The 57378-nt window shown below is 68.6% G+C and carries 50 protein-coding genes and 1 pseudogene (2 of these 51 cut by a window edge); 25 read left to right on the forward strand and 26 right to left on the reverse strand.

The annotated features are described in order from the left end of the window. The 3 genes in view from ispF to rlmB are tightly spaced (at most 11 nt apart) and all read left to right on the forward strand, a layout consistent with a single transcriptional unit that may run on beyond the window. Positions 1-91 carry the 3' portion of a 2-C-methyl-D-erythritol 2,4-cyclodiphosphate synthase gene (gene ispF / locus HUN07_RS03730; RefSeq protein ID WP_114723401.1) on the forward strand. Its footprint begins 386 nt before the window's first position, so only the last 91 of its 477 coding nucleotides appear in the window; its start codon lies beyond the left edge, outside the window; it ends in the stop codon at positions 89-91. 11 nt (positions 92-102) lie between these two features. Continuing rightward, positions 103-1509, forward strand: coding sequence for a cysteine--tRNA ligase (gene cysS / locus HUN07_RS03735; RefSeq protein WP_114723400.1), 1407 nt, complete (start codon positions 103-105; stop codon positions 1507-1509). Then, complete coding sequence (rlmB, locus tag HUN07_RS03740) at positions 1509-2495, forward strand: 23S rRNA (guanosine(2251)-2'-O)-methyltransferase RlmB (RefSeq protein WP_174907997.1); 987 nt, start codon at positions 1509-1511, stop codon at positions 2493-2495. Before cysS ends, rlmB begins: the two co-directional genes overlap by 1 nt. Here rlmB and HUN07_RS03745 read toward each other — a convergent pair. Next, positions 2480-3346: a biotin-dependent carboxyltransferase family protein gene (locus tag HUN07_RS03745; protein ID WP_174907999.1), complete on the reverse strand. Its 867-nt coding sequence runs from the start codon at positions 3344-3346 to the stop codon at positions 2480-2482. The two genes, rlmB and HUN07_RS03745, sit on opposite strands and share 16 nt — an antisense overlap. A gap of 55 nt (positions 3347-3401) precedes the next feature. Between HUN07_RS03745 and HUN07_RS03750 the strand changes: the two genes are divergently transcribed. Continuing rightward, positions 3402-4091, forward strand: coding sequence for a ZIP family metal transporter (locus HUN07_RS03750; protein ID WP_174908001.1), 690 nt, complete (start codon positions 3402-3404; stop codon positions 4089-4091). A gap of 22 nt (positions 4092-4113) precedes the next feature. On the opposite strand, the gene HUN07_RS03755 is transcribed toward HUN07_RS03750, so the two are convergent. From HUN07_RS03755 to HUN07_RS03780, 6 genes are all read right to left on the reverse strand, one after another. Next, positions 4114-5589: a gamma-aminobutyraldehyde dehydrogenase gene (locus HUN07_RS03755; protein ID WP_174914414.1), complete on the reverse strand. Its 1476-nt coding sequence runs from the start codon at positions 5587-5589 to the stop codon at positions 4114-4116. Positions 5590-5630: 41 nt separating this feature from the next. Next, complete coding sequence (locus HUN07_RS03760) at positions 5631-5990, reverse strand: cupin domain-containing protein (protein ID WP_114723396.1); 360 nt, start codon at positions 5988-5990, stop codon at positions 5631-5633. Between the two features lie 94 nt (positions 5991-6084). After that, positions 6085-6603 (reverse strand): Lrp/AsnC family transcriptional regulator, encoded by a 519-nt coding sequence (locus tag HUN07_RS03765; protein ID WP_217487182.1) that lies wholly within the window; start codon positions 6601-6603, stop codon positions 6085-6087. A 27-nt stretch (positions 6604-6630) separates the two neighbouring features. Further along, positions 6631-8028, reverse strand: coding sequence for an NAD(P)/FAD-dependent oxidoreductase (locus HUN07_RS03770; protein ID WP_174908003.1), 1398 nt, complete (start codon positions 8026-8028; stop codon positions 6631-6633). A gap of 37 nt (positions 8029-8065) precedes the next feature. Next, positions 8066-9526: an aldehyde dehydrogenase family protein gene (locus HUN07_RS03775; RefSeq protein WP_174908005.1), complete on the reverse strand. Its 1461-nt coding sequence runs from the start codon at positions 9524-9526 to the stop codon at positions 8066-8068. Positions 9527-9905: 379 nt separating this feature from the next. After that, complete coding sequence (locus HUN07_RS03780) at positions 9906-11300, reverse strand: flavin monoamine oxidase family protein (protein ID WP_174908007.1); 1395 nt, start codon at positions 11298-11300, stop codon at positions 9906-9908. Positions 11301-11728: 428 nt separating this feature from the next. Here HUN07_RS03780 and HUN07_RS03785 point away from each other — a divergent pair, with 428 nt between their 5' ends. Together HUN07_RS03785 and HUN07_RS03790 are read left to right on the forward strand one after the other, a co-directional pair. After that, positions 11729-13147, forward strand: coding sequence for an APC family permease (locus HUN07_RS03785; protein WP_174908009.1), 1419 nt, complete (start codon positions 11729-11731; stop codon positions 13145-13147). Then, positions 13144-13524 (forward strand): DMT family transporter, encoded by a 381-nt coding sequence (locus HUN07_RS03790; protein WP_174908012.1) that lies wholly within the window; start codon positions 13144-13146, stop codon positions 13522-13524. Before HUN07_RS03785 ends, HUN07_RS03790 begins: the two co-directional genes overlap by 4 nt. Positions 13525-13598: 74 nt before the next feature. Here HUN07_RS03790 and HUN07_RS03795 read toward each other — a convergent pair whose 3' ends face one another. Next, positions 13599-15239: a PucR family transcriptional regulator gene (locus tag HUN07_RS03795; protein ID WP_174908014.1), complete on the reverse strand. Its 1641-nt coding sequence runs from the start codon at positions 15237-15239 to the stop codon at positions 13599-13601. Positions 15240-15366: 127 nt separating this feature from the next. Between HUN07_RS03795 and HUN07_RS03800 the strand changes: the two genes are divergently transcribed. Next, on the forward strand, positions 15367-16878 hold the full coding sequence (locus HUN07_RS03800) for a CoA-acylating methylmalonate-semialdehyde dehydrogenase (RefSeq protein WP_114723389.1): 1512 nt from the start codon (positions 15367-15369) through the stop codon (positions 16876-16878). 20 nt (positions 16879-16898) lie between these two features. Continuing rightward, on the forward strand, positions 16899-18290 hold the full coding sequence (locus tag HUN07_RS03805; protein ID WP_174908016.1) for an aspartate aminotransferase family protein: 1392 nt from the start codon (positions 16899-16901) through the stop codon (positions 18288-18290). A gap of 359 nt (positions 18291-18649) precedes the next feature. Here the strand turns inward: HUN07_RS03805 and HUN07_RS03810 are convergent, their stop codons facing one another. Together HUN07_RS03810 and gabT are read right to left on the reverse strand one after the other, a co-directional pair. Further along, positions 18650-20107 (reverse strand): NAD-dependent succinate-semialdehyde dehydrogenase, encoded by a 1458-nt coding sequence (locus HUN07_RS03810; RefSeq protein WP_174908018.1) that lies wholly within the window; start codon positions 20105-20107, stop codon positions 18650-18652. A gap of 53 nt (positions 20108-20160) precedes the next feature. Then, positions 20161-21507, reverse strand: coding sequence for a 4-aminobutyrate--2-oxoglutarate transaminase (gene gabT, locus HUN07_RS03815; RefSeq protein WP_114723387.1), 1347 nt, complete (start codon positions 21505-21507; stop codon positions 20161-20163). Positions 21508-21648: 141 nt separating this feature from the next. Between gabT and HUN07_RS03820 the strand changes: the two genes are divergently transcribed. Continuing rightward, positions 21649-23175, forward strand: a complete 1527-nt coding sequence (locus tag HUN07_RS03820; protein WP_174908020.1) for a PucR family transcriptional regulator — start codon at positions 21649-21651, stop codon at positions 23173-23175. 39 nt (positions 23176-23214) lie between these two features. Here HUN07_RS03820 and HUN07_RS03825 read toward each other — a convergent pair whose 3' ends face one another. After that, a complete protein-coding gene (locus tag HUN07_RS03825) occupies positions 23215-26388 on the reverse strand; it encodes an NAD-glutamate dehydrogenase domain-containing protein (protein ID WP_174908021.1) in 3174 nt (1057 codons plus the stop codon). Between the two features lie 347 nt (positions 26389-26735). Between HUN07_RS03825 and HUN07_RS03830 the strand changes: the two genes are divergently transcribed. Continuing rightward, entirely contained in the window at positions 26736-28343 is a 1608-nt protein-coding gene (locus HUN07_RS03830) for a class I adenylate-forming enzyme family protein (protein WP_254622785.1), read from the forward strand. Positions 28344-28345: 2 nt separating this feature from the next. On the opposite strand, the gene HUN07_RS03835 is transcribed toward HUN07_RS03830, so the two are convergent. The 9 genes from HUN07_RS03835 to HUN07_RS03875 form a co-directional block, all read right to left on the reverse strand. Continuing rightward, positions 28346-28954 carry a 5-oxoprolinase subunit B family protein gene (locus HUN07_RS03835; RefSeq protein ID WP_114723384.1) on the reverse strand — a complete coding sequence of 203 codons (609 nt, stop codon included), beginning with the start codon at positions 28952-28954 and terminating at the stop codon, positions 28346-28348. Next, complete coding sequence (locus HUN07_RS03840) at positions 28954-29712, reverse strand: LamB/YcsF family protein (RefSeq protein ID WP_114723383.1); 759 nt, start codon at positions 29710-29712, stop codon at positions 28954-28956. The genes HUN07_RS03835 and HUN07_RS03840 overlap by 1 nt, the downstream gene beginning before the upstream one ends. Positions 29713-29755: 43 nt before the next feature. After that, on the reverse strand, positions 29756-30532 hold the full coding sequence (locus tag HUN07_RS03845) for a thioesterase family protein (RefSeq protein ID WP_174914419.1): 777 nt from the start codon (positions 30530-30532) through the stop codon (positions 29756-29758). Between the two features lie 188 nt (positions 30533-30720). Then, the gene (locus tag HUN07_RS03850; protein ID WP_174908023.1) at positions 30721-31164 is read right to left on the reverse strand and encodes an SRPBCC family protein; all 444 of its coding nucleotides are present in this window, start codon (positions 31162-31164) and stop codon (positions 30721-30723) included. A 19-nt stretch (positions 31165-31183) separates the two neighbouring features. Next, positions 31184-31522 carry an ArsR/SmtB family transcription factor gene (locus tag HUN07_RS03855; RefSeq protein ID WP_114723668.1) on the reverse strand — a complete coding sequence of 113 codons (339 nt, stop codon included), beginning with the start codon at positions 31520-31522 and terminating at the stop codon, positions 31184-31186. Further along, complete coding sequence (locus HUN07_RS03860; protein WP_174908025.1) at positions 31519-31986, reverse strand: SRPBCC family protein; 468 nt, start codon at positions 31984-31986, stop codon at positions 31519-31521. Before HUN07_RS03860 ends, HUN07_RS03855 begins: the two co-directional genes overlap by 4 nt. A gap of 204 nt (positions 31987-32190) precedes the next feature. Continuing rightward, the gene (locus HUN07_RS03865) at positions 32191-33072 is read right to left on the reverse strand and encodes a metal ABC transporter permease (protein WP_174908027.1); all 882 of its coding nucleotides are present in this window, start codon (positions 33070-33072) and stop codon (positions 32191-32193) included. Continuing rightward, the gene (locus HUN07_RS03870) at positions 33069-33941 is read right to left on the reverse strand and encodes a metal ABC transporter ATP-binding protein (RefSeq protein ID WP_174908029.1); all 873 of its coding nucleotides are present in this window, start codon (positions 33939-33941) and stop codon (positions 33069-33071) included. The genes HUN07_RS03865 and HUN07_RS03870 overlap by 4 nt, the downstream gene beginning before the upstream one ends. Continuing rightward, entirely contained in the window at positions 33938-34891 is a 954-nt protein-coding gene (locus tag HUN07_RS03875; protein WP_254622786.1) for a metal ABC transporter solute-binding protein, Zn/Mn family, read from the reverse strand. Before HUN07_RS03875 ends, HUN07_RS03870 begins: the two co-directional genes overlap by 4 nt. A 180-nt stretch (positions 34892-35071) precedes the next feature. Between HUN07_RS03875 and HUN07_RS03880 the strand changes: the two genes are divergently transcribed. Next, positions 35072-36163 carry a LacI family DNA-binding transcriptional regulator gene (locus tag HUN07_RS03880; protein ID WP_174908030.1) on the forward strand — a complete coding sequence of 364 codons (1092 nt, stop codon included), beginning with the start codon at positions 35072-35074 and terminating at the stop codon, positions 36161-36163. Positions 36164-36170: 7 nt separating this feature from the next. Here HUN07_RS03880 and otsB read toward each other — a convergent pair whose 3' ends face one another. Both otsB and kstR read right to left on the reverse strand, forming a co-directional pair. Further along, on the reverse strand, positions 36171-38732 hold the full coding sequence (gene otsB / locus HUN07_RS03885; RefSeq protein ID WP_174908033.1) for a trehalose-phosphatase: 2562 nt from the start codon (positions 38730-38732) through the stop codon (positions 36171-36173). Between the two features lie 68 nt (positions 38733-38800). Next, positions 38801-39439 carry a cholesterol catabolism transcriptional regulator KstR gene (gene kstR / locus HUN07_RS03890; RefSeq protein ID WP_114723662.1) on the reverse strand — a complete coding sequence of 213 codons (639 nt, stop codon included), beginning with the start codon at positions 39437-39439 and terminating at the stop codon, positions 38801-38803. A 93-nt stretch (positions 39440-39532) separates the two neighbouring features. Here kstR and HUN07_RS03895 point away from each other — a divergent pair, with 93 nt between their 5' ends. From HUN07_RS03895 to HUN07_RS03920, 6 genes are all read left to right on the forward strand, one after another. Further along, entirely contained in the window at positions 39533-41734 is a 2202-nt protein-coding gene (locus HUN07_RS03895; RefSeq protein WP_174908035.1) for an acyl-CoA dehydrogenase, read from the forward strand. Positions 41735-41862: 128 nt separating this feature from the next. Next, positions 41863-42936: an acyl-CoA dehydrogenase family protein gene (locus tag HUN07_RS03900; protein WP_174908037.1), complete on the forward strand. Its 1074-nt coding sequence runs from the start codon at positions 41863-41865 to the stop codon at positions 42934-42936. Next, entirely contained in the window at positions 42921-44069 is a 1149-nt protein-coding gene (locus HUN07_RS03905) for an acyl-CoA dehydrogenase family protein (RefSeq protein WP_114723659.1), read from the forward strand. The genes HUN07_RS03900 and HUN07_RS03905 overlap by 16 nt, the downstream gene beginning before the upstream one ends. Next, positions 44066-45061 carry a bifunctional MaoC family dehydratase N-terminal/OB-fold nucleic acid binding domain-containing protein gene (locus HUN07_RS03910; protein WP_174908039.1) on the forward strand — a complete coding sequence of 332 codons (996 nt, stop codon included), beginning with the start codon at positions 44066-44068 and terminating at the stop codon, positions 45059-45061. The genes HUN07_RS03905 and HUN07_RS03910 overlap by 4 nt, the downstream gene beginning before the upstream one ends. Further along, entirely contained in the window at positions 45062-45484 is a 423-nt protein-coding gene (locus HUN07_RS03915) for a MaoC family dehydratase (protein ID WP_114723657.1), read from the forward strand. Beyond that, positions 45481-46650 (forward strand): lipid-transfer protein, encoded by a 1170-nt coding sequence (locus HUN07_RS03920; protein ID WP_174908041.1) that lies wholly within the window; start codon positions 45481-45483, stop codon positions 46648-46650. The genes HUN07_RS03915 and HUN07_RS03920 overlap by 4 nt, the downstream gene beginning before the upstream one ends. Positions 46651-46718: 68 nt before the next feature. On the opposite strand, the gene HUN07_RS03925 is transcribed toward HUN07_RS03920, so the two are convergent. Beyond that, entirely contained in the window at positions 46719-49058 is a 2340-nt protein-coding gene (locus tag HUN07_RS03925; RefSeq protein ID WP_174908043.1) for an arylsulfatase, read from the reverse strand. Between the two features lie 179 nt (positions 49059-49237). On the opposite strand from HUN07_RS03925, the gene HUN07_RS03930 reads away from it, so the two are divergent. Then, entirely contained in the window at positions 49238-49870 is a 633-nt protein-coding gene (locus HUN07_RS03930; protein WP_254622787.1) for a TetR/AcrR family transcriptional regulator, read from the forward strand. Here HUN07_RS03930 and HUN07_RS03935 read toward each other — a convergent pair. Then, entirely contained in the window at positions 49813-50349 is a 537-nt protein-coding gene (locus HUN07_RS03935) for an MFS transporter (RefSeq protein WP_254622788.1), read from the reverse strand. The genes HUN07_RS03930 and HUN07_RS03935 overlap by 58 nt on opposite strands. A 481-nt stretch (positions 50350-50830) precedes the next feature. On the opposite strand from HUN07_RS03935, the pseudogene HUN07_RS03940 reads away from it, so the two are divergent. The 7 genes and pseudogenes from HUN07_RS03940 (at position 50831) to HUN07_RS03965 (ending at position 55954) form a co-directional block, all read left to right on the forward strand. Continuing rightward, positions 50831-51749, forward strand: a pseudogene (locus HUN07_RS03940) (TauD/TfdA dioxygenase family protein). Between the two features lie 27 nt (positions 51750-51776). Next, positions 51777-51926 carry a hypothetical protein gene (locus HUN07_RS26795; protein WP_254622789.1) on the forward strand — a complete coding sequence of 50 codons (150 nt, stop codon included), beginning with the start codon at positions 51777-51779 and terminating at the stop codon, positions 51924-51926. A 234-nt stretch (positions 51927-52160) separates the two neighbouring features. After that, positions 52161-52754 carry a DUF1214 domain-containing protein gene (locus tag HUN07_RS26800; protein ID WP_254622790.1) on the forward strand — a complete coding sequence of 198 codons (594 nt, stop codon included), beginning with the start codon at positions 52161-52163 and terminating at the stop codon, positions 52752-52754. Positions 52755-52784: 30 nt separating this feature from the next. After that, complete coding sequence (locus HUN07_RS03950; RefSeq protein ID WP_114723652.1) at positions 52785-53150, forward strand: YidH family protein; 366 nt, start codon at positions 52785-52787, stop codon at positions 53148-53150. Continuing rightward, complete coding sequence (locus HUN07_RS03955) at positions 53150-53482, forward strand: DUF202 domain-containing protein (RefSeq protein ID WP_254622791.1); 333 nt, start codon at positions 53150-53152, stop codon at positions 53480-53482. The genes HUN07_RS03950 and HUN07_RS03955 overlap by 1 nt, the downstream gene beginning before the upstream one ends. A gap of 166 nt (positions 53483-53648) precedes the next feature. Beyond that, positions 53649-54494: a mycofactocin-coupled SDR family oxidoreductase gene (locus tag HUN07_RS03960; protein WP_174908045.1), complete on the forward strand. Its 846-nt coding sequence runs from the start codon at positions 53649-53651 to the stop codon at positions 54492-54494. After that, positions 54491-55954 carry an MFS transporter gene (locus HUN07_RS03965; protein WP_174908046.1) on the forward strand — a complete coding sequence of 488 codons (1464 nt, stop codon included), beginning with the start codon at positions 54491-54493 and terminating at the stop codon, positions 55952-55954. Before HUN07_RS03960 ends, HUN07_RS03965 begins: the two co-directional genes overlap by 4 nt. A gap of 4 nt (positions 55955-55958) precedes the next feature. On the opposite strand, the gene HUN07_RS03970 is transcribed toward HUN07_RS03965, so the two are convergent. Then, positions 55959-56339: a CD225/dispanin family protein gene (locus HUN07_RS03970; RefSeq protein ID WP_114723648.1), complete on the reverse strand. Its 381-nt coding sequence runs from the start codon at positions 56337-56339 to the stop codon at positions 55959-55961. Between the two features lie 153 nt (positions 56340-56492). Beyond that, positions 56493-57378: the end of a cholesterol oxidase substrate-binding domain-containing protein gene (locus HUN07_RS03975; RefSeq protein WP_174908048.1), read on the reverse strand. The gene runs 962 nt beyond the window's last position; only the last 886 of its 1848 coding nucleotides appear in the window; the start codon falls outside the window, past its right edge; its stop codon occupies positions 56493-56495.

Here is a 57378-nt window from a genome sequence, read left to right on the forward strand (position 1 = left end):
GACGACCGACGGACTGGGTCTCACGGGTCGCGGAGAGGGCATCGCTGCCGTCGCGACCGCGCTGATCATCCCCGCTGATCGCGACCGGTAGAATCGCACGTCGTGACCTTGCGCCTATACGACACCGTGACACGGGCTCCGCGTGACTTCGTTCCGCTGACCCCCGGACATGCCTCGGTGTACCTGTGTGGCGCCACCGTTCAGGGCGACCCCCACATCGGGCACGTTCGCAGTGGCGTCGCATTCGACGTGCTGCGCCGCTGGCTGCTCGCGCACGACTACGACGTCGCGTTCGTGCGGAATGTCACTGACATCGACGACAAGATCCTGAACAAGGCCGCCGAGGCGGGCCGCCCCTGGTGGGAGTGGGCCGCGACGTACGAGCGGTCGTTCGACTGGGCGTACCAGCAGCTCGGTGTGCTGCCGCCGTCTGTGGAGCCGCGGGCGACCGGGCACATGACGCAGATGGTCGAGATGATGCAGCGCCTCATCGACAACGGCCACGCGTACGCGTCCGCCGGCGACGTCTACTTCGACGTGGTCAGCTACCCCGACTACGGCAAGCTGTCCGGTCACAAGCTCGACGACGTCCACCAGGGCGAGAGCGTGGCCGAGGGCAAGCGCGATCCGCGGGACTTCACGCTGTGGAAGGCCGCGAAGCCGGGCGAGCCGTCGTGGCCGACGCCGTGGGGCCCGGGACGACCGGGCTGGCACCTCGAGTGCTCGGCGATGGCCGAGTTCTACCTCGGTAAGGCGTTCGACATCCATTGCGGTGGAATGGATCTGGTGTTCCCGCACCACGAGAACGAGATCGCGCAGGCGAAGTGCGCGGGCGACGACTTCGCCCAGTACTGGTTGCACAACGGCTGGGTCACCATGGGTGGCGAGAAGATGTCGAAGTCGCTAGGGAACGTGCTGTCGGTGCCGAACGTGCTCAAGCAGGTTCGCCCGCAGGAACTGCGGTACTACCTCGGCAGCGCCCACTACCGGTCGATGCTCGAGTACTCCGAGACCGCGCTGCACGAGGGTGCGGCCGCCTACCGTCGCTGCGAGTCGTTCGTGACGCGCGTCGTAGAGCGGGCCGGTGAGGTCCCGGTGGGCAAGTGGACGGCGGAGTTCGCCGCCGCACTCGACGACGACCTGGGTGTGCCGTCGGCGCTGGCCGAGATCCACGGCCGGGTCCGCGAAGGCAACATCGCGCTCGAGTCCGGTGATCTCGACGGTGCTCGCGCGCTGGCGTCGCAGGTGCGGGCGATGCTCGGCATCCTCGGTGTCGATCCGCTGGATCCGCAGTGGGCGTCCGCGACGGACAACTCGACGGCGCTCGATGCCCTCGACGTCCTGGTTCGGGCCGAGCTCGACCGGCGTCAGCAGGCCCGGGCCGACAAGAACTGGGCAGTGGCCGACGAGGTCCGGGACCGGCTGGCCGAGGCCGGTATCGAGGTCACGGACACCGCGAACGGGGCCGAATGGTCCCTCAAGCAAGCTTCTAACGAATCGGGACAGTGATGGCTGGAAATTCGAGCAGGCGCGGCGCGATCCGCAAGGACGGCACCAAGAAGGGGCAGGTCAGCGGGTCCGGCGGCAAGCATCGCCGGGGTCTCGAGGGCCGCGGCGCGACGCCTCCGGCGGAGGCCCGCACCAAGCATCCCGCCGCGAAGCGGGCCCGGGCCGCGGCGAAGGCGGCGCAGCAGCGTCCCACCGGCGGTGGCCGCCCCGGCGCGGGTCGTCTGCCGGCCGGCCGCAAGGCCGAGGACGGTCCGGAGATGGTGCTGGGCCGCAACCCGGTCGTCGAGTGCCTGCGCGCGGGTGTCCCCGCGACGGCGCTGTACGTCGCGGTGGGCGCCGAGAGTGACGATCGCCTCAAGGAATCCGTGCAGCGTGCGGCCGACATGGGGATCTCGATCCTCGAGGTGCCGCGCACCGACCTGGACCGTATGAGTGCCAACGGACTGCACCAGGGCATCGGCCTGCAGGTGCCGCCGTACAAGTACGCGCACCCGGACGATCTGCTGGCGTCGGCCCGCACCAATCAGGAGCCCGCGCTGCTGGTGGCCCTGGACAACATCACCGACCCGCGCAACCTCGGCGCCGTCGTGCGTTCGGTTGCCGCGTTCGGCGGTCACGGTGTGGTGATCCCGCAGCGTCGCAGCGCCAGCGTCTCCGCTGTCGCCTGGCGCACCAGCGCCGGTGCCGCGGCCCGTCTTCCTGTCGCGCGGGCCACGAATCTCACTCGCACACTGAAGGATTGGCAGTCCAAGGGTGTCCAGGTCGTCGGCCTGGACGCCGGCGGCGACACCACCCTCGACACCTACGAGGGCACCGGCCCGGTCGTCATCGTGGTCGGTTCGGAGGGCAAGGGACTGTCGCGGCTCGTGCGCGAGACGTGCGACGCCGTCCTGAGCATCCCGATGGCCGGACCGGTGGAGTCGCTCAACGCGTCCGTCGCCGCGGGCGTCGTGCTGTCCGAGATCGCGCGTCAGCGTCGTAGCTGACGGAACTTGATCCGACATCCCGGTCGCAGCTGAGCTGCGGCCGGGATGTCGTCTTCCACGACCACGGCGATCACGGGATAGCCCCCCGTGACCGGATGGTCGGCGAGGAACAGCACCGGCATGCCGTTCGGCGGCACCTGTAGCGCACCGGTCACCATGCCCTCGCTCGGCAGTTCGCCGTGACGGGAGCGGTGCAGCGGTCCCGGCCCGTCGAGGCGTGCGCCCACGCGGTCGGTGTCGGTGCTGACCGTCCACGTCCGGTGCACCAGGGCGGCCAGGGAGGCAGGGGTGAACCAGTCGTCGCGCGGACCGGTGCGAACGCGTAGTTCGACGGGATCTCCGGGCGGCGCGGGTGGCGGGATCAGTTCCTCGATCGGCAGCTCGCCGTGGAGGCTTCCCACCGGCAGGCGGTCGCCGTCCCGGATCGGTTCGGGGCCGATGCCGGAGAGGGTGTCGGTGGCGCGGCTGCCCAGGACCGGCGCGACGTCGACGCCGCCGCGCACCGCAAGGTAGGCGCGCAGTCCCGCGGTGGCCAGCCCCAGCACCACCTCGTCGCCGTCGCGCACGTGCAGGGTCGAGTAGTGCGGGCGGGGTTCCCCGTTCACCGTCAGCGGTGTCCGCGCGCCGGTGACGGCGAGGGTGGCCGGCCCGACTGCCCGCACCCGCAGACCACCGAGGGTCACCTCGAGCGTCGCGGCGCGGGGATCGTTGCCGACGAGGCGGTTCGCGCCGTCGTGCGCGACGATGTCGGCGGCCCCCGAGACGCCGACGCCGAGACGCGCATACCCGGGCCGTCCCCGATCCTGGACGGTGGTGCGTGCGCCCGCGCGCAGGACTTCGAGCCATGCCATGGGTCGATTGTCCTCGATCCCGGCAGGAGGTCGCAGTGCTTACTACGATCGATCGATGCTGACAGCTGCGCTGTACGGTCTCGGGACGGCTCTACCGTTGCTCTTCGGTGCGTGGGTGGGCCTGCGCTACAGCCTGCCGCGGCCACTGCTGGCCGCGCTCATGGCCTTCGGCGCCGGCACGATGGTGGCGGCGGTGTCGTCCGAGCTCTTCGCGCCGGCGTTCGCGATCGAGGGCGTGTGGGTCGCCGGGACGGCGCTGCTGGCCGGCGCCGTCGTGTACGTGGTGGCCGATCACCTCATCGAGAACAAGCTAGGTCCCGCGGCGCTGGGGTGGGCGCTGATGCTCGGGGCCCTGCTCGACGGCATCCCCGAGAACACCGCCCTGGGCGTCTCGCTCATGGAGGGCGGGGGAGTGGTGCTGTTGGTCGCGGTCGCGGTCGGCAACGTGCCCGAGGCCGTCGCCGGCGCCGCGTCGATGCGCGAGCAGCCCGGCTTCAACTCGCGGCGGGCGTTCGGGGTGTGGGCCGCCACCGCCGCGGTCCTGGTGCTGGTCGTCGTCGCGGCCAACGCCGTCTCCGACACCATCCCGGACAGCCGAATTGCCGTCATCCAGGCCTTCGCCGGCGGGGCAACCATTGCGGTGCTTGCGGATTCGTTGATGCCGGAGGCCTACCGCGAGGGCGGTTGGTGGGTGGGGATCTCCACCGCACTCGGGTTCCTCGTGGCGTTCGCGCTGGGCGCCTAGGAGTGCGAACGCCACGAGCCACTCAGTCCGTGCGGAAGACGGTCCTGTGCCACGCCTTCCGGGCGTCGCGCGAGAGGTCGAACATCACGTGCTTGACGGTGGTGTATTCCTCGAACGAGTAGGTCGACATGTCCTTGCCGAATCCGGACTGCTTGACCCCGCCGTGCGGCATCTCGCTGATGATCGGGATGTGGTCGTTGACCCAGACGCAGCCGGCGACGATCTCGCGCGTTGCGCGCAGCGCGCGGTGCAGGTCGGTGGTCCACGCCGATGCGGCGAGCCCGTACGGGGTGTCGTTGGCGAGGGCGATGGCCTCGTCGTCGTCGCGGAACGGTGTCACCGTCAGCACCGGGCCGAACACCTCGTCGCGGTAGATCTCGCTGTCGACCGAGGCTCCGGTGATCAGCGTCGGACGGTAGTACGCGCCCGTGGCGAGGGGTCCGTCACCGGCGCTGCCGCCGGTGACGATCGTTGCGTAATCGCGTGCGCGCGAGACCATTGCAGCGACGCGGTCGCGGTGTGCGTACGAGCTCAGGGGGCCCATGTCCGTCGCCTCGTCGCCGGTCGGACCCAGCGTGACCGACTCGTACAGCTCGGCCACGCCCGCGACGAACGCGTCGATCACCGACTCGTGCACGATCGCGCGGGTTGCGGCCGTGCAGTCCTGTCCGCCGTTGATCAGGCTCGCGGCCACGGCCCCGTGGACGGCGGCTTCCAGATCGGCGTCGTCGAACACGACGAACGGTGCCTTGCCGCCCAATTCGAGGTGGACGCGCTTGGCATTGGTGGCGGCGGCCTCGAGGATCGAGCGCCCCACCGCGGTCGATCCGGTGAACGAGATCATGTCGACGCCGACGTGGCGTGCCAGCGCCGCGCCGGACTCCTGGCCGCTGCCGACGACGATGTTGACGACGCCGTCGGGGACGCCGGCCTCGGTGATCGCCTCGGCCAGCAGCAGCGCGGTCAGGGGTGTGATCTCGGCGGGCTTGAGGACGACGGTGTTCCCGGCGGCGATCGCGGGGAAGATCTTCCACACCGCCATCTGCAGCGGGTAGTTCCACGGCGCGATCGCCCCCACGACGCCGAGCGGCTCGCGGCGGATGCTCGAGGTGTGCGTCGGCGAGTACTCGCCCGTCGCCTTTCCCTCGAGGATGCGCGCGGCGCCCGCGAAGAATTCGATGTTGTCGATCGAGCCGGGGACGTCGAACTCCCGTGCCAGCCGGATCGGCTTACCGCACTGCCGGCTCTCGAGCGCCGCGAGTTCGTCCGAGCGGCCGCGCAGGATGTCGGCGACGCGGAGCAGGAGCGCCGAGCGTTCGGCCGGGGTGGTCCGCGACCACGATCCGAAGGCGCGGCGCGCGGCTGCGACCGCGCGGTCGACGTCGTCGCTGCTCGCGAGGGTGACGGTGACGATCGTCTCGCCGGTCGAGGGGTCGATCACGTCCTGGGTGCAACCGGAGGCCCCTTCGCACCGGATCCCGTCGATGTACTGGTGCATCGTGTCCATGCTTTCGTCGTCGGAGTCTTAGAGCCGGGTGGTCAGGAGATGTAGATCTTGCGGAGCGTCTCGCGCACGGTCCACACGGTGCGCTGTCCGGCGTGCAGGCGGACGAGGGTGCCGGGGCGGAGATCGACTGCGGGAGAATCGTCCTCGAACTCGAGGGTGCCCTGGCCGTCGACGACGAAGAACACCTCGTCCGCCTCCACGTCGCGCGAGGTTCCCTGGGTGTGCTCCCATACCCCGATCGTCAACCCCGACAGCGACGACAGGGCCTGGTGGGCGGTGGTCGGCGATCCGTCGACGACGAGTTCGTCCGGGAGGGCCTTGTGGTCCAGAGTGACGTCGGGAACGACGACGCTGTCCTGGTGCGGGGCGGGCTGTGGATGCGTGGAAGTCATTGGTGGGCCTGTCGAGTCGTGTTTCGAGTGGTGAGGGTCGGACCCGAGCGAGGCCTGGCACGGGCGCCCCCGAACGGGTGCGCCCATGCCGCGGTCACTCGTCGAGCCCGACCGGTGCGGTGTCCGCCGAGACGACGTCGTGGAGCATCGGCGGGTTGCCGACTCCCCAGCCGTACGCCAGCTTGCCCACCTCGAGCACGAAGAACGACTCGGTGGAGAGCACCCCGTCGATGGCGTGCAACTGGTCGTGCATCAGGCGGGTGAAGTCCTCGGTGTCCTTGCAGATCACCTCGACGATGACGTCGTACCGCCCCGACGTGACGATCACGTAGCTCGTCTGGGGCAGTGCCGCCACCGCCTGGCACACCGAGCGTGCGGTGCCGGCGCGGGTGTGGATGCCGACCATCGCCATACGGTCGAAGCCGATTCGCATCGGGTTGGCGATCCCGACGATCTGCAGGATCCCGGCCTCCTCGAGTCGCTGCACGCGGTATCGCGCCGACGAGGCGGGGATGTCGAGCGCCTCCGCGATCTGCCGGTACGGGAGGCGACCGTCCTTCTGCAGGAGCTCGATGATCTTTGCGTCGATCGTGTCGATGCTCGGTGTGTTCAAGATGACCTCCGAACCGGTTCGGTACGACTAGGAATCGAATCCCAGTCCTATGCTGTCGAGGAGCCGCAACCACAGGTTGCGGCGACCGTGGTCGTCCTCCCTGGCCAGCGACCATCTGGTCGCCTGGACACCAAAGTAACGCACCGGTTCCGGGGGAAACGGAACGGCGGGGCGCCTGATCATCGCCAGTTCCGTCCGTTCCGTCTTGCGTCCGGCCAGACGGTCGAGCATCACCTGCGCACCGAAGCGGGTCGCGGTGACGCCCAGGCCGGTGAAGCCCGTCACGTAGGCGACCCGTCCGCCGTACGCCGTTCCGGCGGTGAGGCAGAACCGTGTCGACGAGTCGATGATGCCGCCCCACGCGTGGGTGAACTGCACGTGGGCCAGTTGGGGATACGTCGTGGCGAAGTTCGTTGCGAGCCGCGCATACGTCTCCGGTCGGTCGAGGAGATCCTCGTCCCGACGGGAGCCGTAGTGGTAGATCGCGTCGTAGCCACCCCACAGGATCCGGTTGTCCGCTGTCTTGCGGTAGTAGTGGAACTGGTTGGAGGCGTCGGTGAGACCGAGGTCCCCGGTCCACTTGATCGACTCGAAATCGGCGTCGCTCAGCGGTTCGGTGACGAGCGAGTAGTCGTAGACCGGGATGGTCGTGTTCGTGAGACGGCGCAGAAGGGGCTTGAATACGTTGGTGGCCAGCGCAACTCGCTGGGCTTCGACCCGTCCTCCCCGCGTGGTCGCGGCGATGCGCCCGTCGGGCGTCTTGTCGATCGACGTGACGGGTGTGTTCTCGTGGATCTCGACACCGAGGTCGAGGCATGCCCGCCGGAGCCCGAGCACGAGCTTGTACGGATCGACCAGCGAGTAGTCGGGCAGGTACAGGCCGCCGACGTACGCGGGCGACGCGGTCCAGTCGCCCACCTCGGACGGCGGGATGAACTGCGACGGCTCGCCGTAGCTCCCACTCATCTCGGAGTAGGCGCGCAGACCTTCGAGTTCCCAAGTGGTGCGGGCGAAGCTGACCTTGCCCGGCCGCCGGTAATCGGCGTCGATGCCGTAGCGCTCGAGGGACTGCTCGATCCCCGCGAGGTTGTCGAGCCCCATCCGGTGCATGGACGCGGCCTCGGACGGCCAGCGGTTCACGCCGTTCATGAGGCCGTGCGTGATGCTGGGGGAGCAGAAGCCGCCGTTGCGCCCGCTCGCGGCATGCCCGACGGTGTGGCCCTCGAGGAGTACCACGCGCTGGTCGGGGTCCGATTCCTTGGCCATGAGTGCGGTCCACAGGCCGGTATAGCCTCCGCCCACCACCAGCAGATCGGCGGACAGCGTCGTCGCGAGCGCCGGGAGAGGCGTCGGGGCGGGCGTCACGTCGAACCAGTACGGGGAGCGGCGCACCCCGTCGATCGTCGACGGGCTGGTGGTGGGCATACGGAGACCTTTCATTGGAGAGCGTGTTCGTCGCGAATCAACGGTTCAGGTGCATGACACCGGTGCGCAGGTCGGACATGTCGATCAGCGTGTGCTTGCCGCCGATTCGGCCCCAGCCGGTGCCCTTGCCGCCGGCGCCGCCGAACGGCATGTTGATGTCCCAGAATCCGGTGCTGTCGTTGACAATCACCTGTCCGGTCTCGACCTCCTCGACGAATCGGTAAGCCTTGGAAAGGCTTTCGGTGAACACCGCTGCCTGGAGGCCGAGCGCGTCGCTGTTGGCCAGGCGGAGCAGTTCGTCGTCGTCGCGGCCGGTGATGACCGGCACGACCGGGCCGAACGACTCCTCCTTGCTGAGGAGGCCGTCCGGCGTGACGCCGTCTACGACGGTGAAGTCGTAGTACAGGTCGGTCGGGAAACCTTCGCGTCGACCGCCGCCGACGAGGATGTCGAACCCGCGCTCGCGGGCGTCGGCCAGGTGGCGATCCATCTTCGCGGCGACGCCCTCGTTGTTGAGTGGGCCGAGGTTGACCGCGGAGTCGAACGGGTCGCCGAGGCGGACCGTGTCGGAGTAGGCGACGAGCGCCTCGACGAATGCGTCGTGCACGTCGGCATGCACGAGGGCACGCTCGGTGGCGCAGCAGACCTGGCCCGCGCAGTAGTACGCGGCGTCGGCGGCGGCCTTGGCGGCAGCCTCGACGTTGGCGTCGGCGAGCACGATGAGGGGGCCGTTGCCGGAGCACTCCATGATGGACCGCTTCAGGCCGGCGGTCGCCTGGATCTTCGCGCCGGTCTGCGACGAACCGATGAAGCCGATGGCGTCGATGCCCGGATGCGAGACGAGGGCGGAGCCGAAGTCGCCTTCTCCGGGAAGGACGTTCACGAGACCGGCCGGCAGACCGGCGGCCTCGAACGCCTCCATCGCAGCCAACACGGTCAGCGAGGTGTGGGTCGGCGGCTTGACTACGTGAGCGTTGCCGGTGGCCAGGCCCGGTGCGACGAACTCGGTGAGCATCAGCAGCGGGAAGTTCCAGGGCGTGATGATGCCCCAGACGCCGACCGGCCGGTAGAAGGTCCACATCCGCTTCTGCGGATCGTTCGACGGCAGTGTCTCGCCGTGCAGGCGGACGGCGTCCTCGGCGTGCAGGTGGAACAGCTGTGCCGCCTCGGTCACGTCTGCGATGGACTCGGCGAGCGGCTTGCCCTGCTCGAGGGTCTGCAGGCGTGCCAGGACGTCGATACGCTTCTCGAGCTCGTCGCCGATGCGGTGGCAGATCTCGGCGCGCTGCCAGACGCCCACCTTCCGCCACTCGGCCTGGGCGCGATGGGCGGCGTCCACGGCCTTGTCGAGATCCGAGGTGGAGGGGACCGGGATGGTTCCGATGTGGCCGCCGGTGACCGGGCTGATCACCTCGACGGACTCGCCGGTGCTGCCGTCGGTGTACGCGCCGTCCACGTAGAGCTGCTGGCGCGGGGCGGTCGGGATGGATGTCGTCATGAGAAACCCTCTTGGTGTGGGGTAGGGCTGCCGATGCCCTCGGAGTCTGTGCTGGGGATCACTCGTTCCGTGCGAGTGTGGTCACGATAACTGCAATCGGGGTCGATGTCACCCCCGATGGGCAAATAATGCGTCTAAAAGTTGTTCAAAGAGCAAATTTGAAGCTGATCTTCAGCTCAATGTGCGGTGCTGTCGAATGAGCTGTCCGATGCGCCAGGGGACAGTCGTTCGCCGGTCAGTGCCTCGATCACACGCGCGAGATCGTTCGAGGACAGGCCGCCCTCGGACCGACCGGCACGGCGTTCTGCCTGCGGATGGCGCTGATTCTTCATGGCGCGAAGTCCTTTCGGGTGCCAGGGGCGTCGGTGGTCGAGCCGAGTTACAGGGCGCCCAGCGCCGCGGTCCCCGCAGCGCGACCCGAGTCGAGGGACGAGCTGACGGTGCTGGTGACCATGCCGGCCCAGAACACGGTCCGGTCGATCGGTTCGTACAGCCCGTCGCGGCGCGAGGTGGGCCCCGGGTAGGCGCCCCGGGCGTATTCGTCGAGCGACCAGTCGTAGGTCGACGCGGCCACGGTCTGCAGACCGGCATCACCGGCCATCGACCTGACCGCGTCCACCGACTGGGCCAGGCGCTCGGCTTCCGGCAGGGCGAGCAGTTCCCGGGCCTCGTCTCCGGTAGCCCAGGCGACGACGACCTGTCCCGAGTAGCCGGGTGCCGCGGCGGACCCGTTCCACAGGGTCGGCGGGTTCACCAGGTAGTCCTCCGCGAGGTCCCAGCCGTCCGGCAGGACCGGTGCGGAGAACTCCAGCAGGCCCTTGTAGACCGGCAGATAGACCACCTCGGAGATCCCCGAACGCTGGGTCGACGGCAACGGTGGGTCGAATGCGATCGCCTCTCGCTGCAGCACGCCCGCGGGCAGCGCGATCACGAGCTTGCGGGCGGTGAACCGGGTGCCTCCGGCGAGCACCTCCACGCCGTGGGAGGTGTAGGCCACCCGGGTGACCTCGTGATTCATTCGTACGTCGATTCCCTCGGCGAGAATCCGGACGATCTGGTCGTAGCCGCCGACGACTCGGAAATCCCCGTAGCCGTCACTGGGAATCTCGCCGCCGTCCGGTGCCGTGAGCGCGGTCTCGAGGTCCTCGACGACGTATCTGGCGGGGAGCTTGTCGAACTGCTCGCTGTCCACCTCGATGACCAGGAAGGCGAGCGGGTAGTTCGACCGGGTGATCCCCAGCCGTGCGAGGTACTTCTCGGCGGTCTCGCCGGGATTCGGGGCAGGAGGCGGTGATGGCAGATCCGGCTTTCCCTGCGGGAAGTTGTAGAACTCCCACGTGTTCTGGTCCACCCACGGCGAGCTCGGATCGAATCGGGACATCTCGGTTCCCCAGCGATGTGTCGAGATGTTCGCCGGTCCGACGATGTCCCACGTGGAGACGTCGGCGCCGTGGATGAGCTCGGCGCCCCGTTCCACAGGGATGCCCATGGTCGTTCGATCCGTCCACAGGCGCCCGCCGATGCGGTCGCGGGCCTCGAGGACGATTGCCGATCTGCCCGCGTCCACGACCGTTCGCGCCGCGCCCAGACCGGATACGCCGGCGCCGAGCACGATGACGTCCGCGTCGTTCGAGGCGAGCGATCCGAGCGATCCGGTCTGCGCTCGGGCCTGCGGGGTGCGGGCGAACAGGACCGCGGAGAGGCCTACGGCGCCGCCGTATCCGAGCAGTCGGCGTCGCGTCAGTTGGATATCTGGACCGTTGACTGGTTTCACCTGGGTTCTCCTGTGACGGCGTGCTGTGTGATGTGGCGCTGCCGACGCCATGAATGTGTGCTGAGTCACTCGTTCCGTCGAGTGCGGTCACGATAGCGACTCGGGAGGCGCCTGTCACTTCGATGAGCAAAAGCAGCGGGTTCGTACTGTCAATTGAGCAAGTTCGATGTCGGAATTCTTCCGGCATCGGCAAGGATTGCGAGGCGGTTCTGTCCAACGCCTACGGGCGTGAGTGAGGCTGTCGGGGCTTGTCATCGCTCGCGGCGTGATCCATACTTCGTCCGCCGCATCGACGTCGTCGGGTTCCGGGTCTCCGGGTCGATGGGTTCGATCCCCTTGCCGCGGGGGTCGATTCCGCACTGTTCCGTCCGAGTCACCGTCATATCCGGGTGCCCCTGTGGCGCCCCCCAACGGGACTTAGGAATGCCATGGCCGAAACAACGTCCACCGAACAGACCTCCACCGAACTGCACAAGACGATGCGCTGGTACGACGGCTTCGCGATGTCGTTGACGATGCCTGCCGCGTTGATCGCCTCGCTCGGCGCCTCGATCGTCGGCCTCGGCGGATGGGGTGCAGTGCTCCTGTGGAGCGTCTCGATGCTCCTCGCAACCGGGGCGAACTGGATCTACACCGAACTCGCCGCGATGTTCCCGGAGTCGTCGGGAGGTATCGCGGCGTACGCCGCCGAGGCGTGGAAGAAGCGTGCGCCGATCGTCGGACCGCTCGCCGCCATCGGGTACTGGTTCCCGTGGACCACATCGTTATCCGTCTACGCCGGCATCATCGGCGCCCTCGTCCAATCACAGTGGTTCCCGGATCAGGACTGGTCGTGGGAGCTGGGGCCGATCGAGCTGAACTTCCCGATCGTGGTCGGCCTGAGTGTGATCGGAATCCTCTACCTGCTCAACGTCGTCGGCGTTCGCATCACGATGACGTTCGTGTACATCACGGGCGGCATCCTGCTCATCCCGCTCGCGGTGTTCATCGTCGGACCACTGCTGGCCAACGGCTTCGACGTCTCCGGTCTGACCTGGAACCTGCACGGCGTCGAAGGCCTGCGCACGGCTCTCGTCTGGCTCTACGTCATGGCATGGACGTCGTTCGGCGTCGAGGTCTGCGCGACGTTCGCGCCGGAGTACCGGAACACCGTCTCCGACACGGCCAAGGCCCTCAAGGCGGGAGTCCTGTTCTCGCTCGGCGTCTTCGTGCTGCTGCCGCTCATCCTGACCGGGTACGTCGGCGAGGGCGCGATTGCGGACGCGCCCACCACGTTCTACGTCGAGGCCTTCCAGAACCTGGTCGGCGGCGCGGCTGACATCATGGTTCTGTTCCTGATCTGCTCGCTGCTGCTGATCATGGTGACCGGTCTCGCCGACGGCTCGCGCGTTCTCTACAACATGGGCAAGGAGGGAACGAGCCTCCGGCAGCTCGGCGTGCTGAACAAGCGCGGTGTTCCCGTCCGGGCGCTCACCGTGGCGCTGGTGGTCAACGTGCTGGTCCTGACCGTGCTCAAGACGCCGCTCGCGATCATCGTCACGGGCAACCTGGGCTACATCCTGACTCACATCTTCGCGCTGTCGGGTTTCTTCCTGCTGCGCAAGGACCGCCCCGACCTGACCCGTCCGATTCGCCTGCCAGCAGTCTTCGTTCCGCTGTCGCTGGTGCTCTCGGCACTCCTTGCTGTCATTCTCGTCGTAGGAGCCACGGGATTCGAGGTCACGGGGTACGGCGGCTTCAAGGAGCTGTCGGTGGCGTTCGGCGTGCTGGCAGTGGCGGTCGCGCTGTGGCTGTACCGACGCAACGTGCAGGATCGGCGTTCCGTCCCCGAACAGGTGCAGTCGTGAGCGCTTACGGACTGCTCGCCGGCGCGATCGCATGCGAGGTCGTCGCGACGCTCTCGCTCAAGGCCGCCGACGGCTTCAGCCGGCTCGCACCGTCCGTGATCGTCGTGATCGGCTATGCGATGGCGTTCGCGCTCCTGGGGTTCGCCCTCCAGCGCGGCCTGGACGTCGGTGTCGGCTACGCGATCTGGTCGGCCGTCGGAACGACGGTCGTCGCCCTGCTCGGCGTTCTCGTGTTCCGGGAATCGCTGTCCCTCACGGCAATCGCGGGGATCGCGCTGATCATCGTCGGCGTCGTGCTCGTCGACCTGGGCCACCGCACGCAGGCGCCGTCGCCAGAGGGACCGGAAAGTGCTGCCGCCGTCGTGGAGGGCCACTGACGGTGCGATGACGGAAGGCCCCCGGTACCCGAGCGATGGCTTGGGTACCGGGGGCCTTTCTCCGTGTCCGGGTCTCAGGCGTCGCGCGAGGTGCGCGCGGCCCGTGTCGGTGCGCTGGCATGACTGTCGAGGATCAGTACGGCGGTGTGCAGCGACGTTCGGGACTCGGCGTCGTCGAGGTCCACGCCGAGGAGTCGTTCGACGGTCGCGAGCTTGGCGTACAGGGTGGGGCGCGAAATCCGCAGTCGCTTGGCGAGTTCGGCCTTGTTGCCGCCGAGTTCGAGGTAGGCGCGCAACACGTCCAACAGGTCGTCGTCGTGCCGTGCGCGGTGCTCGAGCAGTCCGCGCAGTTCGGCCTCGGCGAAGGCCTGCACGCGCTGATCCGTGCGGATCAGGGCGATCAGCCCGCGTAGTCGGATGTCCGCGGAGCGGTGACAGACCTTGCCGTCCTGCGGCAGCGACTGCGCGACGTCGGCGATGTGCGCCGACTCGGCGAGGCCCCCTGCCGCGTCCAGCAGGCGCGTCGAGTCCGGGCCGACGCCGACGGTGCACCGCACGACGCCGTCGATCCGGCCGAGCGCGGCGTGGATCTCGGTGCACAAGGAGTGCAGGGCGTCGGGGCCGGAGCCGCTCGGGGGTTGCGAGACCAGGAGGTCGAACCATCCGGTCCGGGGATTGGTCGTGAGCGCCGTCAGCCGTGACGTCCGCACGGCGTGACGGATGGCGTCGAGCATCCGAACCCGCCGGCGCTGTGTGAAAACCTGGTCGGCGCTGGGTGTTTCACTGACGCGGATGGTCACGGGCAGATATGTCAGCGCGGGGCGCAGCCCCAGGGCATGCGCGCGGGCGGTGGCCTCGGCTTCGTCCTGGATGCGACCGCGGCGCAGTTCATCGACCAGGCCGCTCTGCGCCTGCTGCTCGAGTGCGGTGCCCTCGCGTTCGACCATCCGGCCGAGTGCGAGTGCCTGCGCCGCGCGTTCGAGGGTCATCCGGGTGCGTGCGTCGTTCCCGATCGGGCGGGGAGCGACCAGTCGGCCCCACTCCTGGCGATGGGCGCCCACCGGGGTGGTGATCCAGGATTCCGGACCGCAGACCTCGGTCTCGTGCGAGACGGGCGTCAGTCGCGACCGGCGTTCCCAATCCGACAGCAGTTCCGCGGTCTCGACGTCCTGCGCGGCGAAGGCGAGGACCTGCCGTGCGAGGTCCTCGAGGACAACCGGTGCATCGAGGATGTCGGCGGCGGCATCGACGATCTCGCCGGGCGACGCCCGCTTCATGCTCAGGTCGGTGAACGCCTCGTGCGTGTTGCGGGCGAAGGCCACCTCCGCGTACTGGTCGGCCACGATCGAGCGATGCACCTCCTCGGTGACCTCGACGAATCGGACCTCCCGGTGCAGTGCGACGACGGGCAGAGCGAGTCGGTCGGCGGCCTCGGCGGCCTCCGGCGGGATTGCGTCGACGTGCAGACCGAGCTCGACGACCAGGCCGATCGCGTTGGCGGCGGCCAGGCCTTCGAGGTAACCGACGGGGTCGTCGACGAGCGCGCGCCCCGTGGTGAGGACCAGTTCACCGCCCTGGAGCAGGTTCGAAAGGTCGTACAGATCGCTGACGTGTACCCATCGGACCCGGCGGTCGAGGGAGCCGCCCCCGACCACCTCCGGTTCGCCCCGCTGGAGGACGGGGAGGTCGAGAATGTCGCGGACCGTCGGCTGCATTTACGAAGTGTAAAGCGCAAGTCGGATTCTCTTACAGAGTGCAGGCCTGCGGGAGGCGGTGAAGCGCAGACAGTGGAAGCAGCACGCGTGATCGCGCGTGTCGATCCACTCAGACAGGACTCCATTCATGACCCACAGCGACGGCGCGGCACGGACGATCGCGCACTGGTCCGACGGCAAGAGCTTCGCCGGCACGAGCGGCGACACCGCCCCGGTCACGAATCCGGCGACCGGCGCCGTGACGGGCCGGGTCGCGCTCGCGAGTGTGGCGGACGCGCGCACGGTGATCGCGGCGGCGTCGGCGGCGTTCCCGGCGTGGCGGGACAGTTCGCTCGCCAAGCGCACCGCTGTGCTGTTCAGGTTCCGGGAGCTGCTCAACGAGCGCAAGCACGAGCTCGCCGAGATCATCACGGCCGAGCACGGCAAGGTGGTCTCCGACGCGCTGGGTGAGGTGACTCGCGGCCAGGAGGTCGTCGAATTCGCCTGCGGCATTGCGCATCTTCTCAAGGGTGGGATGACCGAGAACGCGTCCACGTCGGTGGACGTGGCGTCGATCCGTCAGCCGGTGGGCCCGGTCGCGATCATCTCCCCGTTCAACTTCCCGGCGATGGTCCCGATGTGGTTCTTCCCGATCGCCGTCGCGACCGGCAACACGGTGGTCCTCAAGCCGTCCGAGAAGGATCCGACCGCATCGATCTGGATGGCCGAGCTGTGGGCCGAGGCAGGTCTGCCCGCCGGTGTCTTCAACGTCTTGCAGGGCGACAAGACCGCGGTCGACGAGCTGCTCACCTCCCCGGACATCAAGGCGATCTCGTTCGTCGGCTCGACCCCGATCGCGCAGTACGTCTACGCCACCGGCACCGCGCACGGCAAGCGGGTGCAGGCGCTCGGCGGCGCGAAGAACCACGCGATCGTGCTGCCCGACGCCGACCTCGACCTGGCGGCGGACGCGATGGTGAACGCCGGCTTCGGGTCTGCTGGTGAGCGCTGCATGGCCATCTCCGTGATGGTCGCGGTCGGTGACGTAGCCGACGAGTTGGTCGGCAAGATCGCCGAGCGCACGCGGGCCCTCCAGACCGGTGACGGCACCCGTGCGGTGGACATGGGTCCCCTGGTGACCAAGGCGCACCGCGACCGCGTCGCGTCGTACGTCGACGCCGGGGAAGCGGCCGGCGCGGCCGTCGTCGTGGACGGTCGCGGCATCGAGGCGAACGGGGGAGCGGACGGCTTCTGGCTCGGCCCCACGCTGCTCGACCACGTCACCCCCGACATGAGCGTCTACACCGACGAGATCTTCGGCCCGGTGCTCTCGGTGGTCCGCGTCGAGTCCTACGACGAGGCCCTCGCTCTGGTGAACTCGAACCAGTACGGCAACGGCACCGCGATCTTCACCAACGACGGTGGTGCGGCACGCCGCTTCCAGAACGAGGTCGAGGTCGGCATGGTCGGCATCAACGTCCCGATCCCGGTTCCGATGGCGTACTACAGCTTCGGCGGCTGGAAGAGTTCGCTGTTCGGCGACACCCACGCCCACGGCGCCGAAGGCGTCCACTTCTTCACTCGCGGCAAGGTCGTCACCACCCGTTGGCTCGACCCCAGCCACGGTGGCATCAACCTCGGCTTCCCGCAGAACAACTGAGCCGGAAAGGGACACCCGACATGACGATGACAACCGACGGCCCCGTCGTTCTTCCGTCCGGCCAGGATCTGTCCGCCGCGCGCGCCGACGGCGAGCGTGCCTACGCGCTCGACCGCGCGCACGTCTTCCACTCGTGGTCCGCGCAGGCGCAGATCGCGCCGATGACCATCCTCGCCGCCGAGGGCTCGTACGTGTGGGACGGCGCCGGAAACCGACTGCTGGACTTCTCCTCCCAGTTGGTCAACACCAACATCGGGCATCAGCACCCCCGGGTGGTCGAGGCGGTGCAGCGCCAGGCTGCGAAGCTGTGCACCATCGCTCCGCAGTACGTCAACGACGCGCGTTCGGAGGCCGCCCGGTTGATCGCCGAGCGCACCCCCGGCGACCTGGACAAGGTGTTCTTCACCAACGGCGGCGCCGATGCGAACGAGCACGCGGTGCGGATGGCGCGGCTGCACACAGGCCGCTACAAGGTGCTGTCGCGGTACCGCTCGTACCACGGCGGCACCGACACCGCGATCAACCTCACCGGAGATCCCCGCCGCTGGCCCAACGACTACGGCAACAGCGGTGTCGTGCACTTCGACGGCCCGTTCCTCTACCGGTCGGCGTTCCACTCGGAGAACGAGGCGCAGGAGACCGAGCGCGCCCTCGAGCACCTCGATCGTGTCGTCCGACTGGAGGGCCCCGACACGATCGCGGCGATCGTCCTCGAGTCGGTCCCCGGCACGGCCGGGATCATGGTCCCGCCGCCGGGCTACATGGCCGGGGTCCGGGAGATCTGTGACCGCTACGGGATCGTCTTCATTGCGGACGAGGTGATGGCCGGATTCGGGCGGACCGGAAAGTGGTTCGCCATCGATCATTTCGACGTGGTGCCGGACCTCATCACCTTCGCCAAGGGTGTCAACTCGGGGTACGTCCCGCTCGGTGGCGTGGCGATCAGCGCGAAGATCGCCGCCACGTTCGCCGATCGTGCGTACCCCGGCGGCCTGACGTACTCGGGTCACCCGCTGGCGACGGCAGCGGCCGTCGCGACGATCGAGGCGATGGAGGACGAGGGCGTCGTCGACAACGCTGCCCGGATCGGCGCCGAGATCCTCGGCCCGGGTCTGCGCGCACTCGCGGAGCGGCACCCGTCGATCGGTGAGGTGCGCGGGCTCGGTGTGTTCTGGGCGATCGAACTGGTCGCCGACCGCGCCACCAGGGAACCGCTGGCACCGTACGGCGGGTCGAGTCCGGCGATGAACGAGGTCATCGCGGCGTGCAAGTCCGGCGGACTGCTGCCGTTCGCCAACTTCAACCGGATCCACGCGGTACCACCGTGCACCGTCACCGAGACCGAGGTGCGCGAGGGGCTCGCGATCCTCGACGCCGCGTTCGATATCGCGGACAACCACGCCGGTCGGTGATCCGACCGGATCAGTGATCCAGCCGATCCGCCCCTGGAGTCCATGGCGTCTCCAGGGGCGGATCGGCCTGTCGCCCGGGCTATCCGGTGGAAGGAGGAAGGCAGACACGGCACATCGGTGCAGGGCAGCCTGCCGGGCTGCCCCAGGAAGTTCTGAACAAGATCGAAGACAGAAGGAGTAATTCCATGGGTTCGTCCACCACTCAGCTCGGTCAGATCGGCGCTGTCGCCGGCCTCGTCTCGGCGATCGCTGCCCTCGTGGGAGCTGCCATCGGCGCCGCGACTCTGTTCATGTAGTCCGGGCACACAACGAAGAAGGCCGGAGGCAGAGCCTCCGGCCTTCTTCGTTGCGTTGTCGGGTCAGGCCGTGAACCCGATGTACTTGGTGTCGAGGTACTCGTCGATGCCTTCGACGCCACCCTCGCTGCCCAGCCCGGACTGCTTGACTCCGCCGAACGGTGCGGCGACGTCGGAGACGACGCCGCGGTTGACTCCCACCATGCCCGACTCGAGCGCGTCGGCCACCCGCAGGGCCCGGTCGAGGTTCTGCGTGAAAATGTATGCGGCGAGACCGTATTCGGTTTCGTTGGCCGCGGCGATCGCCTCCTCTTCGGTGTCGAACCCGGTGATCGCGGCGACCGGACCGAAGATCTCGTCGCGGACGATGCGCGAGTCGGTCGGCACCTGGTCGAGGACGGTCGGCTCGAAGAAGAAGCCGGGGCCGTCGACGGTCCGGCCGCCGGTGCGCACCCGGGCGCCCGCCGCGACCGCCTCGTCGACGAGTGCCGCCACGCTCGCGCGCTGCTTGGCGCTCACGAGCGGTCCGACGTCGACGCCGGGCTCGTGCCCGGGGCCGAGCTTCAGTGCGGCGATCCGCTCGGTGAGCCTCGCGGTGAACTCCTCACGGACCGAGTTGGCCACCATGATTCGGTTCGCCGCGGTGCACGCCTCGCCGCCGTTGCGCATCTTGGCGGCCATCGCCCCGTCGAGCGCCGCGTCCAGGTCCGCGTCGTCGAACACGATGAACGGCGCGTTCCCGCCCAGCTCCATCGACGTGCGCAGGACGTTGCGGGCGGACTGCTCGATGAGCACGCGGCCCACGGGGGTGGAGCCGGTGAAGGTGACCTTGCGCAGGCGGGGATCGGCGAGCAGCGGCCCGGACACCGCGGCGGCGTCCGACGTCGGCAGCACCGAGACCACACCGGCCGGCAGACCCGCTTCGGCGAGGATCTCCGCGAACGCCAGCATCGTCAGCGGCGTCTCCGCGGCGGGCTTGACGATCATCGTGCAGCCCGCGGCGAGCGCGGGGCCGATCTTGCGGGTGCCCATGGCGAGCGGGAAGTTCCACGGGGTGATCGCCAGGCAGGGGCCCACCGGCACCTTGTTGACGAGGATTCGGCCGGCGCCGCCCGGCGATCGCGTCGAGCGGCCCTGGATTCGAACCGCCTCCTCGCTGAACCAGCGCAGGAACTCGGCCCCGTACGCGACCTCACTGCGGCTCTCCGGCAGGGCCTTTCCCATCTCGGCCGTCATCAGCAGTGCCAGTTCCTCGGTCCGCTCGACGACGAGTTCCCAGGCCCGGCGGAGGATCACGGATCGCTCGCGCGGGGAGGTGGCCGCCCACTCGGCCTGGACGCGGCACGCCACGTCGAGTGCGCGGATGGCGTCGTCGGCGCCGGCATCGGCAACCGTCGTCAGTGCCTCACCGGTGGCCGGATCGAACACCGGGAACGTGCCGCCGCCGACCGGCGCGGTGGACTCGCCGTCGATCCACAGCCCGGTCGGGACGCGGGAGACGAGGGTGGAGACATCAATCATCGTTCTGCTTCCGGTAGGTCCAAAGTGGAGTGAGCGTCAATGACGTTCGGTGATCACACCGAGGCGCGGACGGCGTCCTCGATCACGTCGAGCGCGTCGGTGAGCAGATCGTCGCCGATGACGAGCGGCGGCAGCAGGCGCACCACGTTGCCGTACGTGCCGCAGGTCAGCAGGATGACGCCCTGTTCGAGCGCGTACGCGACGACCTTGCGCGTCAACTCGGCATCCGGCTCGGTGGTGCCCGGCACCACGAACTCCATCGCCAGCATGGCGCCGCGGCCGCGGACCTCGCCGATCGCGGGGATCTCCTCGGCCAGCTTCCGCAGGCGGGTCGTCACGACCTCCTCGATGTGGCGGGCCCGCGCGGGAAGGTCGAGTTCGCGCATCGTGTCGATCGCCGCGAGCGCCGCGGCACACGCGATCGGGTTGCCGCCGTAGGTGCCACCGAGGCCGCCGGCGTGCACCTTGTCGAGCAGTTCGGCGCGGCCCGTGATCGCGGACAGCGGAAGTCCGCCGGCGATGCCCTTGGCCATGGTGATGATGTCCGGCACCACCTCTTCGTGGTCGCACGCGAACCACGACCCCGTGCGGGCGAACCCGGTCTGGACCTCGTCGGCGATGAAGACGACTCCGTTGGCGCGCGCCCACGTGGCGAGCGTCGGCAGGAATCCCTCTGCGGGAACGATGAACCCGCCCTCGCCCTGGATCGGTTCGATGATGATCGCGGCGAGCGAATCAGCACCGATCTGCTTCTCGATCTGGGTGATCGCACGCTGCGCCGCCTCCGGGCCCGTCAGTCCGCGCTCGTCCCGGAACGGGTACGACATCGGCATCCGGTACACCTCGGGGGCGAACGGACCGAAGTGTGCCTTGTACGGCATCGACTTCGCGGTCAGCGCCATCGTCAGGTTGGTGCGGCCGTGGTAGGCGTGGTCGAACGCGACGACGGCGGTGCGCCCGGTCGCCAGACGCGCGACCTTGATCGCGTTCTCCACGGCCTCGGCGCCGGAGTTGAACAGCACGGTGCGCTTCTCGTGGTCGCCCGGCGTGAGCGCCGCAAGCTCCTCGGCAACCTGCACGTATCCCTCGTAGGGCGTGACCATGAAGCACGTGTGGGTGAAGCGTCCGGCCTGGTCGCGCACGGCATCGACGACGGCGGGATTCGACGCGCCGACATTTGTGACCGCGATGCCCGAGCCCAGGTCGACGAGCGAGTTTCCGTCGACGTCGACGATCACACCGCCGTCGGCGTCGGCGGTGTAGACCGGGACGCTGGACCCGACCCCTGCCGCGACGCTGGCGCGGCGGCGCTCCGTGAGTGCTCGCGAGTTCGGACCGGGCAGTTCGGTGACGAGGTTGCGCTTCTGCGGAAGCCGGTAAGCGATGGTGGTGGTGTTCATATCGTGGAGGACCCCTGTCGTGAAGATCTGACTGGTTCTATTCTGGGTCGCCGTGGAGCGCGGATCACCTGCCAGAATGGAGTGAGGGACTGCCCACGATTCACCATTTCGGACCGCACTCGGGCCGGGTCAGGAGTTGAGATGAGCGTGACCGTCCGGTGGGTGCTGGCGCAGCCGGAGTTGTCCCTGCGCCTGCGCGGTGGTGCTTCCGGACTCGACCGCGACATCGAGTTCGCGATCACGACCGAACTGTCGGACCCGTCGCCGTGGCTCTCGGGTGGCGAATTGCTGCTGACGACGGGGCTCGGGGCTCCGTCCGCGGTGGACGGCTACCGGGACTACCTGCGCCGTCTGTTCGACGCCGGGGTCGCGGCGGTCGGCTTCGGGGTGGGACTGACTCACTCCGAGATCCCGGAGGCGCTGATCGCGGCGGCCGACGAGACCGGACTGCCGCTGCTGGAGGTGCCGCTGCCCACCCCGTTCGCGGCCGTCACGAAGCGGGTCATGGACTGCCTGGCCGAGCAGCGTTACGACGCACTCCTGCGAGCGTCCCGCGCCCAGCCGCGGATGACGCGGGCCGTGGTCCAGGGCGGCGCCCGTGCCATCGTGCGGGAGCTCGCCGTGGCGACCGATGCGACGGCCCTGCTCTTCGACCGCCGCGGTCGGCTCCTCGAGCGCCATCCGACGAACGTGGACGGTGAGACGGTGACGGAGGTGTCCGACCTGATCGACTCGGTGTCGGAGGCTGCGTCGAGCATTGTCGCCCAAGCACATTCGGGCCACTCGATGACCGTTCAACGGATCGGGCTGGGCAACAGCCTCCACGGCTGTCTCGCGGTGGTGAGCCCCAAGCCGCTCGGCTCCGTCGACCAGGTTCTGCTGGGCCACGCCAACTCGTTGCTGGCGCTCGACTTCGAGAAGCCGGTGCGGCTGCGGGCTGCCCAGAACCAGCTCAACAGTCAGATCCTCGGGCTGCTGCTCTCGGAGGACATCGATCTGGAGCCGGCCCGTGAACAACTCGCGCCGGCCGCGGACGACCGTGGCTTCGTCCGCGCCCTGGCCGGGGTCTGCCCGTCGTCGGGGGACGCCGAGGCGGTCGCGTCCTCGATCGCCTCGGCCATGAACGAGGCGGGTCGACCGCTGTTCCTGCGGCGGACCGAGGGACGAATGACGGTGCTGCTGCGCGGAACCGACGACGTCGCGTTCGCGAGGACACTGCTCGCCGGCGCGGGGGAGTCCGTCCGCCGGTCCGCGCGGATCGGTCTGAGCGGTCCGCTGCCCGTCGAGCGCTTCGCGGAGGCGATCGACCAGGCGCAGCTGGCGGCATCGGCGGCCGGAGCCGGCGCCGCACCGCTCGAGTTCTCGGCACTGACGGGCAGCGCGCTGCTCACGTTCGACTCGACCCGTCAGGTACTGCGGTCGGTCGCCGACACGATGATCACTCCGCTCGCCGACCACGATCGTGACCACGGAACCGAACTGGTCGCCTCGCTGCGTGCGTTCCTCGAGGCGAACGGGCACTGGGAGTCGGCGGCAAACGTGCTGGGCGTCCATCGGCACACCCTGCGGAGCCGGATCGCGAAGATCGAGTCCCTGCTGGACTGCCGACTCGACGTCGCCCGGGTGCGCGCGGAGTTGCTCCTGGCGATCATCGCGTCCCAGGCGTAGCGCCCGGACCGAGGTTCCGGGCGCCACGCGGGCAGTGGACTACTGCGCCACCGCGGCGAGCGCGGTCGCGAGCTCCGCGCTGATCGTGCACGCCCGCGCCAGGTCGATGTCGCCGTCGGCCTGGGCCTCGACCACGATCCGGCGCAGCCGGGCGACCACCGGCTCGTGCTGTGCGCGCCACCGCGCCGTCCGGTCGCCGGGGGACTCGCCGTCGCATCCGTGCGTCGCGACGGAGCCGGCCAGTGCGTGCAGTCGCCCGGAGATCTCGTCCCGCAGCGCCGCCGTTGCGAGCGTGTCCCAGTACGCCCGCCGGGGCCAGTGCTCCAGGCGATCGACGACACGGAAGATGCCCAGGTCGTCTCCCAGCGTCAGGTAGGCGTCTGCCACCCGGTCGATCGGAACCCCCAGTGCGAGAGAGCTCTCCGCGAACGGGAGCGCCTCGGCGAGCAGCGGCAGCGAGGTGCCGGCGATCGTGCCGTCGACGACGGTCGCGGGCAGGGACTTCGCGAGCAGTTGACGGACGCCCTCGCGGTACCGCCGTACCTCCGACTGCGGGTCGAGAGGCACGGGCCGGTTGCGCAGCAGCCACGAACACGCGCGCTCGATGAGCGCCTGCACCGCGTGCAGCGGACCCCACGCGTCGCGGTCGGCGGGGTCGACGACAGAGGTGGCGCGGGCCCACATCGCGTCCACCTCGAACAGCTCCGCCACCACCGCGTACGCCAGCGCGACCTGGGGTGTGCTCACCCCGAGTCGCTCCTCGAGCCGGTAGATCAGACCCGGCCCGACGTGATTGATCAACTGGTCCGCGATCTGCGTCGCGATGATCTCTCGGCGCAATCGGTGCTCGTGGATGTGACCGGGAACCCGGTCACGGAACGACGGCGGGAAGTAGTCGACGAGCAGGTGGGCGAAGATCGGTTCGTCGGGGACCTCGGAGCGGAGCAGGTCGTCGCGCACGGTGTTCTTCGAATGTGCCAGCAACGTAGCGATTTCGGGTCGGGTCAGGCCGAGTCCGGCTTCGGTGCGCAGCCGCAATTCCTGCTTGCTCGGCAGCACCGCGCGGGTTCGGTCCAGCCCGCCGACCGCCTCCAGGTTGACGATCAGGCGATCGTGCCGTCCGAGCAGCGACACGGCCTGCGACTCGGCGAGGCTGATCGCCAGTGTCTGGCTCGCGCAGTCGTCGAGGACGGCGCCCGCCACGTCGGCGGTGCACTCGGCCAGCAGTGCGTGGCGCTCGTCCTCGCTCACCTCACCCGCCGCGACGGCGCCGTCCAGCGCGATCTTGAGATTCACCTCCCGGTCGGAAGTGGCCACGCCGGCGGCGTTGTCGATGAAGTCCGCGTTGATGCGGCCGCCGTGGACGGCGAACTCGATCCGAGCCCGCTGGGTGAAGCCGAGGTTGCCTCCTTCACCCACCACCCGGCAGCGCATGTCGGCTGCATCGACGCGGACGGTGTCGTTCGCGGGATCGGCTGCATCCCCATCGGTTTCGGTCGAACACTTGACGTATGTTCCGACCCCGCCGTTCCACAGCAGATCCACCGGCGCTCGGAGGATCGCCCGGATCAGCTCGGCCGGCGCGAGTGCGTCGGCGTCGATGCCGAGTCGCGCCCGAACGGCCGGCGACAGCGGTACCTGCTTGGCGGATCTCGGCCAGACGCCGCCGCCCTCGGAGATGGCGTCGCGCGGGTAGTCGTCCCAACTCGAGCCCGGCGTCTCGAACAGTGTGCGGCGCTGCTCGAATGAGGCGCCCGGGTCCGGATCGGGGTCCAGGAAGATGTGCCGGTGGTCGAAGGCCGCGACCAGTCGCAGTGTGCGCGAGAGCAGCATCCCGTTGCCGAACACGTCGCCGGACATGTCGCCGATGCCCGCGACGGTGACCGGGTCCGTCTGGGTGTCGACACCCAGTTCGGCGAAGTGCCGACGGACCGACAGCCAGGCGCCCCGGGCGGTGATGCCCATCGCCTTGTGGTCGTAGCCGCGGGAGCCGCCGGAGGCGAACGCGTCACCCAGCCAGAAGTCGTACTCGGCGGCAACCGCATTCGCGACGTCCGAGAACCGGGCCGTGCCCTTGTCGGCCGCGACCACCAGGTAGGGGTCGGCGTCGTCGTACACGACGGTATCGGCGGGCGGGACGACGCGGCCGTCCACCAGGTTGTCCGTGACGTCCATCAGCCCGCGGATGAACGCGGCGTACCCCTCGGCGGGTGCGACGCCGCCGAGCAGCACGTACGACCCCTTGGCTCCGGTCGGGACGATCGGCGAGTTCTTCACGGTCTGGGTGGTCATCAGCCCCAACACCTCGGTGCGGTAGCTCTCCGGTCGGTCCGACCAGCGCAGTCCACCGCGGGCGACCTCACCGGCCCGGACGTGGACACCCTCGACGCCACCGCCGCGGACGAAGATCTCGCGGTGCGGAACGATGCGACCGGGCTGCGTCAGCCGCGACGGGTCGAGCTTGAACGCGGCGTGCTCCTTCACCCGGCCGTCCGCGGTGCGCTGGTACCAGTTGGTCCGCAGCACCGCCCCGACGAAACCCGTCAGCGCGCGCAGGATCCGGTCCTCGTCGAGGGTCGCCGCCTCCTCGACGAGCGTGCCCAGTCGTGTCCGCAACTCGGTGACCCCGCGGTCGCGATCGGCCAGTGCAGGGTCGAACCGGGCGTGGAACAGTGCCACGACACTGTGGGTGAAGGCGTTGTGGCGCAACAGGGTGTCGACGAGGTAGGTGTCGGAGAACCCGAGACCGACCTGCTGGAGGTAGCGGACCATGCAGCGAACCAGCACGACGTCGCGCCAGCTGAGGCCGGCGACGGGGGTGAGCATGCAGAACCGGTCGATCTCGAGGCCGTCGGCGGTCGCGGTCTCGAACGCGTCGACGAGCAGTGCGGTGGCGTCGACCGCCCACGTCCGGTCGGGGCTGCTGAAGCGGAATCGGTCCGCGGGGGCATGCTCGCCGCTCGGCCGCGGGGCGGCGATCGGTTCGTGTTCCTCGATGCGAAGGCCGAAGCACTCGAAGTCCCTCGCGACGTCGGACAACGGCGGTCGTGCGCCCGGCCACACCACGATCGCGTCCATGGTGTCGGGGGCGTCGGGGGCGTCGGGGGCGTCGGGGGCGTCGGGAGCGTCGCGGGGAGCGACCAGTTTCATGCGGGGGCGGTTGTCGGCGTTCGGAGCGGAGGGGAGCGTCATCGATCCCTTGCTGATGGTCATCACACACCTTGTTCGGTCGGCGGAGTCTGAGTCGTCGGGCCTGGACGCTCTGAGTGTGCCGTGCTCGCAAGGATTTTCGACTGGACAGTTTGTCGAGGCTGGAGGCTGCGATCCACCGAAACGCACATCCGCGTTCCGATGGTTCGGCAGGTACGGCCGGTCCCGGACGCGCCGTCCGGCCACCGGAGATAAACAAGCATGAGTGCTTGCTTTCTCGGGTGTCGAGTGAAATGCTGGCCCGCAGCCCATCGGAAGTGATCTATCTCACGCCCTGTTCGGTGTCGTGGATCGGGTCGTTTGTTCGTGGGTTTGCTCGGGTCCGCTTCTGCCGAAGAAAGGTCGCGTCAGTGAAATCCAATCTGTCCGGTATCGATTCGTTGGAGTTGAATCTCGCAGCCCGGGTATGTGTGGGGGATGCGTTGACGCGGGTCGCGCGCGTGCTCGGAAGCCGTGAGGCGGTCATCGATCGTGGGCGGCCGGTCACCTACCGCGAACTCGACGATGCCGCGGAGGCCCTGGGACGCGCGTTTCTCGACGCCGGGATCGAACGGCAGCAGCCGGTGGCGATGCTGATGGCCGACGGCTGGAAGCTCCTGGCCACGTATTTCGCGTGCGCGAAGTCGGCGCTGGTCGCGATGCCCGTGAGCATCGCACTGACGGCCGAGGACATCGAATGGATCCTGTGCGACGCGGGCGCCGCCGTCGTCGTGGCCGACGCCGCGTTCGTTCCGCTGCTCGAAGCGGCGCTGCCCCGACTCGACTCGGTGCGCACGGTGGTGGTCGTCGATGCGGCGGTCGACGAGATCGCGGGCCGCGCCGTCCAGCGTTGGGAAACAGTGGTCGACCGCGGTGCCGACGGCCGCCTCGAGGTGATCGTCGAGGATCGGGACCTGGTCCAGTGCCTCTACACTTCCGGTACCACATCCCATCCGAAAGGTGTTCTCACCAGCCATGTCTCGGTGATGGTTGCCGGCCTGACGAACGCGCTGATGCAGGGTAGTTCGTGGGGGAACTCGCCGTCGACCCTGCTGAACGTGCTGCCGCTGTTCCACACCACCGGACTCAACACCCTCGTGCTCCCGATGCTCATGACCGGCGGGCGGGTCGTTCTCCCCGGACGGTTCGATCCAGCCGTGGTACTCGACGCGATCGAGAAGCACGATGTCACGCACGCGATGCTGCTACCGATCATGTGGAAGGCGCTGGTCGACGTGAACGCCGCCGCTCCGAGGAACCTCGAGTCGGTCCGGCTGTGCATCTACGCGATGGCGCAGATGCCGGCCGAGGTCCTCGACCGAGTGGACGCCGCCTTCCCGAACGCGGCGGTGATCCTCGGGTCGGGGCAGACCGAGGTGGTGCCGGCGACGGTGCTGCAGTGGCCCGAACATCGGACCACCAAGCCCGGCTCGTGGGGGCCGCCGGTACCGACGGTAGAGGTGGCGATCATGGACGCCGACGGAACCCTGCTGGCGTCCGGGGAGACCGGCGAGATCGTCTACCGCGGACCGCACGTGTGCAGCGGCTACTGGAACAACATGGAGGCGAACACGAAGGCATTCGCCCACGGGTGGTTCCACAGCGGCGACATAGGCCATATCGACGAGGAGGGCGTCGTGTGGTTCACCGACCGACTCAAGGACATCATCAAGTCCGGCGGCGAGAACGTCTCGTCGCTCGAGGTCGAACGCGTCGTCGCCAATGTGCCCGGAGTGCTGGAATGTTCGGTGATCGGGGTGCCGGACGAGCGGTGGGGAGAGGCGGTGTGTGTGGCCGTAGTCCCGGTACCCGATACCGGCGAGGACGGACTCGAGGCCCGGATCCTCGACCACGCGCGGCAGCAGTTGGCGGGCTTCCAGGTACCGAAGCGTGTCATCGTCGTCGAGGCGCTGCCCAAGACCGCGACCGGCAAGACCCGCAAGCACGAACTACGGACCGCGGTGCAGTCCCGGGTGTGACATCAGACCGCGACGAAGCGGACCGCGGTACCCGGCTGCAGCAGTGCGGGCGGGTCGCGGTCCACGTCCCACATCCGTTCGGGGGTGGTTCCGATCAGTTGCCAGCCACCCGGTGACGAACGCGGATAGATCCCCGTGAACTCGCCGGCCAACCCGACGGCGCCGGCGGGGACCTCGGTGCGGGGCGACGAGCGGCGGGGGACGTGCAGGCCGGTGTCCTCGCCGCCGACGAGATAGCCGAAGCCGGGGCTGAAACCGACGAAGGCCACCGTCCAGGTCCGCTCGGTGTGGGCGGCGATCACCCCGTCGACACTGAGACCGGTGCGATCGCCGACCTCGGCCAGGTCGGGCCCGTCGTAGCAGACGGGGACCGCGACTGGATCGGCCGCGGACATCGCGTCGTCCGCGATCGGCGCGGTCGAGCGCACCCAGGTCGCGATGCTGTCGGGGCGCGCATCGCGGAACCGCACCAGGATCGTGCGGGCCGCCGGAACCAGATCGGTGACGGCGGGGTGGCGGTGCGCCTCGAGTCCACAGAAGTGCGCGACCGCCGCGTCGAGTCCGTCGTACTCGACCAGCAGCGCCCGGTCGCCCATGCCGAGGATCCGCATCAGATGAACGGTTTCACATGGATCTGTTCGGTATCGAGGCGGGCGCGGATGGCCGCTGCCATCGCGACTGCCTCCGGTGTGTCGCCGTGCACGCACACGGTTTCCGCCGCGATCGACACCTGCGAGCCGTCGACGGCGTGCACCCTGCCGCTCGTGACGAGCTGGACCACTCGGTCGGCCACAACATCCGGGTCGTGCAGCACGGCACCGGCCTCGGTCCGGGGAACCAGGATGCCGGCGGGCGTGTAGGCGCGGTCGGCGAAAGCCTCGGTGACGGTGCGCAGCCCGGCCTTCTCGGCCTCCTCCAGGAAGACGGAGCCGGGCAGTCCGAGTACCGGCAACGACGCATCGACCGCGCGGACTGCAGCCACCACGGCACGCGCCTGTTCGCGGTGGTGGACGATCGCGTTGTACAGCGCGCCGTGCGGTTTGACATAGGTGACCGACGAGCCGACAGTACGGGCCAACGCGTCGAGAGCCCCGATCTGGTAGATCACCTCGGCGGTGAGGTCGACGGGTGCGATGTCGATGAAGCGGCGTCCGAAGCCGGCGAGGTCACGGTAGCCAACCTGCGCGCCGATCCTCACACCCTGCGCGACGGCCTCGCGGCATGTGCGGAGCAGCGTCGCGGGATCGCCGGCGTGGAACCCGCTCGCGATGTTGGCGCTCGTGACGAGGCCCAGCATCGCCGCGTCGTCGCCGAGCGTCCACGCGCCGTAACTCTCGCCGAGATCGCTGTTGAGGTCGATGTATGCCACAACTCGATCCTAGTTCCGCGGCCGACGCGCGGCGGACCTGCTTCTACCGTGCGGTCGGCCGGACGGTGAGGATCTGCGACGACGTCCCGATCGGGCCGCGGACGTCACTGACGACGCTGTGCGTGAGTCCGATGCCGGTTGCGCCGAAGCTCACGTTCGTGTCGAAACCGACCCATTCCCCGTGTGGTTCGGCGAACAGGTGGAAGGTGAGGTCCAGATTGGGGAAGGCCACGTCGGTCGGGCTGATACGCGTGGTCATGCCGTTGGCGATGTCGAGCAGGCCGGCGGTCCGCGCGACGGAACTGACCTGCTCGTTCGCGACGAGGTCCGCCGGGGTCCGCACCCAGAACGACGCGCGACCGGGTTCGATCTGGTCCCGCCGTACGTCCGCGGACTCGATGAATCCTCCCGGCCAGACCGTCGTCGCGTCCCACGACGGCATGTCCTCGGGCGCGGCGATGACGGGGAACGGAGTCGCGTGGAACGGCTGCGTCTCGAAGGCCTGCATCAGCCACGCCCGCGCGACGACGGCGGCGCGGCCGTCGTGGCCGAGCGTCGCCTCGACCAGTTCGATCGTGCGCCCGGCACGGATCGTGCGGACGGACGTCTCCACGACGCCGATCGGGAGGGTGCCGAGGATGTCGTAGGACAGTCGGCCGATGGCAGGGCGGTCGTCGCGGCGCCGATCGCGATCGGTCTCGATTGCGTGCGCCAGCAACCCCAGGGCAGGTGCGATGTGCTGTTCCTCGGTGTTCCAGGCGCCGCCGGTGTGGCTGGTTGCGAGGAAGGCCGTCTCGGACAGTCGCTCGAAGTAGTGAATCGGTCTCTCCCTACGGGTTCGGGGTCGCGGCGGATCGGTACTGAATCTAGGACTGCAGTACCGATCCGGGCACCCCCGATCGGGGGTGAGGCGGAGAACGTCGCGTCGGCCCGGCCGGATCCGACTACCCGGGTCGGGCTCAGGGGCGGTAGAACGCAGCCGGGTTGTCGTGCAAGACGAGATCGAGACTAGTTCCAGTTGTCGATCTTGACGTCCCGAGGATCTGGTGCGCCCGTGCCGGTTTCGACCATCGCCTTCAGGCTCATCAGGAAGAGTGCCCATTTGGTGCTGCAATGGTGCATGAACTCCACGGGTTCCTTCCACCCTTCGTGTGTGAAGAGGACGACCGTGTAGTCGCCGTCGCGTCGGAGGTCCCACACCACTCGGGTGCCGACCCATTCCTCGGGCCCTTCGATCACCTCCCAGAGCACTCGCTTCGCGGGCTGGAGCTCGATCACCTTCATATCGAAACCGTCTGCTCCGAAGCGGAACTGGAGTGTCCCTCCGACGTTCGCGTCTCCGTCTGTGTCGCTGGCCCACCAGCCGGCAAGCCCGTCGACCGTCGTCAACGCCGCGTAGACATCGTCGACGGAAGGCGACTTGATCCCGACCCTGTGCAGAATGTCAACCATCTCGAGTCCCTCTCTCTTCTCACTTTTGTCTGTTGCGTTGGATTGCTTCTGCGATCCGCTTGATGCGCTGCAGCCTGGCGTCCCATGTCGACCCGACGGCATTGAGCTGCTCTACGGCGCGGGCGAGTTGTGCGTCATCGACCCGGTAGAGCCGCTCCCGGCCCGCGGGCGTCACATGCACCAAACCGACGCGGTCGAGAACACCGAGGTGTTTCGCGACAGCTTGACGGGTCACGGGTAGCTGCTCACTGAGACTGGTCGCCGTCCCCTCGCCGTCTGCCAGCAGCAGGTCGAGCATTCGTCGCCGTGTCGGGTCCCCGATCGCGGACCAGAGCCCGTCGTCGACAACGGAGTTCATCGGCTCGCACCCAGTCGGCTGATGTACTCGACGAGGCGCGGCAGATGCTGGTCCCATCCCTCGATGTGCGAGTTGTACTGCTCCTCGAGAACAGCGATCTCCCAACCCATCTCACGGAAGCCGGTTTCCGTCATGCGGACCGTCGTGCCCTCTCCCGAGGGGATGAGCTCGAATGTCACCAACAGGGAGTTGCCGGGGGCCGCTGCCTCGTCGGCCGGGTGAACCCAGCGGAAGGAGAACAATCGGGGTGGCTGAGCGTCGATCACCGTGATCGGGGCGACATGTCCGTCGGGGGAGGTCCTGTCGCCCCACACGAGTTCGCCGACGGAGCCCGGGACCGGTTCCAGGTCGACGACCTCGTCGGGCCACCACTCCTTCAGGTGCTCGGGACTGCTGATGACCTCGTAGACCACGTCGGGCTCGGCTTCGACGTATATCGAGCGCTCGATTCGTCCGTACTCCATGCCGGCTCCTCTATCGCAACGTTTGGTTGCACATGAGGGTATCCGGCCGCGGGCCGTATGCGCAACCAATCATTGCGCTTTGTTCTGGTGGTCGGATGGTTTACCGCAGGGCCGGATCGCCGAGGTGGAGTACACGTGCCCCGGATGACTCGGTCATCCGGGGCAACTGCAACACCCGGCACTACGGGAACGTCGCACCCGCGATCACGCAGTGACGAGTACCCGCCCGGCGGATCGGCGCCGTGACGCACCGATCGCCCGGCACGCCAGGTAGATCACGAACGAGATCGCGGTGACGAACGTCGAGACGGGCACGCCGGGTGCGAGCGAGAGCAGGATGCCGCCGACTGCGGCCAGTTCGGCGAACAGGACCGCCAGCACCGTGGCCCGCAGTGGGCTCGCCGTGACGTGTCCGGCTGCGGCGGCCGGGGTGATCAGCAGCGCCATGACGAGCAGTGCGCCGACGATCTGGACACCGAGGGCGGCGGTGATGCCGACCAGGACGGCGAACACGATCGACAGGCCGCGCACCGGGACACCGCGCGCGGCGGCCACATCGGAGTCGGTGCTCGCGAACAGCAGGGGACGGTAGATCACGGCGAGCGTGCCGATCACCACGACCGCGCAGCCCAGGAGCAGCGCCAGGCCGGAGTTGCCGGGGGCCACGATCTGTCCGACCAGCAGCGAGAAGCTGGTGCCGGTGCGGCCGTCGTATGCCCACAGGAACAGCACCGACAGGCCCAGTCCGAAGGCCATGATGACGCCGATCACCGAATCGCGTTCACGCGCTTTCGTTCCCAACAGCCCGAACAGCACTGCGGCGACGACGGATCCGACGACGGCGCCGATACCGACACCGACTCCGATCAGGAGGGCGGCCGACGCGCCGGTCAGCGACAGTTCCGACGTCCCGTGCACCGCGAACGACATCTGCCGGCTCACGATCAGCGGACCGATCACGCCGGCGAGCAGGCCGAGGATCGCGCCCGCGATGAGCGCCTGCTGGACGAAGTCGTACCGCAGCAGATCCGCGGTGGCGGAGAAGTCGAACATGTGCGACATCGCCTCAGTGAACTTGTTGCTCATGCGTGGTCCTCGGTGTGGTGGACGCCCTCGCCGGGGCGGGGTCCGCCGCCGCTGCCGAGCGCGTCGATCGCGTCGCCGGTGCCGACGACCACCAGGCGGCCGCGCACGTGCAGCACCTCGACGTCGGTGCGGTACAACTCGGACAGGACCTCGGAGGTCATGACCTCGGCGGGGGTGCCGATCCGGAACTGGCCGTCGACGAGGTACAGCACGCGGTCGACGAGGGGCAGGATCGGGTTGATCTCGTGGGTCACGAACAGCACCGCGGTGTCGTGTTCGCGGCGACGCCGATCGATCAGTTCGGAGACGCGGTGCTGGTTGGCGAGGTCCAGGCTCAGCAACGGTTCGTCGCACAGCAGCACCTTGGGGTCGCCGACGAGGGCCTGCGCGATCCGCAGCCGTTGCTGCTCGCCGCCGGACATCGACCCGATCGGGGCGTCCGCATAGGACTGGGCACCCACCTGCGCGATCGCGGAGTCCACGACCTTGCGCCGCTCGGCCCGGCCGAACAGCCCGGTACCCCAGCGGTGCCCGTCGTAGCCGAGGCCGACGAGGTCGCGACCGCGCAGGGGCAGTCCCTCGTCGAGCGACTTCTGCTGCGGGACGTAGCCGACGTGCGAGTTACCGGTCCTCGCCGTGGTCCCGGCGATCCGCACGGTGCCGGAGGTGGGGGCGAGCTGGCCGAGCAGGATCTTCATGAGCGAGGTCTTGCCGGAGCCGTTGGGGCCGAGGACAGCGACGAACTCGCCCTGCTCGATCGTCAGGTCCAGGCCCGACCACAGCGTGCGCTCACCGAACGACAACCGCGCGTCGCGCAGTTCGACGGCGGGTGCGGCGACCGCGCCGGTCGCGGTGCTCACCGTGCTCATGATCCGGAGTTCAGGGCGTCGGCCAGCGACTGCGCGGTCTGTGCCTGCCACTGCACGAAGTCCGTGCCCTCGGGCAGGGTCTCGGTGATCTCGACGACGGGGATGCCAGCGCTCTCGGCTGTCTCGCGCATGTTGCGGGTGACCTTGTCCTCGGTCTGCGAGTTGTAGACCAGCACGCGGACCTTCTTGTCGGTGAACAGCTGTCGTGTCTCGGCGATCGCGGCCGGCGCCGGATCGGTGCCGTTCTCGACGGCGCTCGTGAAGGCCTCCGGCGTGAGGTCCTTCAGCTCGGCGGCCTGCAGCAGGTAGTGGGCGATCGGCTCGGTCTGCGCGACGGGAGCGTCGCGGTGTGCGGCCGCGATGCCGGCGGACGTCTCGGACACCTGGCGCAGCTGCGCACGGAACGCCTCGGCGTTGCCGGTGTAGACGTCGGCGCCCTCGGGATCGAGCTTGCCCAACTCCGCGGCGATCGCGTTGGCGGTCGCGGAGACCGTGGGGATGTCGTACCAGACGTGCTCGTTGACCGAGCCGTTCGAATGGCCCGCGTGCTCGGAGTCGGACTCGGTCGCGTGCGGGCCGGTGCGCTCCTCGTAGAGGTCGAACGCGTCGACGGTGGGCTTGGAGCCGGTGGACTCGATGATGTCTTCGACGAACTGGTCGTAGCCGCCGCCGTTGAGGATCACCAGCGACGCATCGCTGATCTTGGCGGCGTCGGCCGGGCTGGCCTCGTACGAGTGCGGATCGGCCGAGGGTTCGGTGACGATCGAGGTGACCTCGAGACGGTCGCCGGCGACGGCCTGCGCCACGCTGCCCCACACGTTGGTGGAGGCGACGACGCGGATCTGGCCGTCGGACCCGGGGGAGCTGCCGCACGCCGTCAGTGTCACCGCGGCGAGGGTCACCCCGATGGCCGCCGCGGCGGAACGTAAGGCATTGGACATGCCGGACATGCGCACAACTACTCCTGGTCACGAATCGGATGATCGGGTGGCCCGGTGGCGGGCCGTTAACGTTATTGGTAACCGTTTCCGTTTACACTTTAGCGGAAGTTTGCAGGTCGCGTCCCTCCAGGTGGTATGTGAGGTGCGTCCGAGTTCGCCGTGTGGCCTCCGAACCGCTACCGTCCCGTTATGCCAAGGTCTCGACAGCCACGCCGCCAAGCCACTCTGGCGTCGCTCGCCGCCGAGCTGAAGGTCTCGCGGACGACCGTCTCCAATGCCTACAACCGTCCCGACCAGCTTTCGGCCGAACTCCGCGAACGTGTGCTGCTCGCGGCCAAGCGTCGCGGATACCCGGGCCCCGACCCGGTGGCCCGCTCGTTGCGGACCCGCCGCGCCGGCGCTGTCGGCCTCCTTCTCACCGAGGCGCTCAGCTACTCCTTCCGGGATCCTGCGGCGATGAGCTTCCTCGCGGGACTCACCGAGTCGTGCGAGGAGGCGGGCTACGGCCTGCTGCTCATCCCGGCCGGCCCCGGCCGCGACGAGGTGGAAGCCGCGGCGGTGGTCCAGCAGGCCGGCGTCGACGGATTCGTCGTGTACTCGGTCGCCGCCGACGACCCCTACCTGGCAGCGGTGCGGGAACGGCATCTGCCCACCGTCATCTGTGATCAGCCGCGCGAGATGCCGGGCGCATCGCTCATCGGCATCGACGACCGTGGTGCCATGCGTAAGGTTGCTGATTATCTGATCTCATTGGGCCACGAGGAGATCGGTGTGCTCTGCATGCGTCTGGGGCGGGACCGCTCGGACGAGGTCGTGGACAGCGGACGCCTGCAGGCGTCGAACTTCCACGTCCAGCGCGAGCGCATCCTCGGCATCCACGACGCCATGCAGGCGGCGGGACTCGATCCGGAGGCGCTCACGGTCGTCGAACGCTACGAGCACACGGCTCAGGACGGATATTCCGCTGCCGCACAGGCTTTGGCGGTCAATCCGCGCATCACCGCGCTGGTGTGCACCACCGACGTCCTCGCCCTCGGCGCACTCGACTGGGCGCGCTGCGAGGGTGTGGACGTCCCCGGACGCCTGTCGATCACCGGATTCGACGGTGTCGAGGATGCACTCCGGGAGGGTCTGACGACGGTGCGCCAGCCGGGTGAGGACAAGGGCCGGCGCGCGGGAGCGCTGCTGCTGTCCGGCTCGGACTCGGGCGTCACCACGGTCGAGATGCTCGAGACGGAGCTGTTGCGCGGCCACACCGCGGCCTCCCCGCCCGAGCCCTGACCGGTGCTCAGCCCGTGATGTCCGCGCTGAGCAGCTGCGCGCACCGCAGCAGCCCCAGGTGGCTGTACGCCTGCGGATGGTTGCCCAGTGAGCGTTCGGCGACGGGGTCGTACTCCTCGGCCAGCAGTCCGGTCGGTCCCGCGGCGTTCACCAACTGCTTGAACAGGGCCTCGGCGTCCGACCGCTGACCGATCAGCAGGTACGCCTCCACCAGCCACGCGGCGCACAGGTGGAAGCCGCCCTCGGTGCCGGGCAGCCCGTCGTCGTGGTGGTAGCGGTACACGGTCGAGCCGCTGCGCAGTTCGGCCTCCGTCGCGACGACCGTCGCGGCGAACCGCTCGTCCTTCGGGTCGATCAGCCCGGACAGTCCGATGAACAACGTGGCCGCATCCAGGTCGGTGCCGTCGTAGGCGGCGGTGTACGACTCGACGTCCGCGTTCCACCCCTTCTCGGTCACTTCCTCGCAGATTTCGCTGCGCAGCGCCGCCCAGTTCTTGCCGGGTTCCCGGCCGAAGTTCTCGGCCAGCGTGAGCGCGCGGTCGATGGTGAGCCAGCCCATCACCTTCGAGTACACGTGGTGCCGGGGGTTGTCGCGGATCTCCCAGATGCCGTGGTCGGGTTCGCTCCAGCGCCGCTCGACCGCCTCGACCATCGCGGACACGAGTTCCCAGTCGCGGTCGGTGAGTGCGTCGGCCCCGGTGATGCCCTTTCTCTGCCGGGCCAGTGCCAGGTTGGAGACCAGGTCGACGATCGGGCCGAACACGTCCAGTTGCACTTGCTGATTCGCGGCGTTGCCGACGCGCACCGGACGGGATCCGGCATAGCCGGGCAGTGAGTCGATGACCGCCTCCGGCGGCAGGCCGGTTCCGTACAGCGTGTAGAGCGGGTGCAGCCGCTCCGGGCCGTGCAGCGTCTCGAGCACGCCGTGCACCCACTCGAGATAGTTCTCGGCCTCCTCGAGCGACCCGAGGCTCACCAGCGCAGACGCGGTCAGCGCCGCGTCGCGCAGCCAGCAGTAGCGGTAGTCCCAGTTGCGGACGCCGCCGATCTCCTCGGGCAACGACGTTGTCGCGGCGGCGAGGATCGACCCGCTCGGCGCGTGCACCAGCCCGCGGAGGGTGAGCGCCGATCGCTTCATCAGATCCGGCTTGAGCGGCGGCAGGTCGAGCGTTTTCACCCAGTCTCGCCAGTACGATTCGGCGATCTCCCGGCGCTCCGGCTCCGAAAGCTGTGAGGGTCCCAGATCTTCGGTGCCGCAACGTAATTCGAGAACGATGGGGCCCTGCGACGGGTCGACGACCGCGAGCGCGGTCTGCTGGGTGCCGTCGGTGGTGATGTCCCAGTGCACGCCGGGGGAACGCAGCACCATCGGCTCGCTCGTGCCGGAGACCCGGAGCCCGTCGGCGTCCGGCTCCAGCTGCACGGGAACCTGACCGAACTCCGGCCGGGGTGCGAAGCTGACGACCGCCTTCGCGCGGCCCGTGATGACGCGGGTGAGGTCGGTGCGGCTCGGCTGGACGTCGTGCGGCAGGTAGTCGGTGACCGTGAGGCTGGCCCAGCGGGTCTGCACGGTCATGGTGCCGTCGAGGTACTGCTGGCTCAGCGGCAGCGCCTCGCGCTGGGGGCCCACGCTGAAGTGGCCGGCCTCGGTGCCGCCGAGCAGGTGTGCGAACACCGCGGCCGAATCCGGTTCGGGGTGGCACAGCCACGTCATGTTGGCGTCGGGCGTGATGAGCGCAACCGAGCGGGGGCTCGCCAGCATCGTCAGCCGCTCGATGGGCGGCGCGTCCGCGCCCGACAGCCACGTCCGGCGCTCCTCGAGCAGGAACGCCAGCGCCGCGGCCACGTCCTCGGTGGAGTCGACGCGGTATTCGGCGAGCGTGTCGCCCTCGCCGACCTTGATGCCGATGTCGGGACCCTGCAGGCGGTCGAACGCCTTCTCGTCGGTGACGTCGTCGCCGAAGAACACGGCGGCCGTCGCCGCCTCCTGGTGACGCAGGATGTCGAGCGCGTTGCCCTTGTCGGTCGCGACGACGGCGAGTTCGATGACGGCTTTGCCCTCGGTGACCTGTACGCCGGTCCACAGGGCGGCCTCGGCGTGCACGGCCGCGAGCGCCTTGGCACCCGCCTCGGGGCTGGCGTTGCGTACGTGCAGGGCGGCGCTGGCCGGCTTGGTCTCGATGGTGACGCCGGGGTGCAGGTCCGCGATGCGGGACAGCTCGGACGTGACCTCGCCCAGGAGCTTGCGGGCATTCGCGTCGATCGCGTGCACGAACCCGACGTCGAACTCGGAGCCGTGGCTGCCGACCAGCTGGACCTCGGCGGGCAGCCGGGACAGCGTCGCGAGGTCCTTGAGCGCGCGACCCGAGATCACGGCGGCCGTGGTGGCGGCCAGTCCGGCCAGCGCACGCAGGGCCCGGACGGACTCGGCGTGGGGGTACGCCTTCTCCGGATCCGAGACGATGGGCGCCATCGTGCCGTCGTAGTCGGACGCCACCAACAGGCGGGGTGTCCGTGCCACGGTGGCCAGGGCTCGGCGGAGTTCGATCGGCAGATCCAGAGCGCTCACAGGTTCAAACCTAAGCGATTACGGGCGCGCTGGCGCGCCGCCCTCGAAGTGCCGGCTGCCACACCGGGTCACACGGGTGTCCGGGACCCGTCGCCGAGGAGCAGTTCGACGGTCAGTTCCAGGCGCTTCGCGACGTCGGTGGCCGACGAGCGACGGGTGAGCCAGGCCACCAGATTCGACAGCCACACGTCGCTTATGACGCGGGAGATTGCGAGCTCGTCCTCGGTGGGTTCGCCGTCGGTCATGGCCCGCGCGAACAGCGTGTCCATGAGCTTGCCGACCTGGTCCACCTCGGCGGCCGCCGAGGCGTCGGCGAACATGAACGCCCGGGTCATGGCCTCGGTGAGGAGGGGGTCGCGCTGCATCGCCTTGGTGATCTGGCCGAGAATGAGCTGCATCCGCTCGAGCGGGCTGCGGCCCGGGGGGATCTTGCCCTTGGACTCGATCCGCTCGAACTCACGCGCGAGGGCGGACACCAGCAGGTGCACCTTCGACGGGAAGTATCGGTAAAGGGTGCCCACCGCGACGTCGGCGCGTTCGGCGACGGCACGCATCTGCACGGCCTCGTAGCCACCCTTGGAAGCGAGTGCGAGGGTCGCATCGAGGATCCTCTTGCGGCGCTCGCGCTGAGCGTTGGAGCTGAGATCGTCCTCGCTGAGGGTCGTGACCGTGCCCCCTGTAGAACGGGATCGGGATGAGGTGGTCATCGACAGTTTCCTTCACGCCTTGACTCTTGACGGCCGAGCATATTAGAACACGTTCTAGATGAAAATGTCATCTATGAGAGGCGGGTAGACGTTGTGACAATCGCCACCACCGACGAGCAGAGGGCCGTCCAGGAGTCGATTCAGGCGTGGGCCCGCTCCGCGGCCCCACTGACCATTTTACGTGAAGGACCTGCGGATTTCTGGCGTCGTACGTGGCCCTCGGTGGCATCCCTGGGGCTGTTCGCCGTGGGTGTTCCGGAGTCCGTCGGTGGGGTCGGCGGACAGGTGGTCGACCTGGCCGCGATGTTGGAGCAGGCGGCCACGGAACTGGTGGGCGGTCCTGTTCTACCGACCGCGCTCGCGGGGCTGGTCCTCGGGCGCGCCGACGGCGCCGTGGCGAAGCAGTGGGCCGCGCAGATCGCCGAGGGCGAGTTGCCGTGTGCGGTCGTCGTCGACGGTCCCGCGGTCTCCGCGGTCCCGGACGCCGACGGCGGTCTGGTCCTGACCGGCGACGCCGGGAACGCGCTGGGCGGCGAGCCGGGTGTCGCGGTGCTGGTGTCGGCGCGTTCCGGCGACTCCGCCGACGGCACCGTGTGGTGCCTCGTCGACGGCGAGGCGCCGGGACTGACCGTCGAGCCGCTCGACATCCTCGACAAGAGCCGCGGCACCGCCCGGGTCCGTTGTGAGGGTGTGGCTGTCTCCGCCGATCGCATCGTCAGCGGTGTCGCTCCGGGACTGGTGCGCGACCTCGCCGCGACCCTCGCGGCCGCCGAGGCCGCCGGCGTCGCGGGCTGGAGCCTGCGGACCGCGGTCGACTACGCGAAGATCCGCGAACAGTTCGGCAAGCCGATCGGCTCCTTCCAGGCGATCAAGCACCTGTGCGCCGAGATGCTGTGCCGTGTCGAGCAGGCGCGCGCGGTCGCGTGGGACGCGGCCGTCGCCGCCGAGGACGCCCTGCCGGACCCGGACACGGGCGGCGCCGGAACCTCGGAACTGCCGATCGCGGCCGCGGTCGCGGCGTCGATCGCGCTCGACGCCGCGGTGCAGACGGCCAAGGACTGCATCCAGGTCCTCGGCGGCATCGGGTTCACGTGGGAGCACGACGCGCACTTCTACCTGCGGCGTGCGGTCTCGCTCAAGCAGATCCTCGGCGGCAGCAACGTGTGGCGCGCGCGGGTCGCGGTCCTGACGCGGGAGGGCGCCCGCCGGCACCTCACGATCGACCTGTCCGAGCTCGATCCGCAGGCCGAGTCGGGGCGCGCCGCGATCCGCGACGAGGTGACCGCGCTGGCCGCCGTCCCGGAGTCGGAGCGTCGGGTGGCGCTCGCCGAGTCGGGCTACGCGGCACCGCACTGGCCGCGCCCGTACGGACGCGGCGCGTCGGCGGCCCAGCAGATCCTCATCGGCGAGGAGATGGCCGCGGCCGGCATCGAACGCCCCGACCTCGTGATCGGCTGGTGGGCCGTGCCGACGGTTCTCGAGCACGGGAGCCCCGAGCAGATCGAGCGGTTCGCACTGCCGACGTTGCGCGGTGAGATCACGTGGTGCCAGCTGTTCAGCGAGCCCGGTGCGGGATCGGACCTGGCGTCACTGCGGACGACGGCCGAGAAGGTCGACGGCGGCTGGAAGCTCAACGGCCAGAAGGTGTGGACGTCGCTGGCCCGCGAGGCGGACTGGGCGATCTGCCTGGCCCGAACCGACAAGGACGCGCCCAAGCACAAGGGCATCACGTACTTCGTGCTCGACATGCGTACCGCCGGGATCAACATCTCGCCGTTGCGAGAGATCACCGGTGACGCGCTGTTCAACGAGGTGTTCCTCGACGACGTCTTCGTCCCGGACGACTGCGTCGTGGGGCAGGTGAACGGCGGTTGGAAGCTGGCCCGCACGACGCTCGCGAACGAGCGGGTCGCGATGAGTGGTGGGTCGTCGCTCGGCAAGGCCGTCGAGGAACTGCTCGAGCTGGCCGGCGATCCCGATCCGGTGACCGCCGACCATCTGGGTGCGCTGATCGCCGAGGCGCTCGTCGGGTCCCTGCTGGAGCTGCGTACCACGCTGCGCCAGCTCGACGGCCAGGATCCGGGGCCCGCGTCGAGCGTCCGCAAGCTCGTCGGTGTCCGCAACCGTCAGGCGGTCGCGGAGTTCGCCGTCGAGCTCGCCGGTGAGGCCGGGTGGGTCGAGGGGCCGCTCACCCGCGAGTTCCTGAACACGCGGTGCCTGTCCATTGCGGGCGGGACGACGCAGATCCTGCTCACGGTGGCTGCCGAACGCCTGCTGGGGCTGCCGCGCGACTGACGGTTTCCCGTCCGGGCCCGGCGTGGCGAGAACGTGATGAACGTGTTCTCGCCACGCCGGGCCTTTCGTCATTCACCTGCAGGTGATAGAACAGGAACACGTTCTAGATCACAGGCGGGATTGGCAGCGTGGACTTCTCTCAGGATCAGACTCAGGAAACGGTGGCGGAGATAGTCGTGGGCCTGTTGGCTCGCGAGCACTCCGATCCCGCCGACACCGGTGGTTTCAACGCCGAGTTGTGGCAGGCGCTCGCGAAGGCGGACCTGCTTTCGCTCGCGGTGCCGGAACGGCTCGGCGGTGACGGGTTGGGCGTCGCCGAGGTGGCGACCATGCTCACCGAGATCGGCCGCGGCGCGGCGCCGGTTCCGGCGCTCGCCACGTTGGGCTTCGGCCTCCTCCCGGTTCTCGCATTGGGGACCACCGAGCAGCAGGACGCCCTGCTCGACGGAATCGCGGGCGGACGGATCCTCACCGCGGCCGTCGCGGAACAGGGTTCGGCGTTCCCGGCGAAGCCGTCCACCATCGCGGTCGCGGACGGCGACCACGTCGTCGTGACCGGGCACAAGGTCGCGGTGCCGTTCGCGGACATCGCACACCGGATCCTGGTGCCCACCGACGCCGGCGTTGTCGTGGTGGCCCCGGACGCTCCCGGCGTCACGCTCACCAAGAGCGCGACTTCCGCGGGCGGACCGGAGTTCTCGGTCCGGCTCGACGGGGTGCGGGTGCTGTCCGCCGACGTCCTGGGTGACGGACTCGACGGTGTCGCGAGCCTCAACCGGATCGCGCTCGCGAGCCTCGGCGCGTACGCCGACGGACTGCTCGCCGGCGCCACCGGCCTGGCGGCCGACCACCTGACCACCCGCGAGCAGTTCGGCAAGCCGCTCGCCGCGTTCCAGGCGGTGGCCCAGCAGATCGCCGATGTGTACGTCACGTCCCGTACGCTGCACGTCTCGGCGCTGGCGTCCACGTGGCGGGTGTCCGAGGGCCTGGACTCCGAGGACGATCTCGACGTGATGGCGTACTGGATCGCGGCCGAGGTGCCCGCCGCGATGCGCACGTTGCACCACCTGCACGGTGGGCTCGGCGTCGACGTCACCTATCCAATGCACCGCTACTTCTCCATTGCCAAGGATCTGGCCCGTCTCGTCGGCGGCGCCTCGTACCGACTCGACCTCGTGGGGGCCCGGTGTTCATCGATCTGACACCCGAACAGCGTGAGCTGCAGGCGGAACTGCGCCGCTACTTCTCCGGACTGATCTCGCCGGCCGAGGCCGAGATCATGCTCACCGAACGCCACGGCCCCACCTACCGGGACGTGATCCGCCGCATGGGCAAGGACGGCTGGCTGGGCGTCGGCTGGCCCGTGGAGTTCGGCGGCCGCGGCTTCGGTGAGATCGAGCAGCAGATCTTCGTCAATGAGGCTGTGCGAGCAGATGTTCCGTTGCCGTCGGTGACGTTGCAGACCGTCGGACCGACGCTGATGACGTACGGCACCGAGGAGCAGAAGCGCAAGTTCCTGCCGGCGATCCTGGCCGGCGAGGTGCACTTCGCGATCGGCTACTCGGAGCCCGACGCCGGCACCGACCTTGCGGCCCTGCGCACCACCGCCGTCCGCGACGGCGACGACTATGTCGTCAACGGGCAGAAGATCTTCACGACCGGTGGCCACGACGCCGACTACATCTGGCTCGCGGTCCGCACCGGCGACGCCGAATCGCGGCACCGGGGTATCTCGATCCTCATCGTGGACACCAAGGACCCCGGGTTCACCTGGACGCCGATCATCACCGCCGACGGCGCGCACCACGTCAACGCCACGTACTACTCCGACGTCCGGGTGCCGGCGAGCATGCTTGTCGGCGAGGAGAACAAGGGCTGGAAGCTCATCACGACCCAGCTCAATCACGAGCGCGTCATGCTCGGGCCGGCCGGCCGCGTCGCCGGGCTGTACGAGAAGGTGTACGAGTGGGCCGCGAAGCGGGATCTGTTGTCGCTGCCGGACGTCCGACGTGGGCTCGGCGAGATCCACGCGACGTACCGCCTCAACGAGCTGCTGAACTGGCAGGTCGCTGCCGCGACCGGTGACGTCGACATCGCCGACGCGTCGGCCACCAAGGTCTTCGCCACCGAGCGCATTCAGCGGGTGGGTCGGATCGCCGACGAGATCGTCGGCGCGCACGGCGACCCGGGTGATCCCGAGACCGCCGCGCTGATGCGCTGGCTGGACGTCCAGATCAAGCGCAATGTCGTCATCACGTTCGGTGGCGGTGTCAACGAGGTCATGCGCGAGTTGATCGCGGTGGCCGGTCTGGGACTGCCGAGGGTGCCGCGATGACCGATACGACAGATTCGACCGCACAGATTCTGGCCGGGGCCGAGCAGGTCAACGCCGGGGGTGCCAGTAAGCCCCGCGCCGGGCGCGATCCGGTGAACATGCCGATGATCCGCAACTGGCTCGAGGCGATCGGCGACGAGAACCCGATCTATGTCGACGAGAATGCGGCTGTCGCAGCGGGTTACGACGGAATCGTCGCGCCTCCGGCGATGGCGCAGGTATGGACCATGCGCGGCCTCGGAGCGGTGCGCGAGGAGGACGACCCGCTGGGTCGGATGACGCAGATCCTCGACGACGCCGGTTTCACGTCGGTGGTCGCGACCAACTGTGATCAGATCTACCACCGCTATCTCCGTCCCGGCGAGGAGGTGACGATCGAGTCGAACCTCGAGGACGTGGTCGGGCCCAAGAAGACCGGGCTCGGCGAGGGCTGGTTCTTCACCACCCGCAACTTCTGGAAGGTCGGCGACGAGATCGTCGCCGAGATGCTCTTCCGCATCCTCAAGTTCGCGCCGCCCGCCAAGGCGCCGCAGGCGCCGGAATCATCTTCCGTTCCCGAGGATCTCGATCCCTCGCGGATGCTGCGCCCCACGCCGTCGCGCGACACCCAGTTCTTCTGGGACGGTGTCGCCGCGCACGAGTTGAGGATCCAGCAGCGCCCCGACGGCAGTCTGCAGCATCCGCCGGTGCCGGCGCTGTGGAAGGACAAGACCGAGACCACCGACTATGTCGTCGCGTCCGGCCGCGGAACCGTGTTCAGCTTCGTCGTCCACCACGCGCCCAAGGTGCCCGGTCGGTCGCTGCCGTTCGTGGTGGCCCTGGTCGAACTCGACGAGGGCGTGCGCATGCTCGGTGAGTTGCGCGACGTCGACCCGTCGGAGGTCGCGGTCGGCATGCCGGTGCAGGCCCAGTTCCTCGACTTCCCGGGCGATGACGAGACCGGGAACGAACCCTGGACGCTGTACGCGTGGCGTCCGGTGAAGGAGTCGTAAATGACCAGCGCACTCGACATCTCCGTCGGCGACACGCTGCCGGGTCTCTCGATCCATGGTGATCCCACGTTCATCGTCTCGACGGCGTTGGCCACCAGGGACTTCCAGGACGTCCACCACGACCGGGACAAGGCGCAGCAGCGCGGGTCGAAGGACATCTTCGTCAACATCCTCACCGACACCGGCCTGGTGCAGCGCTTCGTCACGGACTGGGCCGGTCCGCGGGCGCGGATCACGTCGATCAAGCTGCGACTCGGGGTGCCGTGGTACGCGTACGACACGCTGAATCTCTCGGGTGAGGTGGTGGCCGCCGAGGACGGGCTGATCACCGTCAAGGTGGTCGGCAAGGACAGCCTCGGCGACCACATCACGTCCACGGTCACCCTGGTGATGAACGACGACTCGGATGGAGCACGGGCATGAGCGGGTTGTCCGGGAAGGCCGCGATCGTCGGCATCGGCGCCACCGACTTCTCCAAGGACTCGGGCCGCAGCGAGCTCCGGCTCGCGGCGGAGGCGGTGCAGGCCGCACTCGACGACGCGGGTCTGAAGCCGTCCGACGTGGACGGCCTGACGTCGTTCACGATGGACACCAACACCGAAGCGGCGGTCGCCCGTTCGGTCGGTATCCCGAACCTGAAGTTCTTCAGCCGCATCCACTACGGCGGCGGCGCGGCGTGCGCCACCATCCAGCAGGCGGCCATGGCCGTCGCCACCGGTGTCGCCGACGTCGTGGTGGCGTACCGCGCGTTCAACGAGCGCTCGGGCGCACGCTTCGGGCAGGTCAACGCCGGCCTGGTGCAGCAGGTGAACTCGTCGGGCACCGACAACGCCTTCTCGTACCCGCACGGGCTGGGGACGCCGGCGTCGTTCGTCGCGATGGTCGCGCAGCGGTACATGCACGTGTACGGCGCCACCAGTGAGGATTTCGGCCGTATCGCGGTCGCGGACCGCAAGCACGCGGCGGTCAACCCCGCCGCGTTCTTCTACGGCAAGCCGATCACGCTCGAGGACCATCAGAACTCGCGGTTCATCGCGGAGCCGCTGCACCTGCTGGACTGCTGCCAGGAGACCGACGGCGGCATCGCGATCGTCGTGACGTCGCCCGAGCGAGCGAAGGACCTGCCGAACAAGCCGGCGATCGTCGCGGCGGCCGCACAGGGCAGTGGGCCGGACCAGTACATCATGACCAGCTACTACCGCGACGGGCTGACGGGTCTGCCCGAGATGGGCCTGGTCGCCGACCAGTTGTGGGAGCAGTCCGGGCTGCGGCCGTCGGACATGCAGACCGCGGTGCTGTACGACCACTTCACGCCATACGTGCTGATGCAGCTCGAGGAACTCGGCTTCTGCGGGCGCGGCGAGGCCCGGGACTTCATCGCCGACGGCGCGATCGAGCTGGGCGGGCGCCTGCCGATCAACACCCACGGAGGCCAGCTGGGTGAGGCGTACATCCACGGTATGAACGGCATCGCGGAGGGCGTGCGGCAGATCCGCGGCACCTCGGTGAACCAGGTTCCGGACGTCGAGAACGTGCTCGTGACCGCCGGCACCGGTGTTCCCACCTCGGGACTCGTGCTCACGGCGTAGGCGCCTGCGGCGCCCGTGCGCTTTTCCGGTAGTCGGCGCTATCGGAAAAGTGCACGGGCGCGAAGCGCCTAGTGGGTCGCGAGGGCGACTCGGCGCCGTTCCTCCGCCGTCTCCGGTCGGCCCTCTCCGGGCAGGTCGATGCGGACGTGGTGGAGGCGTCCGCTGAATTCGAACCGGCCGTCGACCTCGTCGCACACCGGGCTGCCGCGGTTGATGCCGATGTCGAGCTGCTCGTTCATGCTGAAGATCGCGCGGGTGGTCTTCTCGATCCGTCCGGTACCGACGACGACACCGTCGACGGAAAGCGTTGCCGTTCCGCCCTTCCCGATCCCACCGCCGTCGTATTCGAACGCGACGGACACCTCGCGGTTCTCGGCGGTCAGGGGTACCTCGCCGCGCACGAACGTCAGGCCGCCGCCGCTGAAGTTGTAGCAGAACACGGGCTTCGAATCGAGAACGTAGAGGGCCAGGCCGCCGAACCGGCCGCCCACGCTCGCCAGCGTTCCCTCGCACGGGTTTCCGCCGGTCTCGAGCGTGGCCGTGATCCTGTACGAGCGGTTGAAGAACGGCGGTGCCGCCTTCTCCGGCAGGCCGTTCATGTGCGGGTACAACGTGATGCTCGTCCGTCCGCGCAGCGGATGCGGCGGGCGGTCCTTGGGTGCAGCGTTCCTCGTCACGGTGCGGTCGTCGAGGGGGAGCACCTGGTAGCGCGCCGCCTCGACGAGGAACTTCTGCTTGAGTTCCTCGAGCTTCTCCGGGTACTCGGCCGCCAGGTCGCGGGCCTGCGACCAGTCGACGGTGGTGTCATACAGCTCCCATCGATCCTCGTCGAACGCAGGGAGCTGCAGTCCGTGCGTCGCCATCAGCCACGGTGCCCGGTGCAGCGTCACGGCCGTCCACCCGTGGTCGTAGATGCCGCGGTTGCCGTAGATCTCGAAGTACTGCGTGGTGTGCCGGTCCTCGGCGTCGGCGTCGGCGAACGTGTAGTTCATCGCGACACCCTCCATGGGCTTCTGCGGCACGCCGTCGACGGTGTCCGGCGCCGGCACGCCCACCGCCTCGAGGATCGTCGGGGTGATGTCCACGCAGTGATGCCACTGGTCGCGGATGCCGGACTCGGCGATCCCCTCGGGCCAGTGCGCGATCAGCCCGTTGCGGGTGCCGCCGTAGTGGGAAGCGGCCTGCTTGGTCCACTGGTACGGGGTGTCGAGCGCCATCGCCCACGACGCCGGGTAGTGCGGGTAGCTCGTCGGGGTGCCCAGTTCGTCGAACTTCTCGAGCACCTCGGCGGTGGTCTGCTTGTAGCCGTTGAGCCCGGCGAGGTAGTTGAACGAGCCCTCCATGCCGCCCTCGGCGGACGCGCCGTTGTCGCCGAGCATGTACAGCACCAGGGTGTTGTCGAGTGCGCCCGTCTCCTGCAGCCGGTCGACGAGCCGGCCGACCTGGTCGTCGGTGTGCTCGAGGAAGGCCGCGTACAGCTCCATCAGCCGGGCCGAGACCTTCTTCTGGTCGGCGTCCAGATCGTCCCAGTGCGGCAGGTCCGGCGCCCACGGGGCGAGCTCCGTGTCCGGCGCGACCACCCCGAGCTGCTTCTGCCGCTCGAGGGTGATCTCCCGCTGGCGGTCCCAGCCGTGGTCGAACTCGCCGCGGTACTTGTCGAGATAGCTGTCCGGCACCTGCAGTGGGGCGTGGCACGCGCCGAACGGCAGGTAGCAGAACCACGGCTTGTCCGGGTCCATCGTGCCGACCGACTCGATCCACTCCATCGCGCGGTCCACCAGGTCCTCCGACATGTGGTAGCCCTCTTCGGGCGAGCACGGCGGATCGACGACGGTGAAGTCGCGGTACAGAACCGGGGAGAACTGGTCGGATTCGGCGCCGAGGAAGCCGTAGAAGCGATCGAAACCCTCACGGGTGGGCCATCGGTCGAACGGCCCCGCCTCACTGATCTCCCACGTCGGCGTCTGGTGCATCTTGCCGAACGCGCCGGTCGCGTACCCGTTGCCCTGCAGGATTCGCGCCACCGTCGCCGCCGAGGCCGGACGGGTCCCGTTGTAACCCGGTGCCGCCGTGGCCTGTTCGGCGATCACGCCGAAGCCGACGCTGTGGTGGTTGCGTCCGGTGAGCGTCGCCGTGCGGGTCGGCGAGCACAGCGCCGTGGTGTGGAAGCGGGTGTACTTGACGCCGTCCGCGGCCAGTCGATCGGCGGTGGGCGTGCGGCACGGACCGCCGAATGCCGACGCGGTACCGAAACCGACGTCGTCGAGCATGATCAGCAGGACGTTGGGTGCGCCCTCCGGTGGGCGCACCGGTTGCGGACGTGTGAACGGTTCCTGCTGATCGCGGTAGTCGACCGCGGCGGAGATATGCGGGTCGGTGCGGACGATAGGAATCGAATGCCGATTCATGGTGCGCCTCTCTGGATGATGGAACGGGGAAACGCGTTCGGTTTCGTTGCGGCGAAGCTGGTTTCGTCTCGAGTGTGTGGGCAGCAGGTTGAGCAGCGGTTCTCCGTCGTGCCGGAGATGCGGGGGAGCGTACCCGCAACGCCTTGACCGTTAAAGCGCCGACTTACTAGTCTCGCGGCGTGTCGAATCCCGGAAATGCGAAGAGCGCGATGATCGAGGTCGCCGAGCGGATGTTCGCCGAGCGTGGCATCGACGGCGTGTCGATGCGCGACGTCGCCGCCGCTGCCGGCCAGAAGAACAACTCGGCCGTGCAGTACCACTTCGGCGGGCGGGACGGTCTCGTTCTCGAGGTCTTCCGTAGGCGCATGCGGGAAATCAATCTCAGTCGCGCGGCCTTCCTGGCGAAACTGGACGAGGAGGGACTCGGGCACGACGTGCGTGGACTCGTCGAGGCCGTCGTCGTGCCGCTCGCCGACTATCTCCGGACCTCCGGGACCGATTCGTACTACGCACAGTTCATCGCTCGCGTATCCCCGTCGGTGGACATCGCGAACACGGAACTGTCCGACGTCACGGAGGTCAGCCGCGAGGTGTCCACCAGGCTGATGCGAGCACTCGGTCACCTGCCGCGCCGTGTCGCGGTCGTTCGTGTCGATCTGATGCTCAACATGGCTGTGTCGGCGCTCGCGGTGTTCGAGCAGCGGCGCAACAGCGGGAACCCGGTCGTGGACACCGACTTCGACGAGACCGTGCGTCATCTGATCGACATGTCGGTGGGGGCGTTGGAGGCTCCGGAATCGGCCTCGGCCTGAAGTCCGGCGGGGGCCGGGGTCGCCAGTCCACCGGTGGCAGGCTTGCGACCGTGCTTCATCACGAGCGCGACGGCGATGCCCACGAGCCCGACGGCTCCCGCGTACAGGAAGCCGCGTGAGAGCGCCGTGTCCGCGTAGAGGACGGCGTGGATCGCCATGAACCAGAAGATCCCGTGGAAACCGAACCCGTCGATCAACCAGCCGGCGATGAACGGTCCTGCGACGGCGGACATGCCGATACCCGTCGCCACCATGCCCAGAGCGACAGGGACGAAGTCGCGGGGCATGATGTCGCGCACGAGGCTGTACGAGAGCGCGACGATCCCGACGAGAACTCCCTGCAGTGCGCGACCGGCGAGCAGGACGGCAAACGAGTCTGCAGTTGCACAGACAACGCTGCCGAGCACGAAGACGCCGGCCAGGCCGAGGATCACCCGCTTCTTGCCGATCTTGTCCGACGCCTTCCCGATGAGCGGCATGAGCGTTGCCCCGGTGAGCGTGACGATCGAGACATTCGGGCTCGAGGAACATTGCCTCGAACTGAAGTGAGAGCGAGCGCCATCGTTGTCCTTTGGGTCGGTAGAGATCGACGACGCATGCGCTCGGTGATATTGGGGCGCAGATAGTTTCGTCGTCGAGTGAGAGTGCCAGGCGGCGGCGCGTTCAATGAGGAATGGGGCGGGCGGGTGGGCGCCCCAGGGGGGGGCTTAGTCACAGTGTCGGGACGCGTGTGATCGCGGTCCCGCTCAGTGGAAACGGGAGGATCGCCTTCGTGGTACGGGTTCGAGTGGCCACTCAATAGTGTTCCTGTGCAGCTAGTTTCAAGAATTAAGTCAGTGTCTTGACGAGTTAAGTCACTGACTGATAGTTTGCCGAGGATGTCCCTCGTCGGATCGACCGGGCGGCGGACGTCGGCGGTGGTGTGTTCAGGGCGGGAACCCTCAGTAACAGGAGTCTTGTATGACGGCGCTGACGAGTAGTCGCACGGTGGCGATCGGTGGCCATTCGATCGAATTCGGACCTCGCGGAATGCGTAGGTGTGCAGATGGATTCGAGTCATTACCGTATGAGCGATTCGAGTTGCGGCCTGTGACGCCATACATCGGCGCGGAGATTCGCGGCGTGGATCTGCGCGATCCGAGTATCGACGTCATCGAGGATTTGCGGCGCGCGCTGCTCGAGTGGAAGGTCGTGTTCTTCCGGGGTCAGCAGATCACGGGCGCGCAGCACCGAGACTTCGCTCGCCACTGGGGCGACCTCGAGATCCACCCGCTTCTCCCGCAGGGTGAGGTCCCCGAGGTGGTTCATTTCGAGCGCGGTGAGGGCAACCCCGGCACCGAGAACATCTGGCACGTGGACGTGACGTGGCAGAAGCGTCCCCCGCTCGGTTCGGTTCTGCGCGCGCTCGAGGTCCCGCCCGCCGGCGGCGACACCCTGTGGGCCGACATGGGGCAACGCGTACGACTGCCTGTCCGACGAGGTCAAGGCGAAGATCGAGGGCCGGGTCGCGATTCACGATTTCGTGCCGTCCTTCGGCCGCTCGATGGGTCCCGAGAAACTTGCACAGATGAAGGAGGCGTATCCGCCGGTCGCACACCCGATCGTGCGGATCCATCCCGAGACCGGGCGCAGGACCCTGTTCGTCAACAGCCTGTTCACGACGCACATCCCGGACATGGATCCGGCCGAGGGTGAGGCGCTGTTGCGGCACCTCTTCGACCAGGCCAAGGTCCCCGACTTCCAGTGCCGATTCAAGTGGCAGCCCAACTCGATTGCCTTCTGGGACAACCGCGCAACGCAGCACTATGCGGCCAGCGACTACTTCCCGCACCGCCGGGTCATGGAACGCGTGGCCATTCTCGGAGATGTTCCCGCCTGATCTCGAGTCCTCCGACGAACGCCAGGAGTGTGGATATGGTTCGACCTCTCGACGAGCTGGGCCGCCGGCTACCGCTACCTGCTCAACCTTCTCAATGCAGGACTCGAGCAGGTCGTCTTCAGTGCGGATCCGGAGTATCCGGAAGTTGTTCACCTGCAGGACAATACGAAGTGGTAGGCGACCGAGTCGCCGGACTGTCTCTTCGGCCATGCCGTCCTCGACCCCGAGGGGACCTACCGGCTCACCGGGACCGGCGGCCGGGTCCGGTACATCGGGCTGACGCTGTACGACACCCACGATCTCTACGAGAAGGCGCAGTCCGGCGACGGCGGGCCGAAGGACTACCGGGCGGCGTTCAAGGCGGCCACCGGATCCGGGCTGGGTGCGACGTCGAACCCGGGTGGAATCACGTTGCAGGACAACGGCGATTTCGAGGTCGTCATCAGCGCGCAGCCGCACGAGGGTAACTGGCTGCCGATGGATCCGCGGACCCTGCGCGACGCCGAACGCAACGTCCTGCGGACACAGCCTCCGGTCAGTTCGACGTATGCGAGAGACGGCGGCCATATCGCTTACGGTGGTGGATCTTTCGAGATCGGTCCCGACGAGGCCCTGATTCTCGAGGTCACGCCGCCGGACTGCCACTTCTGGAACATCCACGTCGGGGACTACTGGGGTCAGTCTCTCGGCTACACGTATCGGCAGACCTCGCTCAACGGCCATCAAGCCGTGCTCGACGAGGACGGGGTGTTCAGGGCCGTCGTGGCGCATCGCGATCCCGGCGTCGCGAACTGGCTCGACACGGCGGGTAACACCTTCACCCGCTGCGTGTACCGGTGGTGGCTCGCGTCCACCCAGGATCTGCCGGCGCCGACGGTGCGTAAGGTGATGTTCGACGACGTGCTCGCAGCACTGCCCGCCACGACCGCGCGTGTCGGGGTGGGGGAGCGCCGCGAGGTACTCGGTCGGCGGCGTGCAGCGGTGCTGAAACGCTACTTTCGTTGAACCACAGAGTGAGTGAGAAGGGACCGTCACGTGACACTGCGCGGCTGGCGTCCGAGAGCGTTCCGGGACGGGGATGATCCCGATCCGCGGTTCACATTGGCCAACGAACGCACGTTCCTGGCCTGGGTTCGCACTGCGCTCGGACTGATTGCGGCGGCAGTCGGTCTCGAGGCGTTCGGAGCCGACGTCGTCGGCCCGAACGTCCACACGGTGCTGGTGGTGGGCCTGCTCGTCGGCGCGATCCTGCTCGTGGTGTTCGCGTTCCTACGCTGGATGGGTGTCGAGGCGGCGATGCGGATGGGCCGGAGCCTGCCGGTGCCGGCCCTCGCGGCGCTCCTGGTGGGGTTGATCGCGGGTGCCGGTGTCACGCTGCTCGTCGTGTTGGTGAGCAGGTGATGTCCGCGGCCGCCGCACACCGGGATCCGGGACTTCAGCCGGAACGGACAACGCTCGCGTGGGTGCGCACCGCGGCGAGCCTGGCGGCGGTCGCGTTCCTCTGTCTGCGCTATGTACCCGGATCCTCCGTCGTCGTCCAGGTGGTCGGAACGTGGGCCATCGTGTCGTCGTCGGTGGTGGTGGTGACCGCTCGGCGCCGCTACGAGCGCATGAGTACCGCGTTCGGGGACGAGCGGGCGGTCTATCCGTTCGCGCTGATGGCGGGGCTGGCGGTCACGGTCGTCGTGCTTGCGGCGGCGTCGGCGGTCGTGATCCTCGTCGTCGGTCGGTGACGATCCCGTCGCATCCCGCTGTCACACGCGGTGGCCGGTGGTTGTGTGGACGGGGACGTCTGCGCCTCCCACTGGCCGGGATCTGTGCGCGTCGTCACAGCGGTAGCAGGTAGGGATAGTTTCGGACTTGCGTGATTCGCGGTCCCCGATCTCGAGGAGAGCAGCAATGGAGGAGTTCGAAGGCTTCGAAGGCCGAGTCGCACTGATCACGGGCGCCGCCCGGGGACAGGGGCGCTCGCACGCCGTGGCGTTCGCCGAGCGCGGCGCCGACGTGGTCATCTGCGACCGCTGCGAGGACAGCGATTCGGTGTTCTACCCCCTCGGGACCGAGGAGGACCTGGCCGAGACCGTGCGCCTCGTCGAGGCCACCGGCCGCCGCGTCATCTCGGTCAAGGCGGACACCGCCGACCGCGACGCGATGGACGCCCTCGTCGCCCGCGCCGAGTCCGAGTTCGGCCGCGTGGACATCGCGGTCGCCAACGCAGGCGTGTCCGTGGCGGCGCCGATCCAGTCGATGACCTCGGCCCAGTGGAACGAGGCCATCAACTCCAATCTCACCGGCGTCTTCAACACCCTCGGCGCCGTCTCGCCCGGCATGATCGAACGCGGCTACGGCCGGATCGTGACGATCTCGTCGATGCTCGGACGCGCGGGCAACACCAACATGGCCGCCTACGCGGCCTCCAAGTGGGGCGTCATCGGCATGACGAAGAGTGCCGCGCTCGATCTGGCGCAGAACGGCATCACCGTCAATGCGATCGCACCCGGCAACATCTCGACCGGGATGATCCACAACAAGGCGCTCTACTCGATGATGCGACCGGACCTCGCAGAGCCGACGATGGACGACGTCGCGCCCGTGTTCCAGAGTCTGCACGCGCAGCCGGTGCCGTGGCTCGACCCGTTCGAGATCACCCGGGCCGTCCTCTTCTTCGCCGCCGAGGCCAGCGCGCACATCAGCGGCACCGTCCTTCCGATCGACGCCGGTAACGCAGCACGCGTCACCGGGTGATCGCGGTACCGACACCCGCTCCGAGTACTGCCCGGAGCGGGGTCGTCATCGCGGCCCTGAGCCTGAGCGGGATCCTGGTCGCGCTCCTGCAGACGCTGGTGGTGCCGGTTCTGCCGGCGTTCGCCGTCGATCTCGGCGTGCCGCCCACCAGCGCGTCGTGGCTGGTCACGATCACGTTGCTGACCGGTGCCGTCGGCACGCCGCTGATCGGTCGGCTGGCCGACATGTTCGGTAAGCGCGCGATGATGCTGGTGTGTCTCGGGCTGATGGTGGCGGGCTCGGTGCTCGCCGCCGTGGGACCGGGCTTCGCGACGGTGGTCGCCGGGCGTGGGCTGCAGGGTTTCGCGATGGCGTTGCTGCCGGTCGGGATCAGCATGATGCGCGACGTGCTTCCGCCGGAACGACTCGGCAGTGGTGTCGCGTTGATGAGCGCGACGATCGGCGTCGGCAGTGTGCTCGGAATGCCGCTGTCCGGTGTCCTCTACGAGCACGCCGGCTGGCAGTCGCTGTTCTGGCTTCCGGCAGGGTTCGCGGTGGTGATGGCGGCACTGTTGCCGTTCGTGGTCCCGGAGTCGACCACCCGCGCGTCCGGACGGTTCGACTATCGGGGCGCGGTGCTGTTGACCGCAGCATTGACCGCGGTGCTGCTCGCGATCTCCAAGGGCGGCACGTGGGGATGGGGGAGCTGGCCGATCGTCGGCCTGGCCGTCGGCGGCATCGTCGGGATGGCGGTATGGGTTCCGTTGGAGCTGAGGATGTCCCACCCGCTCGTCGATCTCCGGACGTCGATGCTGCGCCCCGTGTTGGTGGCCAACATGTGCGCGCTGCTGCTCGGATTCGCGATGTTCCTCAGTTCGTATGCCTCCACGCAGGAACTGCAGGTGCCCGCGTCGACCGGGCACGGCCTCGGCCTGAGCGCGGCGACGGCCGGGCTGGTGATGCTGCCGGGCGGCCTGGTGATGATCGTCCTGGCCCCGGTGTCGGCGGCGATGATCCGCGGTTGGGGTGCCCGGGTGACGCTCGCCGTCGGCGGCGGGGCCATCGCTCTCGGGTTCGTCGAACGTGGTGTGTTCGGCACCGGCGTCATCGTCATCGGCGTCAGTGCCTTCGTCGTGTCGGTGGGCGTGGCTTTCGCGCTCGCGGCGATGCCGGTGCTCATCACGACGGCGGTGCCCCGCGACCAGACGGCGTCGGCGAACAGCGTCAACAGCCTGATTCGGGCCGTCGGAACCTCCGCCGCGAGTGCGGTGGGCGCGGCGGTGCTCGCCGCGTCGACCGTGATGGCGGGGGCCGTCGTGGTTCCGGCTCAGATCGGGTTGGACCGGCTGTTCTGGCTCGGGGCGGCGGTGGCGGCGGTGGCGCTGCTCGTCGTCACCTGCGTGCCGATCCGGACCGACCGCACTACCGCCCGGGTTGGCGTCGTCGTGGATTCGGACGGTGACGCTGTCCGGGTGCGGTGAGCGGCTACCAGTCCATCCGGCCGCGGTGCCAGTTGTCGTCGTATCCGCCGTGCGAGATCCACACCGCCGCCATCACGATGTAGGCGATGGCGATCAGCACGAGGATTCCGGCGAGGATCCACAGCGAGAGTTGGCCGAGCTTGCGGACGCGGTCCGATGCGTACTGGGCTCCGGCGAAGTCGCCCCGGGCCCAACGCGGATACACCTCGAACGCGTTGTTGAACGCGGCGAACGCGAGCGGCCAGAACGCGACGAGCGCCGCGACGGCCCAGCCGGCATTGGTCGGGGGTGGCGGGGGCGGCGCGGGCGGCTGTGCGGGGGCCGGCGGCACGGGAGGAGTCGGCTCCGGCGGGGGCGGAGTGGGATCCGGCGTGGATGCGGTCATGACAGCGCTCCCTAGGCTCAGGTCACCATCGGTTGTCGTGCATCACCTTCGACGGTACTCCGAATGCGGGTTCGGCCCCGCCCACGAGAACGCCGGTGGTGCCTGGCAGCTGGCCAGGCACCACCGGCGTCGGTGGATCGGGATCCGGCAACCTTACGGCAGCAGCTGATCCATGAAGTCGTTGCTGAAGACGCGGTGCGGGTCGATCTCGTTGTACCGCGCCCGGGCCGTGTCCCAGTTCTCGTCGGCCGGCACGCCGTCCATGTAGGTGGCCCGCATCTTGTTCTTGACGATGTCCTCGTCGGTGTACGGGTCCGGGCCGAACGCCCAGCCCTTCGACCACTCGGGACGGAACGTGGCGGCGTTGTTGTTGTAGTGCGACCGCATCCACTGCTCCATCTCCTGATAGAACTCGAACATGCCGGGGGTGCCCGGAACGCCGAGAACGTTCAGCCAGATGGCGACGTCCCAGTCGGGATGATCGGGACGCTCACGAGTCGCCGAGATGGTCGGCGGGCCCGCCGAATCGACCTTGACGTCCTCCGGCCGATCGAGGCCGCAGCAGCGGATCTCGACCGGACCGTTCAGCGGATACTGACCCTTCGCGCGGTAGAACTCGATGCGCTCGTTGAACCACTGGGTGAAGTCGTGGATCACGGTCGCGATGTTGGCGCGGCTCGTGACGACGGCGCCGCCGCCCTCGGTGAGCCGCAGCGTCGTGGCCTTGATGTAGAACTGGACATCCTTCGACCAGCCCCAGATGTCGGACGAGTTCGTCGCGGCCAGCCCGAGCTTGGTGATCTCGTACATCGCCGGACCGAACTGCGCCGCAATCGAGGGGTTTCCGGCGTTGATCGCGCCGATCATGTCGGTGAGCGGCTCCGGCAGGTTGTCCGAGAAGACGTAGTTGTACGGGCCGGTGACCTCACGCGACTGCGGGGGCTTGCCCGCGAGCGAGCCGAGCGAGCCGAGCGAGCCGAGGCTGCCGGACGCCCCGTCCGGCTTGGTCGGCGAGTTCGACCAGACCTTCATCCACGGC

The organism is Rhodococcus sp. W8901 (genome assembly GCF_013348805.1).
GTDB lineage: Bacteria > Actinomycetota > Actinomycetes > Mycobacteriales > Mycobacteriaceae > Prescottella.

What these genes read in the sequence shown, in the direction of transcription:
- HUN07_RS03915 (WP_114723657.1), top strand. Translation starts at nt 45,062, where the DNA reads ATGACCAGCGCACTCGACATCTCCGTCGGCGACACGCTGCCGGGTCTC.
- HUN07_RS03775 (WP_174908005.1), bottom strand. Translation starts at nt 9,526, where the DNA reads ATGACGACATCCATCCCGACCGCCCCGCGCCAGCAGCTCTACGTGGAC.
- HUN07_RS03970 (WP_114723648.1), bottom strand. Translation starts at nt 56,339, where the DNA reads ATGACCGCATCCACGCCGGATCCCACTCCGCCCCCGCCGGAGCCGACT.
- HUN07_RS03745 (WP_174907999.1), bottom strand. Translation starts at nt 3,346, where the DNA reads ATGGCATGGCTCGAAGTCCTGCGCGCGGGCGCACGCACCACCGTCCAG.
- HUN07_RS03825 (WP_174908021.1), bottom strand. Translation starts at nt 26,388, where the DNA reads ATGACCATCAGCAAGGGATCGATGACGCTCCCCTCCGCTCCGAACGCC.
- HUN07_RS03870 (WP_174908029.1), bottom strand. Translation starts at nt 33,941, where the DNA reads ATGAGCACGGTGAGCACCGCGACCGGCGCGGTCGCCGCACCCGCCGTC.
- HUN07_RS03770 (WP_174908003.1), bottom strand. Translation starts at nt 8,028, where the DNA reads ATGCCCACCACCAGCCCGTCGACGATCGACGGGGTGCGCCGCTCCCCG.
- kstR (WP_114723662.1), bottom strand. Translation starts at nt 39,439, where the DNA reads ATGACCACCTCATCCCGATCCCGTTCTACAGGGGGCACGGTCACGACC.
- HUN07_RS03875 (WP_254622786.1), bottom strand. Translation starts at nt 34,891, where the DNA reads ATGTCCGGCATGTCCAATGCCTTACGTTCCGCCGCGGCGGCCATCGGG.
- HUN07_RS03920 (WP_174908041.1), top strand. Translation starts at nt 45,481, where the DNA reads ATGAGCGGGTTGTCCGGGAAGGCCGCGATCGTCGGCATCGGCGCCACC.
- HUN07_RS03960 (WP_174908045.1), top strand. Translation starts at nt 53,649, where the DNA reads ATGGAGGAGTTCGAAGGCTTCGAAGGCCGAGTCGCACTGATCACGGGC.
- HUN07_RS03810 (WP_174908018.1), bottom strand. Translation starts at nt 20,107, where the DNA reads ATGATTGATGTCTCCACCCTCGTCTCCCGCGTCCCGACCGGGCTGTGG.
- HUN07_RS03865 (WP_174908027.1), bottom strand. Translation starts at nt 33,072, where the DNA reads ATGAGCAACAAGTTCACTGAGGCGATGTCGCACATGTTCGACTTCTCC.
- HUN07_RS03880 (WP_174908030.1), top strand. Translation starts at nt 35,072, where the DNA reads ATGCCAAGGTCTCGACAGCCACGCCGCCAAGCCACTCTGGCGTCGCTC.
- HUN07_RS03855 (WP_114723668.1), bottom strand. Translation starts at nt 31,522, where the DNA reads ATGAACTCCGTTGTCGACGACGGGCTCTGGTCCGCGATCGGGGACCCG.
- HUN07_RS03850 (WP_174908023.1), bottom strand. Translation starts at nt 31,164, where the DNA reads ATGGTTGACATTCTGCACAGGGTCGGGATCAAGTCGCCTTCCGTCGAC.
- HUN07_RS03785 (WP_174908009.1), top strand. Translation starts at nt 11,729, where the DNA reads ATGGCCGAAACAACGTCCACCGAACAGACCTCCACCGAACTGCACAAG.
- HUN07_RS03935 (WP_254622788.1), bottom strand. Translation starts at nt 50,349, where the DNA reads ATGCCGCTCATCGGGAAGGCGTCGGACAAGATCGGCAAGAAGCGGGTG.
- HUN07_RS03910 (WP_174908039.1), top strand. Translation starts at nt 44,066, where the DNA reads ATGACCGATACGACAGATTCGACCGCACAGATTCTGGCCGGGGCCGAG.
- HUN07_RS03860 (WP_174908025.1), bottom strand. Translation starts at nt 31,986, where the DNA reads ATGGAGTACGGACGAATCGAGCGCTCGATATACGTCGAAGCCGAGCCC.
- rlmB (WP_174907997.1), top strand. Translation starts at nt 1,509, where the DNA reads ATGGCTGGAAATTCGAGCAGGCGCGGCGCGATCCGCAAGGACGGCACC.
- HUN07_RS03760 (WP_114723396.1), bottom strand. Translation starts at nt 5,990, where the DNA reads ATGACTTCCACGCATCCACAGCCCGCCCCGCACCAGGACAGCGTCGTC.
- HUN07_RS03835 (WP_114723384.1), bottom strand. Translation starts at nt 28,954, where the DNA reads ATGCGGATCCTCGGCATGGGCGACCGGGCGCTGCTGGTCGAGTACGAC.
- HUN07_RS03805 (WP_174908016.1), top strand. Translation starts at nt 16,899, where the DNA reads ATGACGATGACAACCGACGGCCCCGTCGTTCTTCCGTCCGGCCAGGAT.
- HUN07_RS03755 (WP_174914414.1), bottom strand. Translation starts at nt 5,589, where the DNA reads ATGCACCAGTACATCGACGGGATCCGGTGCGAAGGGGCCTCCGGTTGC.
- HUN07_RS03820 (WP_174908020.1), top strand. Translation starts at nt 21,649, where the DNA reads ATGAGCGTGACCGTCCGGTGGGTGCTGGCGCAGCCGGAGTTGTCCCTG.
- HUN07_RS03955 (WP_254622791.1), top strand. Translation starts at nt 53,150, where the DNA reads ATGTCCGCGGCCGCCGCACACCGGGATCCGGGACTTCAGCCGGAACGG.
- HUN07_RS03925 (WP_174908043.1), bottom strand. Translation starts at nt 49,058, where the DNA reads ATGAATCGGCATTCGATTCCTATCGTCCGCACCGACCCGCATATCTCC.
- HUN07_RS03800 (WP_114723389.1), top strand. Translation starts at nt 15,367, where the DNA reads ATGACCCACAGCGACGGCGCGGCACGGACGATCGCGCACTGGTCCGAC.
- HUN07_RS03750 (WP_174908001.1), top strand. Translation starts at nt 3,402, where the DNA reads ATGCTGACAGCTGCGCTGTACGGTCTCGGGACGGCTCTACCGTTGCTC.
- gabT (WP_114723387.1), bottom strand. Translation starts at nt 21,507, where the DNA reads ATGAACACCACCACCATCGCTTACCGGCTTCCGCAGAAGCGCAACCTC.
- HUN07_RS03795 (WP_174908014.1), bottom strand. Translation starts at nt 15,239, where the DNA reads ATGCAGCCGACGGTCCGCGACATTCTCGACCTCCCCGTCCTCCAGCGG.